Raw genomic sequence first — 55657 nt, 5'->3', positions numbered from 1 at the left:
GGCGACCACCGAGACCGACTGGAACCGGCTCGGTGAAGCCGGGCCGCGCATCCTCGAGTTCCTCGGCCGCATGCTCCCGCCCGATCTTTCGGTCATGCCGGAGGTCGCCCGCGGGCTCGCCGAGACGCTGCGGATCGCCGTTCTCGGCACACTCGGCTGCGTCCTTGCCTCTCTCGTGCTAGGTCCGCTCGCCGCCGCACGGCTCGCGCCGGCCTGGGTGCACCGTCCGGTCCGGTCGCTCCTGGCGCTGATCCGCGCGATCCCGCTGCTCCTCGTCGCCATGCTCATGGTCGGCGCCGTCGGCCTCGGCCCGTTGCCGGGGATCCTCGCCGTCGCAGTGCACGCCACCGGCATGCTCGCCAAGTTCTACGCTGAGGCTCTCGACGATGTCGACGTCGCTCCCGTCGCGGCACTCGAGAGCGCAGGGGCAACGCTGCTCCAGCGGCTCCGCTTTGCCTATTGGCCGCAGATTGCGCCCGTGGTGCTGCGCGACACGATCTTCCGCTTCGAGCTTAACCTACGCGAATCGCTGATCCTTGGTATCGTAGGTGCCGGCGGCATCGGCTTCTACATTCAGACCTATGTACGCTCGTTCCAGTACGAGAAGGCGGCCACCGTCACGCTAGCGATTGCCATCGTGATCCTGCTGATCGAAGGAGCCAATGGCGCCCTGAGGAGATGGGTGAGCTAGCTGTGCGCCGATCGGCGAAAAAGCCCGGCTGCGGCGTGCCCGAAAGCTCCCCGGCCCCAGGGATGGTTGGACGGCAGTCGCGTTCCCTCCAATAGGTGTTGTGAGTTCTCGCCGAGTTCGTCTTGCCGAACTCCTTGCGAAACATGAACCGGACGCCTTGGTGGCGTCGCGCGGTCCGCCGCCGCCGCCGTCGGCGGTGCTCCGGGAGGTGACGGTAGAGCTCCCCGGAAAGGCCGGACTTCGAGTAAGCGAAGCGGTAGATCGTCTCGTGCGACACCCGGACCGGATGCCGCTCGAGCTTCATGCGTTCGGCGATCTGTTCCGGCGACCAGCCGGCCTTGAGCCGGTCGACGACGGCAAGCTTCAGCGTCGGATGCACGACCATATTGCGATGCACGGCGCGGCGCCGCTCGGCCATCTCCTGGGCCGCCGAGCGCCGCGCCCACCGCGGCAGGATGGTCGAGGTGAAACGGATCTTCGCCTCCGCTGGCACGTCGGTCGCCCGGTCGCGGACCTTCTGCCGCTGCACGGGAATCGGGCCGATCCCGGTCTGGATCTCCCGCTCCGGAGCCATGCCATGTCGAACGACGTGTTGACGCCCATCAGGCAGGCGCTCCTCGCCGAACTGCGCGACGAAGCTTGCCGCCTCTGCCTTGAGCGCCGCCGCCAGCATCTGGCGCGCGCCCTCGCGGGCGATCTCGGTCAATGGGTCGATCGCTCCTCGGGAGATTCTGGCAGGCTTTGACACCCGCCACGATACGCCGCCTTCTCAGGCCATTCTCAGCCATAGCTCTGGTCTTGCGACAGCATGGGCCTTTTATGTCGCTTCCAACGGCGGAGCGAAAGCCGGCCAATGGTCGGCGCAAAACTCAGCAGCTCGATGATGAGCGCCTCGGCGCGCGCGCTTTCCCGATATAACGTACGCTGGCCCTGACGGCTGCGAAATGTTCCTGGTCGTTCTTGCCACGGCGGTCACGGTGGCGATGGCAGGTTTCTCCAGAGGCACTTCGCGAGGCGATGCCGCAAGTTCGCGGATTGGCTATTGAAGCTCTAGTTGCTGGAGTTCCTACACTCATGATTCGGTTGAGTCTGCGCGTCAGCTCGGCCGCAACAATACCGGACGAGCGGGTCATGACCGATTAGCGTGCGCCAGCCGGAACCGTTCTGGATTGCCGCGGAGTAGTCTCAGGCGCTCGAGAACAAAGCGTCCCGGACCGATGGAGACCCTGAAGTGACGCACACGCACCTCGACCTTCGCACGAGTTCGGAAGAGCCGCATCCGCCGGAGTTCTTCGAGCTCGAGCGGACGTGGCTGTCGCCACCGGAATTCCTCGGCTGGTTCACCCACGTCAACCCCTGGAATGCGCCGACGCTAGAATGGGCCATCACCTCGCCGCCGCTCAACTGCAACTTCGCCGAGCAGGCGGTGGTCGGTAGCGATCACCCGCTCTGGGACTGGAAGGCGACCGGCAAGCGCGCCATCGTCGGCGGCTTGTCCACGGCGCAGCGGGAAACCATCGTGACCACGCTGCTCGACGCCCGGGCCCAGTCCGTGCAGATCCTGCCGAAGCCGACGCCGTGGCCATTCGTCTCGGCGGTGGTCGCATCGATCTGCTTTTTTGGGGTCATCTTCAGCCCATGGTTCTATGTCGCGGGAATACTCGGCGCCTTTGCGACCTTCGTCATGTGGTTCCTGCCGCGCAAGCGGGATGAGGTGATCTGATACAGGTCGAGGTCCAGATCGGAGTCGTCAGGCTTAGCAGTCGGTTCCACGGTCCAGAAGGCTCGGTCCAAAGCGCCCGCGGTCTTTCCGCGGGAGCCTCCCTCGACTGTGTTCATGTTCGCGTCATGTTGTAATTAAGAAAGAGAGTGGAGATGATGCTGACGAGACGACATTTCATTGCGACGACGGCTGCGCTGTTCTCGGCCCCGATCTCGGAGCCGCTATTCGCAAATACATGGCCGACGGATGCGCAGAAGAATGCCTGGGACGCGCAGGTGACGCCGCCGAACTACGATCCAGCGATGTCGAACCCTTGGGGCCTGCATCCGCGCTTCCTCCCACAGCGGGTGGTCGCGAACGACGGGCTGAGGCCGGGCGATATCCACGTGGATGCCGTCGCGCGCTACCTTTACCACATCGAGGAAGGGAGCACGGCGATGCGCTACGGCGTGGCGGTCGGCGAGGGCGGTCTCTATGAGCCGGGCACCTACACGATCCGTCGTAAGGTGCGCTGGCCGCACTGGACGCCCACGCAGGACATGATCGAGCGTGAGCCAGAACTCTACGCGCAGTACGAGGACGGGATGGAGCCGGGGCCCATCAACGCGCTCGGCTCGCGGGCGCTGTATCTCTATGTCGGCAACAGGGACACCTACCTTCGGATCCACGGCACGCCCTATCCGCGCTCGATCGGCTCACGGGCGAGTTCCGGCTGCGTCCGGATGGTCATGGCGCATATCAACGGGCTCTACGACCAGGTGGAGTTGGGCGTGACGGCGGTCCTTTACCCCGCTGAAAGCTATCTGAACGCGCAGAGCTGACGCGCCGCGCTCCCCGGCGGCTCGGAGGTCTGCTTCGACGGACCGACTTGCGTCACGCGCGACCGGGTGGATCTGGAACTATCGCAGTCCGATCAGCCTGCGGCCGCTGGGCTGGCGCTCGTGCAGATCGTCCGACCTTCCACGGTACGGAGAGGCAGCGACGTCGTCTCGACAGGGCCGTTGTAGAGATACCAATAGCACCCATCCGGGCCCAGGCGCGTCGACTGCAGATCCTGACCCGGAGCTGCCAGCGCGGCAACGGCATCTGGGACGTTCCCTCCGGCGGACGTTCCCGTTTCCCCGATCGCATTGACGGATGCACAGCCTCCAAGGATCAGTAGAGTGCAAGCCATAGGCAGGTTACGGACTGGCACGGTTCACGCCCCTCGTGTACCTTGTCGTATTTCGGTGTCCCCGCCACATTGGCCGGCCGGGGTGCCGCAAGCAAGCCCTTGGGATGGGCCAGCCCTACGGTCGCAGCGGCCGGTATCGGCGCCAGCTCCTTCGGTTCGGCTGCTACCGATCGTCCGGCCCTGCCGTGGCATACCACGCCGATACCGCCTCGATCTGCTCTTCCGTCATATTCTCGGCAATCTCGGCCATGATGTGCGCGTACTCGGTGCCGCCGCGTTTGCCTTCGTTCCAGAGCTGGAGGTGCTCCGAGAGGTACCATTCCGGCTGGCCGGCCAAGTAGGGATAATAAGGGTTCCTCGCCCGCCCGGCGGCGCCGTGGCAGCTCTGACATGCCGGGAGCTTGCGTGCGGCGATCCCCTCGACCGCGATGCGCCTGCCGAGCTCCAGGAGCTCCTCGCGGGGGAGGGGCGGTCCCGCCGCCGCGGCCATGGGGACCATCGCGGACGCGGCGACGCCCTCGCCTTCGAGGATGCCAGCCTCGTCCTGCCAGCTTTCCGACAGGGCGGGCATCAGCGGCAGGTCTTCCGTGGCCAGCGGCGGCGAACGATCCTCGTCACCGTTCGACAGCGCCGCAGGGGAAGGCTGCTCGGCGTAGTAAAGAGCAAGCTCCTCGAGAACTTCCGGCTCGTAGCGCGTCGCCGGCGGTTCCATGAAGCCGCTCTCGCGCCAGCCGATGGCGAAGGCGCGGAGGGTCGCAAGAAGATAAGGCGCGGGTTGCCCTGCGATCACCGGGAAGGCGTCTTCGCCGCGGCCGAGACCGTCGCGTCCGTGGCAGCGGGCGCAGTCGGCGAGCGCGTTCTCGACGATGCCGTCGAGCGCGGGGGTGGTTTCGCCGCCCGCCTCGAGGTCTTTCCCCGCGAGGCCGCCGCCCAGGGCCAGATCGACGTACTCGGCGCGCGACATGTCGGGGAGCGCGCGGAGAAAGGCCACCTGCGCCCAGACCTCGTTCTCGCGGTCCTGCGCCGGCCAAGCCGGCATTCCGGAGTACTTGATGCCGTTCCTGACGATCCAGAACAACTCCTCGTCGCTCCACTCCCCGACCTTGCCCTCGAGGCGCGGCGGCCCCGGCACCATTTCCTCCACCACTGGCGACTGCGGCACGCCGGGCGCGCCGTGGCAGGCTGCGCAGCCGGTGGCGAAGTGCCCGGCCGCGCGGCGCACCAGTTTCAGGTCGTCGAGATCGATCTCCTTCGGCTTCCCAACCAGCATCGACTGGGTCTCGACCGCATTCTCCATCGTCCAGCCGAGGAACCAGCGGGTCACCGCAAAGTGCCCCGACGAGGCGGCGATCGAGACGAGCCCCGACCAGCCGACGAGCAGCGCGCCCAGGATGCCGAGAACGACTAGTCCGGCGATCCTTTTCCACGTGACGAGGATCCTTACGTCCATCCGACCGTCCCGTCGCGGCAGGCCACAGCTGTAGGGACGGGTCCCGCGACGCACATCATCGGCAGTCCCAGAAGACGAAGATCGGCATCGTTTCGAACAGCACCGCGGCGAGCGACAGCAGCGCGAGAAGCAGCGTCGAGAACTCCAGGAACCGCTCGCGCGCTTCGGGGGTGTCTTTGGCGTTCTGATAGCCGCCGCCTTCCGCGCGCCACTCGCGCCAGGCGCGGCGCAGTATCAGCAGGATCAGGAGGAGGCAGACGATCGTGACGCCGGCGATCGCCACGCGGGTGCCGCCGATGTCCTTGAAGATATCGGCGTTCGGCGCGCAGCGGTAGGCCGCGAGGAAATAGCTGAAGAGGAAATGGAAGCCCCAGATCGTCGGTGCCGCGATCAGGGTCCAGAGGTTGTCCTGGGTCTTGCCGAATACCTGCACGGGTCGCTCTCACGTCAGAACAGGGACATAGGCGAGCGTCGCAACCGCGACGATCACCGTGAACCCGACGAAGTGCCAGTAGAGCGCGACGTTGGAGATATCGATGTCGTGCTCTGGCGTCATCCGTCCCGCCAGGGAGCGGGCGAGGCAGTACCCAAGCATCAGGCTTCCCGCGACGCCGTGGGCGGCTGTCCAGATGGTGATCACCCACACCGTCGCCGGGTAGACGTGCGCGGTGGGGCGGAGCCCAGTGACGTAAGGTCCCCAGAGCAGCGCCGCACTGGCCGCGAGGGCGACGACCGCGCCCGCTGCCATGAGCGCACGAGCGAGACCCACACGGCCGGCCTGGTTGGACAGGCGTGACCCGAGCGCCGTCGCCCAGGCCACCGCGAAGAGGCCGAAGGCTACGCTGGGCCATAGCACGCCGGGGCCGACAGTTGCCGGCGGCGGGAAGTCCGCGTGGATGGTGAAGAAGTAGTAGTAGCCGAAAATCAGGCCCAGAAATGCAGTCGCGTCGCCCATCATCGTGATGAACATGGCCCACCAGCCGACGGAATGCGGTCCGGACTTGTAGAGCGGCAGCTTCAGGCCGAGGCCGACGTCCTTCTCGGGCTTTTCGGGGATCAAAGCGGTGCCGCGCCAGAGCCAGACCATGATTGAGATCGCGGCCAGCACCATCGCGACGACCGTCGCAGCCCACCAGTGGAAGGTTGTGAAGATGAACACCGCCCCGGTGAAGATTGCGGCGACCATTGGCATGAAGCTCGGCCCCGGTACGCGCAGGCACTGCAGGGGCGTGCCGTCGAGAACCGAGGTGATGATCGTCTCGCGCTTCATCTCCTCGGCGTCGGGGAGATAGAACCTGCCCTTGTCCACGTCCTCGATGAAGTGCGGCTGCTCCCAAATTGGATAGCGCGAGGTGACGACTGGGATCGAGCGAACGCCCCAGTTCTCGCCGGGCATCTCGACCAGCCATTCCAGCGTGCCGGCGTTCCACGGGTTGCGCTTGGCGTAGGGCTCGTTCCCGCGTGGACGCAGTACGTCCCAGACGATGACGAGGATCCCGGCGGCGAAGATGAAGGCGCCGACGCTTGAAATGAGGTTGGCGGTGCCGACCCCGAGGCTCTCGGGATAGGTCCAGACGCGCCGCGGCATCCCTGCGAGGCCGGAGAAGTGCATCGGCAGGAAAGCGACATTGAAACCGATGAACATCAGCCAGAAGGCGATCCGGCCGAGCCGGTCGGAAAGCTTGCGGCCTGCGACGAGCGGCCAATAGTAGTAGACGCCCGCGGCGACCGGGAACAGCATGCCGCCGATGAGGACGTAGTGCAGGTGCGCCACGATGAAGTAGGTGTCGTGCGCCTGCCAGTCGAAGGGGACCAGCGCCACCATAACCCCGGTGAGGCCGCCGATGACGAAGTTGGCGAGCGCTCCCGACACGAACAGCATCGGCACCGAGTAGATCACGCGGCCGGTCAGCAGGGTGGCAATGAAGACGAAGATCTGCACGCCCGTTGGGATCGCCACCGCCTCGGACGCGGCCGAGAAGAAGCCGAGTGAGATCGACGGCAGCCCGGTGGTGTACATGTGGTGTACCCAGAGGCCGAAGGAGATAAAGCCGGTGCCGACTGCGGCGAGAACGATCCAAGAATAGCCGAGGATCGGCCGCTGCGCGAAGGTCGGCACGATCATGGCGACGAGGGCGATGGCGGGCAGGAAGACGATGTAGACCTCCGGGTGGCCGAAGATCCAGAAGAGGTGCTGCCACAGGATCGGGTCGCCGCCCCGGCTGGGGTCGAAGAACGGCCAGTCGAACATCCGCTCGAGCTCGAAGAGGATGTCGCCGGCGATGAGGGGCGGGAAGGCAAACAGGATCATGCCGGCGACGACCAGCACATACCAGGCGTAGAGCGGCATCAGGTTGAGCCGCATCCCCGGCGGCCGGCACTTCAGCGTCCCGACGATCAGCTCGACCGCGGCGGCGAGCGAGGCCACCTCGATGAACGACAGGCCGAGCAGCCAGATGTCGGGGCCATAGCCGGGCGTGTACGTCTCGTCGGTGGTCAGCGGCGGGTACATGAACCAGCCCGAGCTCGGCGCAGCGCCGAAGAAGATCGAGCCCATGACGAACACGCCGCCGATCAGGAAGCACCAGAACCCGAAGGCCGAGAGGCGGGGGAAGGGAAGGTCTCGCGCGCCGAGTAGCTGCGGCAGAAGGATGATCGCGACCGCCTCGAAGATCGGCACCGCGAAGAGGAACATCATCGCCGTGCCGTGCAGCGTGAACGCCTGGTCGTAGAACGAAGGGGAGACGAGGTCGTTCTCCGGCACCGCCAGCTGCGCCCGCATGATGAGCGCCAGCACTCCGGCAAACAGCATGAACGCGAAGGACAACGCGGTGTACCAGACGCCGACTTCGGTGTTGTTGACCGCCGACCAGTAGCGCCAGCCCTTCGGCGCCGCCCAGACCTCGCGGAGCCGCTCCTCTTGGCCTCGACGAACTTCCTCGTCCTCCTGGTCCCGCTGGTCGGCTGCGTCGCCCATATGCCCGGTCATTCGAGGGTCCCCAGCCATGCCGCGATCCGGGCGATCTGATCCTCCGGCAGGACACCGAACGCCGGCATCTCGACGCCCGGCTTCAGGTGGTCGGGCGAGGCGATGAACGCGGCGAGGTTCTCCACCGTGGTCGGCAGGATGCCGGCAGCGATGCTGAGCCGGCTCGCCACATGCGTGAGGTCGGGTCCCACGTCGCCGTCCGCAGGCGTGCCGCGCACCGTATGGCAGGCGGCGCACCCGTTCTGCAGGAACAACTCGAGGCCGGGGGAGTCGGTCACCGCCGCCGGCTGCGCCTGAGCTTCGAGATACGCCTCGAACTCGTCCTCGGGCACCACGACGACGCGGAATCCCATCAATGCATGAGCCGTGCCGCAGTATTCGGCGCAGGCACCATTGAAGACGCCGGTTTCCGTCGGCTCCAGCACGAGGCGGTTCACCCGGCCGGGAATGGCGTCCATCTTGCCGGCGATCGACGGCACCCAGAAGGAATGGATGACATCTGGGCTGCTCAGCAGGATCTCGGTGCGCTTATCGACTGGAATCCAGATCTCGTTCGCACTCGGGATGCCGCCGCGCGGCAGGTCGCGGACGACGCCCGGCTCACCCTCGACGGCGTAGGCGACGCGCCACCAGAACCGTTCGCCCGAGACCGCGATGGTCGGTCCGTCGCCGGGGCGACGCAGCTCAGGCATGATCTCGAGTCCCCAGTAGAGCAGCCCCGCCAGTACCACCGTCGGGAAAACGCATCCGCCCCAGATGATCAGCCGCACGCCGCTTCGATCCGAGTATGGGCCCGTCTTGCCACGGGAGGCATAGAAGCTGAGCCCGATTACCACCGCCCAGATCGCTGTCCCGCCGGCTAACATGATCCAGAACAGCTGAAGGACTCGTTCGGACTCGACTCCGGCCGGATCGAAGGCCGATTGCGCCCCCTTGCAGCCGGACAAGACCGGCAGCATCAGAGCGGAGATCGCCGAGATTCTTGGCCGCATCAGCGCCCTAACCGGTGAAGCTGTCGCGTCGGCCGGAGCGGCAACGCGTCCAGGCCGTCCGCGTCCCGCGGCTTCGGTCCTGATACTTGATGCGACTTCGCCTGGCGCCGGGCAGGCCGGCATTCATGGCCTCGTCTCGCCCTGGGACGCCGATTGCGACGGCTGACCGCTTCCTGAGGGCGAACCGGATCCCACGACGGTTTCCAGCCCGGCCGAGACCAGCGTGAAGAGCGCGAACCCGCCAACGAAGGCCAGGGTCGAGGCACGCGAGTCTGCTTTAGCCTCGTGCGCTTCCTCCAGCATGTCCTCGACCGCTGCGACACTCAGCAGGCCCGCCACGAAGCTCAACGCCACGTACTTCGCAGCATCCGGTGCGTCTCGCAGAAGGAAGTACGCCAGGACAGCTACGCCGACGCAATAGAGAGGGAACGAAAGGGAGGCGAGGATACGGGTTCTCCGCGGAACGTCGTTCGCTCGCATGTTCGCGACGACGGAGTAGCCTTCAGGAATGTCCGCCAGGACCTGCCCCGCCGCGAGAACAACCGCGAGCGAGACACCGACCGCGGAGCCCGAGCCCAGCATCAGACCGTCGCTGGAGAGGTCTACCGCAACGGCCACGTAGATCATCCACATTCCACTGCGGCCGTTTCCGCTGCCCTCGCCCCCGACAAAGCGCTCCAGGAGTTGCTCGATCCCGGCATAGGCTAACCCCCCGCACGTGAAGGCGAACGCGATCCACCAGCCGGCAAGGTTCTGCAGCGCCTCCGGCATCAGCTCGATCGCAACTACTCCGATCACGATCCCGGAAGCCGCGTGCAAGGCCCAGTTCAGCAGACGTGGTGAGGTCTTGATGAACTCTGCCACCATGCCGCCAGCGAAGTTTCCGAGGCCGGGCAGCAAAGAGAGCCCGAGCACCATCCAGATGCTCACGAGCAAAACCGCCGGAGCATGAGTCCGGAACGGACTGCTTCGTGGTGCGCCATGGCTGTTCCTCCCGGCCCTTCAGCCTAATGCGTTCTCAGGATGATTGTTTCTGCGAAAGATTGCTGGGCGTCGGATGAGCTTCACCTGCGTTCCGACCTCCGCCAGCCCATAGAGATCGACGATGTCCTCGTTGCAGAGAGCGATGCAGCCGCCGAAACGCGGACCTCCTTCGCCGCAACGCGGCCGGCGGTCAGGGTCGCCATCCCGCGGAGCATGGCGATGCAGCGGGTGAGCTGAGGGTTTTCCATTCCGGCTGTCTCCTTGGCAAGACCCGAGGGTAGCACCTCCAGCAACTGGAAATTCAAAGGTCCCGGTCATCACATGCCCGTGATCGACTAAAGAAACCGACGCGTTCGCGCCGTGTAGACGTCGTAATCGTGGCCGTGGCGCTGGCGCAGCCAAGGCTCCTCGGAGAACGGCGCGACCAGCAGCGTCGCACATCCGAAGACGATGATGGGCCAAACCCAGGCCGAGGCCGACAGCAGCGCGATCCCAATCAGGATCGCCATGTCGGCCACGTATTGTGGATTTCTGGACCATGCGTAGAGACCGCGCGTGCGGAGTCTGCCGTCGGCACCGCTGGTGGCCTCCCACCCGAGTTCTGCCACTCCGCACCAGACCACCACGTTGCCGGTGATGATGAGCGGCAAGCCGAGCATCCAGCGGATCCACGCGGCAAGCCCGAGCGCACCCCAGTCGAGAACCGCAACCGCGATCGACGTGCCGAAGACGACGACCGTCAGTATCCAGGCCACGGTGGCCGTCGTCTTCGCGCGCCGCTCAGGCGGCCAGAGACGTTGCGCGGGCAGCCAAACCGACCATGCCAACGCGGCGAGGAGCAGGCCGTTCGCAACAACCCCCGCCGCGACGAGACCTTCGATCAGGTCCAAGCCCTCAGACCGTCCGGCGCACCCCGGATTCAGCCATGCCCGTAGGTGTCGGCATGCTGGTGTGCATGATCGGTGTGCTCGAATTCGAGCGTCGAGTGATGGATGCCGAACTGCTTGTCCAGCACGTGCTTGATGTCGCGCTTGACGGTCTCCAGCCGGTTCCAGGCCTCCGGCTCGACGACGACATGGGTGTCGAGGGCGGCCTCGTGCTCTTGCATCTGCCAGAAATGCACGTGGTGAACCTCGGCCACGCCCTCGACTTCGGACATCGCCGCGATCACCGCATCGGTGTCGATCTCGGGCGGACTGCCCAGCATCAGCGTGCGCATGACGCCGCCGATCTCGGTGAAAGCAAGATAGAGGATGTAGAGGGCGATTAGGATCGTGATCGCCGGGTCCACCCAGCGCATGTCGTAGAGCAGGATCAGACTGCCCCCGATGATCACGGCGACCGACGCGAGCGCATCGGAGAGATTGTGCAGGAAGAGCGCGCGGATGTTCACGCTGCCCTTCTGCATCGAGTAGGTGAGGACCGCAGTAAGCGTGTCCACCACGAGCGCGACGCCGCCCAGGATCACAACTGTCCAGCCGTTGACCTGCGGCGGGTCGATGAATCGCATGCCGCCTTCGTAGATCAGGTAGAACCCGATCAGGATCAGCGTCGTGTAGTTGATCAGCGCCGCGACGATCTCGATCCGGCCATATCCGAACGTCATCCGTGCATCCGCTGGTCGCCGCGAAATCTTGCGTGCCGCAAAGGCGATGACCAGCGACGCCATGTCAGAGAAATTGTGCAGCGCGTCGGCGATCAGCGCGAGGCTGCCGGACAGGATCCCGCCGACAATCTGCGCCACCGTCAGAAGCGCGTTCGCCCAGATCGCGATGCTCACCCGGCGGTCGCCGGATTTTGGGTCGATGTGCGCATGGCCGTGATCGTGGGGCATTGGTCAGGTCCTGGATCAGATCTCGTTACCGGTTCTGGAGCGGCCAGATAGGACCTCCAGCTCCTGTAGGGTCAACACCCTTGCATCGCGTAAGCCCGAAACGACGACACCCGTCCGTGTTGCGACCTGCCGGACATGTGCCCGCGCCGGTTGCCAGATCGTAACGACCGGCCTGCAGCTTCGTCGCGCCTGAGCACCTGGAGCCGCAAGACCATGTATCCAGTCGCCTACCTGACCCGTGAAGACCAACTCGCTGCCGCCGAGCGGCTCGGCGTTGACATCGCCGTGATCAAGGCGGTGACGGCCGTCGAGGCCCGCGGCACCGGCTACATTCGCAACACCGACATGCCGTGGATTCTCTTCGAGGGCCACTGGTTCCATCGCCTGACGCGGGGCGTCTACACGGACCGCTACCCTCATCTCAGCTATCCGACCTGGACCAAGAAGTTCTACAAGGGCGGACGCGGTGAGTATGACCGTTTGATCGAGGCGATCGGGCTCTGCGATGAACCCGACCCTGCCCTGAAGAGCGCCTCGTGGGGTCTGTTCCAGATCATGGGTTTCAACCATGAGCTTGCGGGGTTTCCGGATGTTCGGAGGTTCGTGAACGCGATGGCGACGAGCGAGGGCGCGCAGCTCGATGCATTCGTGAGTTTCGTTCTGGCCCAGCCGGTGATGGCGGAGCATCTGCGCGAGAAGAGATGGGCCGAGTTCGCCAAACGGTACAACGGACCCGGATACCAGCAGAACCAGTATGACACGAAGCTCGCGGCAGAATTCACTCGCGCGCGCCAGCAGATGACCGAGGCGGTCATCGGCGAGAGCCTTGCCATCGAGCGAGGCGACACTGCTGCCCTCCAATCGGCGCTGAACGTGGCTATCGGCGCGAACCTGGTTACCGACGGATGGATGGGAGCGAAGACCAAGGACGCGATCGCGCTTTTCCAGAGACGCGAGGGGCTTCCCGACACCGGTGCCGTCGATCCGGAAACCGCCAGCCGGCTCGGCGTCGATCTTTCCGCCTACGGATAAGAACCCAAAGCAAAGGAGGCGAGCGTCAAGCTGGCCGCGGCCCCCAGAGGATGATGGCCGAACCCACCAGGCACACTGCTGCACCGATCGCGTCCCAGTGATCCGGTCTCTGCCCCTCGGCAGCCCACAGCCAGAAAAGCGACGAAGCGATGTAGACGCCGCCGTAGACAGCATAGGCTCGGCCCGCCTGATCGGCCGAACTGAGGGTCAGGAGCCACGCGAAGGCAGCGAGGGATATCAGCCCCGGAAGTAGCCAGCGGCGATCTCTCGAGGCGGAACCAGGCCCAGAACGCGAAGCAGCCGGCGATCTCGGCAAACGCTGCCGCAAAGTAGATCACGGGCGTCTGCATGGCACCTGCTCCCTGAGCATCATGCTGGAAAGCGCCTCAGGCACCAATGTCCTCGTGCTCGGTCAGGCATTCCGAATGATCGCGCAGGACCTCGAGGACCCGACAATCCGCGATGCTCTCGCCGTTGCATTCGTCGATCATACGACGGAGCTCCGTTCTCAGCGCCTGCAGCCGCATGATCCGTTTCTCGACTTGCCTGAGTTGCCGAGCCGCGATCGAATCCGCGTTGGCGCAAGGCTGCCGGGGGTTGTCGGCCAGCGCCAGCAGCTCGCGGATGGCGTCGAGCGAGAAGCCAAGTTGCCGGGCGTGGCGGATGAAGGCCAGCCGGTCGAGGTCGTCATCCGTGTAGCGACGCTGCCCGCCCTCACTGCGCCCGGGCTCGGGCAGGAGGCCGATCTGCTCGTAGTAGCGGACCGTCTGGACCTTCGTCCCGGTCTTGCGGGACATCGTTCCGATCGAAAGCATGAGCTCTCCCTTCTCTCCAGCCGCTATAGGTTCGTACGTCAATGAACGGAAGAGAGGATGGCGGTTCACATGCCTGTGACGCGTTCCGACTCGCGGCAATTCCGGCTTGAAGCTCTACCTGCTGTAGCTTGTAAGCGGCATCGACCGAGAGGAGGTGGCGGTGCCGTTGAGGACCATGGCAACGATCCTTTGGCTTGCCGTGGCCGTGGCCGGCTTGGCCGTGGCGGCGCTGTTCTTCTGGCAATCGCGGCCCGAGACCACCGCGAGCGCGCCGCAAGAGCCCGCCCTTCAGGCGGACTTCGAGTTGACGGATCATCGCGGACGGACCCGTACCGACGAGGAGTTCCGAGGCGACTGGCTGCTCGTGTTCTTCGGCTTCACCAATTGCCCGGACGTCTGCCCGATGGGCCTTGCCAACATAGCGCAGGCGATGGACGAGCTCGGCGGTGCAGCGGACGAGGTGCAGCCGCTCTTCATCAGCGTCGATCCCAAGCGGGACACACCGGAGTCGTTGGCCGAGTACGTATTCCAGTTTCACCCGTCGATCATCGGTCTGACCGGGACGCCCGAGCAGGTCGACGAGACCGCTGAGACCTTCGCGATCTACAAGGAGCGGGTGGAGGACCCCTCGGCGCCAGACGGTTATACGATGGGACATACCTCTTCGATCCTGCTCTTCGACCCTGACGGCGGCCTCGTGCGGATCTTCGAGTACTCGGCGACTCCGGAAGACATTGCCCGCGACCTTAGGGAGCGCGTCAGGACATGACGCGGACCGCGGATGCACCGCTTCTGACCTCGTGGCTGATCGCGCTCGGCTCGACCATGGCGGTCCTCTTCATTGGAGAGGTCCTCGGGCAGGCGCCCTGCATCCTCTGCTGGTATCAGCGGGCTTTCATGTTCCCGCTCGTGCTGGTCCTCGGGGTCGGCTTCTGGCGTGGTGACAGCGCGGTGTGGCGCTACGGACTGCCGCTGGCACTCGCGGGCGGACTGATCGCTGCCTACCACACCGCACTCTTCGCGGGGCTCGTTCCGCAGCCGATCACGCCATGTAGCGCTGCCGGCCCGTCGTGCACCGACGCCGGCATGATGATCCTCGCCATGCCGATCCCGTTCCTGTCGCTCATGGCGTTCGGAACGATCGGCGCGCTTCTCCTTCAACTCCGCCGGCTGGAAACAGTATGAACAGAAAAACCCTCCTTCTCGCCGTGCTCGGCGTTGCGCTCGCCGCCTTCGTCGGCGGCGCGTGGTATGCGAGCGCGCCAGCTCCCACTGCGGCGGCCACCGCCAGTCCCGCAGACGAGCAACGGCTGGTGCGCCCGTATTCGCCCCTTCTCGGCCCCGAGGATGCTTCGGTCACGCTTGTCGAGTTCTTCGATCCGGCATGCGAGGCCTGCCGCGCCTTTTACCCCGTCGTCGAGCGGATCCGGGCCGAGTATCCGGAGGATGTGCGCGTCGTGCTGCGCTACACTCCGTTCCACGGCGCTGGCTCCGAGCTCGCGATCAAGGTGCTCGAGGCGGCGCGGATGCAGGACGTCTTCATTCCGGTGCTCGAGGCGCTGCTGGAGCGCCAGCCGCAATGGGCCTCGCACGATGCGCCGGCGGAGGATAGCATCTTCGAGATTGCGGGCGAGGCCGGGCTCGACGTGGAGCTTGCGCGACAGCAGATCATGATGCCGGACGTGATCGCGGTCCTGAACCAGGACCGGGCCGACGTGGAGGCCGTGGGCATCCGCCAGACGCCCACCTTCTTCGTCAACGGCAAGCCCCTTCCCTCCTTCGGGGCCGAGCAGCTCATCGAGCTCGTCACGTCCGAGGTCGAGGCGGCAAGAACCAACTGAACCGGAGGAAGACCCGATGCGCAGAAGGCTCATCGCACTGGCTATCATGCTACTCGCTCCCGCAATCGGAATGGCGGCGGATCCGCAGATTGCGGTGGAGGAGCCGTGGGCACGAGCCTCGATCGGTACCTCGCGACCCGGAGCGGCCTACTTCACGGTGCGCAACGCGGGCGACGCGCCCGTCACCTTGACCGGGATCCGCACGGAGGTTGCCGGGAAGGCCGAGATTCATGAGTCGAGTACCAGTGCGAACGGCGTCAGCACGATGGCTCCGGCGGGAGACATCACGATCGCGCCGGGCGAGGCGGTGGCGCTTGAGCCCGGGGGGCTGCACGCCATGCTGATGCAGCTCAACACGCCGCTGGTCGAGGGCGAGACCTTTCCGCTGACGCTGGTCTTCGAGGACGGCGGTGAGGTGCCGGTCGAGGTGCCGATCCTCGGCATTGCTGCCCGCGGCCCGTCTGACTGACTTGACGGGACGGATCGTCAAGTTCCTCGCGCTCGCCGTCGCATCGGTGGCCTTCGCCCTTGTCCTCGGCTGGTGGCAGGTGGACGGCCCCGGTGCCGCGTCCGAGCCGGACCGGCGGCCGCTGCCGCTTGGCGAGATGGACTTCGCGATGACAGACGACCGGGGACAGTCGGTCGGCCCTGAGACGCTGGCAGGCCGACCCAGCCTGGTCTTCTTCGGCTTCACCTACTGTCCGGACGTCTGCCCGATGACACTGTCGGACATCTCAGGCTGGCTCGACGAGCTCGGCCCCGAGGCGGAGCGGCTGAACGCGGTCCTGATCACGGTGGACCCTGAGCGCGATACCGTGCCCGCGCTCGCCGAGTATGTCTCGTACTTTCACCCGCAGATCCGCGCCTGGCGGGGCGAACCCGCGGAGCTCGCCAAGGCCGCCGAGGGCTTCCGGGCACGATACGCCAAGGTCTCGACCGAGGACGGCTACACGATGGACCATACCGCTGGCGTCTTTTTGTTCCGCGCCGACGGCAGTTTCGCCGGGACCATCGACTACCACGAACCGAGAGAGTTCGCCGCGCCAAAGATCCGGCGCGCAATGGAAGAAATCCAGAAGGGGGACACATGAGCAGAACGCGCCCAATCACTTCCGCGTCCGCCATCGCGGCGGCGCTGACACTTGCGCTCACGGCGGCGGCTTCGTCGGAGGAGGCGTCCGCGGCACCACCCGCAGTCGCGGAGATGACGGTGGAGGCCGGCGACACCTTCGACAGCCTGTTGTCGGGGGCAGAGATCGACGCGCAGTTGCGCTCCGAGCTCGCCCTTGCGGTCCAAGCCGAGTACGATCTCCGACAGCTGCGGCCTGGTCACCGGCTCGTACTCGAACGCGACGGCCAGGGAACGCCGCGCCGCCTCACGCTGGATGTCGATGGCGGCGTGCAGATCGAGGTCGTGGTCGACGAGACGCCGTCGAGCCGGACGATCCGCCCCGAGGCCGAGGATGTGGAGCGTGCCGCGGACATCACCGTCGAGCGATCGATATTCGCCGCGCTCGACGAGGCGGGCGCGCCCGTCCGCTTCTCCGTCGAGCTCGCGCAAATGCTGGCCGGCGTCGTCGATTTCCGGCGTGACCTTTCTGGCGGCGAACGGCTCGAGCTTCTCTGGCGCGAGCGTCTGACGCCTGAAGGGGAGCGGGTCTCGGAGCCCGTGCTGACCTACGCTGCGCTGCGTATCCAGGATCGACGCCTCGAGATCGTCTGGCCCGAGAACGACACCCGGGGCGTCACCATCTTCGAAGACGGCGAGGTATTGCGCGTCGTCTCGGCGCCGATCGAGGGTGCGCGCCTCTCCTCAGTCTTCGGACGCAGGAAGCATCCGATCCTCGGCAGCGTCCGCATGCACACGGGCGTCGACTATGCCGCCCCCCGTGGCACGCCGGTGATGGCGACCGCACCCGGCCGCGTCTCCTTCGTGGGGAGGCGCAGCGGCTACGGGCGCGTCGTCGAAATAAAGCACGGCGCCGACATCATGACGCGTTACGCGCATTTGAGTGGCGTCACCGACGGGCTCGAACGTGGTCAACGCGTCGATGCCGGCGAGGTCATCGGAGCCGTGGGCTCCACCGGCCTCGCGACTGGGCCGAACCTGCATTACGAAGTTCGCGCCGAGGGACGCCCGGTCGATCCCCTGGATGACGAGCGGCTGGCCCGCCGTTCCGATCCTGAACTTGCTGCCGCGGCCCTGGAGCGCCTGGAGAAGATCCGGCTGGCGCATCGCCAGCTCGTGCGCGGCGAAACCGAAGTTGCCAGGAGAGACGATCATGACCGCACGTAACCTGTTGCTCGCCTTGGCGCTGGCCACCAGCGCCTCACAAGCCGGCGCGCAAGCCACGGAGGCGCACGTCATCAAGACGAACGGCTGCGGTTGCTGTCTCGCCTGGATGGAGCATCTGGAAGAGAACGGCTTCTCGGTCACCGGCGAGAACATGTTCGGCGGCGCGCTGGTCCGCTATAAGCTGGATCAGGGCGTGCCGCAGAGGATGATCTCCTGTCACACCGCGGAAATCGACGGCTACGTCGTCGAAGGCCACGTCCCCGCCGCCGACATAAAGCGGCTGCTGGAGGAGCGGCCCGACGCAATCGGACTCGCGGTGCCGGGCATGCCGCTCGGATCTCCCGGCATGGACTTTGGCGACAGACAGGAAGCCTACGACGTCTTCCTCATCAGGAACGACGGCAGCACCGAGGTCTTCGCGTCGTACCCGGCTCCTGAGTGACTCCCGGGTCGGAGCGCAGATCGACAATGTGCCCGATCCTCTGGGCCTGAAGGTTGCCGATGGAGGCTCTTTCGCCAGTAGTTCTGGGTCTTGTCGGAAGCCTCGCTGCGGGGCTCCTGACCGGGCTCGGCGCCCTGCCGGTCCTGTTCGGCCGGCTGCCGTCGCGTGCAACCCGGGACACGCTCCTCGGCTTTGCCGCCGGTGTGATGCTGGCGGCGTCGTTCTTCTCGCTCATAATCCCGGGTCTCGAGGCGGCGGAGGCGCGCTACGACGCGGCTACCGCCCCGGCGGCGATCGTCGTCGTCTCCATCCTGATCGGAATGGGCGCCGTGGCGCTCATGAACGAACTCCTCCCGCACGAGCACTTCAAGTCCGGACGGGAGGGACCGGCAGCTGAGTCCCTGAGGCGCATCTGGCTCTTCATCGTGGCGATTACCATACACAACTTCCCGGAGGGGCTCGCGGTGGGGGTCGGCTTCGGCTCGGACGGCCTCACAGGGGGACTGCCGCTCGCCATCGGCATCGGGCTGCAGAATGCGCCCGAGGGGCTGGCGGTCGCCGTTGCGCTTCTCGGCGAGGGGTATTCCCGCCGCCAGTCCTGGACCGTCGCGGCCCTGACGGGCCTCGTGGAACCTGTGGGCGGCCTGCTCGGCGCCGGGATCATTGCTGTATCGCAGCCACTCCTGCCCTGGGGATTGGCGTTCGCGGCCGGCGCGATGCTCTACGTGATCAGCCATGAGATCATTCCCGAGACGCATCGGGCAGGGCACCAGAACCGCGCGACCTCCGGACTGGCCGTCGGGCTCGCGATCATGCTCTTCCTCGACGTTTCGCTGGGCTGATCGCATGTCGACCCCGCAAGCACAGAGAGCCGAAGTGGTGAGCCTTGGGGCGGCCCCAACTCTTCGCCTGCGCCTCGGGGTCTTTCCGGGCGCGGCGCTTACCGCGGCCGCGGGGGCGCTCGCTGTCCTCGCCCTGCCTCCGTACTCGATCCTGCTCGCGCTGCCCGTTGCGTTCTCGGCGCTCTATGCGCTGCTGCAGGGGCGGCGCCCGGCGGCCGCGTTTGCATTGGGCTATGGCTTCGGCCTCGGCTATTTCGGCATCGGCATTTCCTGGATCGCCGAAAGCTTCTTCATCGATGCCGAGCGGTTCGGCTGGCTTGCAGTCCCGGCCGTGGCGTCGCTCGCGGCCGGCCTCGCGATTTTCCCCGGCCTCGCCGCCGCTGTGTTCACGGCTTTCCGAGTCCGCGGCCTCTTTGGCGCAGCAACGTTCGCAGCGTGCTGGATGGGGGCCGAATGGCTGCGCGGGCACGTCCTGACCGGTTTTCCATGGAACCTCGCCGGATACGCGCTGGCGGACTGGGACGCGCTGCGGCAGCCGGCAGCCTGGATCGGCAGTTACGGCCTCAGCTTCCTCGCCGTTTTCGCAGCGACTATTCCAGTCGTGATGTTCGGAGATCGAACGCGCATCGGGCGACTCGTGCCCGCGGCGGCGTTCGTAGTCCTGGTCGTCGGTGCCTGGATTGCGGGCCAGGCGCGTCTTGCCGCGCCCGCCCCGGCGCCGCCCGGCGTCGCCTTGCGGATCGTGCAGGGCAACGTGCCGCAGGAGGACAAGTGGAATGCGGCGCGGCGTGCCGAGTTCGTCCGCCGCTACCTCGAGCTCTCGGGCCGTCCCGGCAGCTTCGGTGTCCTGCTCTGGCCCGAGACGGCGTTCCCGGGCTACCTTGACGAGAGCCCGGAGGCGCTTGCGTCGATCGCAGCGCGGCTGCCCGAAGGTGGGGTGCTGCTCACGGGCTCGCCCGACCGCGAGCAGGTCGGCGGTCGGACTCTCTACCACAACGCCATCTTCGCCATCGATGCCGGCGGACGCATCCTTGCCGAGTATGCCAAGCACCACCTGGTGCCCTTCGGCGAATATGTCCCCTTCCGCGGATGGCTGCCGATCGAGCGCCTGACCGAAGGCCTGGGCGACTTCGCCTCCGGCCCCGGCCCGCGCACGCTCGCCGTCGGGATGGCGCCGCTCGTCGGTGCGGCTATCTGCTATGAGGCGATCTTTCCTGGCCACGTCGTCGACGATGCTATCCGTCCGGACTGGATCTTCAACGCCACCAACGATGCGTGGTTCGGCAGCTCGATGGGACCGTGGCAGCACCTCGCTTCGGCGCGAATGCGCGCGGTGGAGGAAGGCTTGCCGATGGTGCGCGCGGCCAATACGGGGATATCCGCGGTGATCGATGCCCTGGGCCGGACACAGGCGCAGCTTGGGCTCGGCGAGACCGGCATTCTCGATGCGCCGCTACCGCCCGCGCTGCCGCGCACGCTCTACGCCTGGGCGGGCGACCTGACGCTGCCGCCGCTTGTCCTCGCCGCCCTGGCGCTTGCGGCGGTGCTGGACCGCGCCGCGCGTCGCACAGGGCGCGAGTACCGGAGAGAGACATGATCGTACTTGCAGGAGTGATCGGTGGAGCCCTCTGGGGCGTCCTTCTCGCCCGCAAGCGGGGCGGCAACCGCCTCGACATGGCCCAGCACGCAGCCGTCCTGGCGCTGATCCTGGGTATCGTTGGCCTCGCCCTCACGATCGCCCTTCACCGGTTACTGGTCTGAGGCGGTCGCCAGCACGAAAAGGAGAAGCGCTCGATGCATGAGACCACGGAGAAGCGCGAAGAGCAGGCGCTGCGATCCGAAGTGGCCGAGCGCCGCCGCGCCGTCCGAAGTGCGAACCGAACGATATTGATGATCCTGCTCGCCGTCGCGGCCACGTTCCTCGCCGGAGCCTTCGGGGTCAGCGCTCTGGTGGTCTATGGCCCTTTCTGACGGCACGAGCCGCCGCCGCGTTCTGCGCAAGCTCGCCGGCGGGGCGCTGACGCTTACGCTGGCTGGTTGCGCCGAGGAGGACGGCTGGTACGGCGTCAACGTCACCGGCACCCTGCCCGACCTCGCCTTTCGCATGACCCGCGCCCGCGACGGGGCCGCGGTGACCGAGGAGGATTTCCGCGGCCGCGCTGTCGCCCTCTTCTTCGGCTTCACGTATTGCCCGGACGTCTGTCCCTTGACGCTCGCCAACCTCTCGGCCGTCGCCGACAGGCTGGGCCCTGCCGCCGACCGCCTCTCCATCGTCTTCGTCACCGTCGACCCCGAGCGCGACACGCCGGCCGAGCTCGCCCGCTACGTCGCCGCCTTCACCGACCGGGCGACCGGTCTCAGGGGCGATCCGAACCAGCTTGCCGCCCTCGCTCGGCGGCTCCGCGTCACCTACAAAGTCTCGCCGCATGAGCCGGGCGCCGACGATTACGCCGTCTCGCACGGAAAGTCGGTCTACATCTTCGACCCGTCCGGCGATGCGCGCCTGATGTGGCCCGAGTTCGACACCGCCGATGCCGACATCGAGGCCGCCGCCGCGGACCTCGAGCGGCTGATCGGCGCGTGAGGGCATCAGTCCCTGGGTTCGGCGCGCATCATGTTGCCGACGACGATCAGCAGCGCGATGACGCTCATCATCGCGGGCGGAATCCATATCACCAGGCCGCCGATCTGCTGATCGGTGACGGCACTGATCGACTGGAAGTAGCGGCCGCAAAAGGCGTAATAGGGAAAGAGATCCCGCTCGGCGAAGGTTATGAGGGCGCCGAGTGCGATCTGCGGGAACATCACCCCGATCGCCAGGGCCGCCCGGATGCCGTATTGGACGCGCGCCGGGGGCTTCGGTCGCGGGTCGAGCACCAGGGTCCAGAACAGGATGCCGTCGACCACCATCGACCAGTTCATCACCTGATAGAGTACCGGGTCGAGCATCGCCCGGAAATGCACTGGCGGAATGAGCCAGAAATAGAAGAGCCCGACGAAGAGGACCGCTGCGATCGCCGGCTGCTGCACCACCGCCATGACGGACCGCACGGGACGGCTTATCGCGATGCGGCGCAGCCAGTCCGGTCCGCCGGCCAGGATTACGGGACCACCCCAGCTCAGCGCGACGAGCATCGCGCCGATATGGTGCATGACAACGTGCTGCAGGCGGTTCGTGAAGAACATCCGCTGCGCGAGGTACTCGAACTGCGTTTGCGTGACTGCATAGAGCAGCCCGAGGCCGGCGAAGAAGGCGATCCGCCGCCAGAGCGCGGGCCACTTCGCAGCGTCGAGCCGCCGCAGTCCGCGGATGTACCAGAACACCGACAGCGTCACCGCAAGCCAGATCGGCCACGAGAACTCATAGGGGCCGAAGGGAGGCATCGCCGCAGGATGAAATCGCGCCGCGTACCAGACCAGGCCGCCGCCAAGCACGACCGCAGCATAGATTGCGATCGACGGTGCCACCGGACGAGGCGCGGTGGGAAAGGCACTGTCCGTCATGTCGCCACGCCTGCTCCCCGACGCTACGATTGTCAAAGCCTCTGGCGTTCACCTCGTCGTGGATCGGCGGGCCTGCTGGTTGCATGCCGGGCCCTGCAAGGACCACAGGTCTCGCACCAGCCCAGCCGGAGGACCGGATGATAGCACCAGCCGTGGGCGCAACAGCGCTCGGGTTTCTCGCCATCGCCGCGGCGGCCTCCGAGGTGCGGGGGCTCTTCGGCTCGGGCATCTCGCCCGTCGCTCTGCTGGTGCTGGGCCTCCTGGTCGCCTCCTATGTGCGCGGGCTGCAACGGCCGCGTATGATCGGCGAGCGAGCCGGACCTGTTCAGCACGGCCTCTTCGCCGCAGGGATCCTCGCGCTTGCGCTTTCCTTTGATGCGCCGCTGGCGCCGCTCGGAGAGCGCCTCTTTGCGCTGCACCAGGTTCAACATCTTGCCCTGCGGATGATCGGACCGATGCTGATCGTGCTGGCCTATCCCGGGCCGGTGATGCGTGCAGGATTTCCGCGCCTCTGGCGCCGATGGCTTCGCGGACCCCGTCCGGCGCTGGCCGGGAGTGCGGCGTTCGTCGCGCGTCTGCCGGTCGCCTGGGTGCTGCTCGTTGCCGCGCTCTACGTCTGGCAGGTGCCCGCGGTGCACAACGCCGTGGTCGCCCGACCGGCGCTCGCGACCTTCGCTCATCTCACAATGACGGCGGCGGGGGCAGTCTTTTTTGCGCGCGTCCTCGACCGGCGCAGTCCGCCCGCGGGGCCGCCGCAGGGAGCGCGGGTGCTGGCTCTGGTCGCCCTCGTCCTGTCGAACATCCTGCTCGGCTCGCTCACCACGTTGAAGGAACGCGTGCTCTATACCGCTTACGACTCTGCCGGCCGGCTCTACGGATTGTCCCCGCTCGCCGACGAGACGATCGGGGGTTACACGATCTGGGTGCCGTCTTCGATGGTCGTGATCGCGGCGATGCTGGTCGTCTTCAACGGCTGGCATCGCAGCGAGGAACAGGTCTGGCAGCGGCGTTTGGAATGGACCGGCTCGAACTCCGCTGCGCTGGAGTTTCCGCAGACTGCCGCGGAGCTGCGCCTCAAGGTGGCCGAGCGGAACGTCCGCACCGGTCGGACACTGGCGCTCTCGGCGGCGACGATGCTGCTGCTCGTTCTGGCGACGGCGATCACGGTCGCGACCTGGGGTTGAGGCGGCTGGCCGGTCGCCAAGAAAAAACGCTCCGCCGGGGCTTGAGGCTACAGTTGCTGTAGGTCCTATCTGTCGATTCGTCCGGGCTCAGCCCGGGCCATGCGCATCGAGGCAGGGACCGACATGACGGAACAGACGCCAACCCAGGACGCGGAACTCTCCTGGAAAGTCGAGGGCATGGACTGCGCCGGCTGCGCCTCCAAGGTCCGTGGCGCAGTCGAGCGGTTGCCCGGGGTCAGCGACGTCCGCGTCTCGGTCATGGGCGAAAGCCTCGGCATCACGCTCGAGCCGGCGCAGACGCAGCCCTCGGAGATCGAGAGCGTGGTCGGGAAGCTCGGCTATCGGATCAGCTCGCGTGACCCTGAGCCCGCCGTCTCTTCGGTCACACCGGTCGCATGGTCGGTCGACGGTATGGATTGCGGCGGCTGTGCCGCCAAGATCCGCGGCGCGGTGGAGCGTTTGCCGGGCGTCGGCGACGTCGACGTCTCCGTCGGCGCGGGGAGCCTCAAGCTGACGCTCGACGAGAGTCAGACCGGGCGGGACCGCGTCGAGAGTCTGGTCTCTGGCCTCGGCTACAAGTTGACGCGGCGCGATGCGGGCGACGGAGACACCGGCGGGCCGGCCGGCCATGTGCATCCGTCAGCAAAAGCGGATGCGCCATGGTACCGAACCGCCAAGGGCCGGCTCGTGCTTCTGACTGGGATCCTGCTCGCGGGCGCATGGACGGTGAAGCTCACGGCGGCGGATACGGTCGCCTACTGGGCATTCGTCGCAGCCTGCCTGATCGGGGTCCTGCCGGTGGCGCAACGCGCCTTCGCGGCGGCGCGGGCGGGTATGCCCTTTACCATCGAAATGCTGATGAGCGTCGCCGCCGCCGGCGCGTTGGTAATCGGCGCCGCCGAGGAAGCGGCGCTCGTCGTCTTCCTCTTCGCCGTGGGGGAAGTCCTGGAGGGCGTCGCCGCCGACCGGGCGCGCGCGGGCATCCGCGCCCTCGGCGACCTCGTGCCGAAGACCGCACTTGTCGAGGAAGGCGGAGAGACCCGCAAGGTTGATGCCGCAAGCTTGGTAATCGGCCAGACCGTGCTGGTGCGCCCCGGCGACCGCGTGCCCGCAGATGGCGAGATCGTCGACGGCGTCTCGGGGATCGACGAGAGTCCGGTTACGGGAGAGTCGGTGCCGGTGACCAAGGCGACGGGAGAGCCGGTCTTTGCCGGCTCGATCAACACCGAGGCGGCGCTGCGCGTCCGGGTTACCCGCGCGCCCGAGGACAACACCATCGCCCGGATCATCCGGCTGGTCGAGGAGGCACAGGAGTCGCGTGCTCCGACCGAGCGGTTCATCGACCGCTTCAGCCGCGTCTACATGCCGGTCATCGTCACCTTCGCCGCGCTGGTGGCGGTGGTCCCGCCTCTTGCCACAGGCGCGCCCTGGGAGACCTGGATCTACCGCGGCCTCGCGCTCCTGCTGATCGGCTGTCCCTGTGCGCTGGTGATCTCGGTGCCGGCCGCGATCTCGTCCGCCCTCTCGGCCGGGGCGCGGCGGGGGCTGCTGATGAAGGGCGGCGCAGTAATCGAGGCGGCGGCGCGGACGCAGACCGTCGCCTTCGACAAGACAGGGACGCTCACCGTCGGTCGGCCGCAGGTGACCGATGTCATACCGCTTGGCGCTTCCGCACCCGAGGTCCTGGCGATCGCGGCAGCAGTGGAGGCCGGCTCGAGCCATCCGCTCGCCGAGGCGATCCTCGGCCGCGCCGCAGATGAGCGCATGGCTCTCTTGCCCTCGCGGGCGGCGCGGGTCATCGCCGGTCGCGGCGCAGAGGCGGAGGTGGACGGCATCCGCACCTGCGTCGGCTCTCCCCGCTTCGCGGTCGAGAGTGGCGCGATGTCAGCCGAGGCGGAGGCGCGCGCGGAGGCGCTGGAGGCGGAAGGAAAGACCATCGCCGTGGTGTTCCGCGCAGGCACGACGCTCGGGCTACTCGCGTTGCGCGACGAGCCGCGGGAGGATGCGGCCGACGCCGTGCGGCAGCTCCGGCATCTTGGTGTGAGATCGGTCATGCTGACTGGGGACAATCCGCGCACCGCAGCAGCGATCGCGGGCAACCTGGGCCTGGAGCATCGCGCCGGCCTCCTCCCCGACGGCAAGGTCGAGGAACTGCGTGCCATGACCGCAGCCTCGCGCGTGATGATGGTTGGCGACGGTATCAACGATGCGCCGGCGCTCGCCACCGCGCATGTCGGCGTGGCGATGGGCTCCGGCACGGACGTCGCGCTCGAGACGGCGGACGCGGCACTCCTGCGCAACCGCGTCACGGATGTCGCCGCCAAGATCCGCCTGTCACGGGCGACGATGGCGAACATTCGGCAGAACGTCGCCATTGCGCTAGGGCTCAAGAGCGTGTTCCTCGTGACAACCGTGCTCGGCATCACCGGGCTCTGGATTGCGATCCTCGCCGACACCGGGGCGACCGTGCTCGTCACGCTGAACGCCCTCCGCCTCCTCGGTTTCGATGCCGAGCGCGGGCAGTGGCTTTTTCGCCCGTCGGCTCCGACAAGGACATCCTCGCGCGCGCGACCTGCGCCTGCTCAGGATGCACGAACCTGAGATGCGGTGGTTCGACTGAGGATGCGGATCGGGCAGTCGGATGAGCTCGCGCCGGCGACTGACCAAAGCAACCAGTTTCGCGGTGGGGGCAGAGGGGTCAGAGTCCGCACCGCACACGATCAGGACTCTCCCATGGCTCGCTTGAACGCGGCCAGCGTCTGGTCGCTGACGTGGTGCTCTATGCCGTCGGCATCCTGCTCGGCCGTCTCCCTGTCCAGGCCGAGGGAGAGCAGGAATGCGACCACGATTTGATGCCGCTCGCGGCAGATCTCTGCGAGAGCCCGACCGGCGTCGGTGGGGAAGATCGAGCGATACCGCTCGCGACGGATGAGCCCCTCCTTCTGTAGGCGGGCAAGGTTCTTCGCCACTGTCGGCTGTCGCACGCCCATCCGCTCGGCGATGTCGACGGGACGTGCCTCGCCGCTCCGTTCGATCAATTCCTGAATCAACTCCACGTAGTCTTCGGCAATTTCGCTTCGGTGCGCGTCGCGGACCGCCTGAAAACCCTCGGCCTGCGTTTCGACCTTCGGCGTTTCGGCACAGTCGGAAGGCTCGTGGCGTTCGTCCACGGTCAATTGCTTGTCCGACATTGCCTGCCTGTCACCGCCTCGATCCATCCTGCAGAACCAGCTTGACAGAGGATAGCCGCAGCATCAAGACTTAGCCATGGCTAATTCTGGCGAATGGATGCTCCGATGGCCCAACGCTTGAAGCCCGTCATCACCACGTTGCCCGGTTTCGGCCTTGCTGCACTCGCCGCGCTGATGTTCCTCGCCGGCGCGACTGAAGCCGCGCTCTCGACTCTCGTCAGGGCGATCTCCAGCCACGAGCGGCTCACATAAGGCGTCTTATAGGTCAGCAATGCCGCCCTATGGCCGGAGCACCGATCAATCCGCGGTTCCGGTCTCCTTTCGTAGACCGATGCCCGACGCCCTGCCGTGGGTTGGGAGCGAGGACAGAACTCTCCTTAGCCACCGCTCTTGCGATGGCGGCCAATTCCACTTTTGGTAGACTCCGGACAACCTCGCTACCAAGGAATACCGGCATGCTCCGTCTCGCCCGATCGACCGTCGCGCTCTCGCTCGCCGCGCTCCTGACCGTGGGCCTCGGCTCTGGCGCCAGCGCCGCGGACTACGACATGGATTGCAAGCTCATCCTCTGCCTGCCGGCGGGCTTCCCGGAAGGCTGCGGCGATGCGCTCGACCATATGGTAGACCGCCTGCGCGACGGCAAGCCTCCGATCGGCTTCTGCGCCATGTCGGACGGCAGCGAGTTCAACGACTACGACCTCGATTACCGCTGGTTGCGGGCGGAGTCGTCGGCCGCCTGGGCATGCCCTGACGGCAAGAGACTGCGCCACAGCGTCAGCTACGACGGCGAAAGTGACGGGCGTCGCGAAGTTACGGCATTCTGCTACGACACGAGCGCGACCCGGCGTTTCGGTGACGGTCACCGGTCCTCCTATACCGGTGTCACCGAGCCCGTTCGCAGTGACTTTGAAGCCCGCATGCAGATCAGCCCCGACACTTCGGCCGCCTGGGACTCGGGTATCCTGCGCGCCTACACCGGTCGCGTCGGCGACTGGCGGACAACCATCCGCACCCGGCCGTGATCCGGGATCTGGCGCTCGCCGCGGGCCTGGCGCTCGTGTCCGCGAGCGCCGGCGCACAGATCGCCTGCCTGCCGCCCGAAGAGCCCTACCCGTACGAGCCGCCGCGGGACGACCCAGAGCTGCGCGCGATCATCAACGAGCAGTACGAAACCTACGTCCTCGAGGTCGAGGATTACATCAACTGCCTGCGCGACGAGGCCGACCTTGCGAGTATCCAGGCGCGCGAGGTCGTCGAGCGCTGGGTGCGTTGGTTCGGCGAGGATGCCGCTGTTCGCCTCAAGCAGGGCGACGGCGGAACCGCCGCCGGCGAGTGACGCCGATCGACGGCTCGGCCGACACAACAACCCGCAACTCGCCGACCGGTCGCGAATTCTGGATGGGCGTTCACCTCGCCAGCATTTGCTTCGGCTGACGGTCGCAACTGCCCCAGGTCAGTAGAACATTGGCGGAGCACGACGATCCGATACTGTCGCCGCACCGCGGGGCTATGCGGCAGCGAATCGCGCCGATGAGTGCCGTGCACGTCACCGTCGCGTCTGTGCTGAGGCCCATCGCACTGTCCACGGCATTGCGGCGCTGCGGCGTCGGCGTAGGTGGTCAACGGCAGAACCGGGCGACGAGGCGACGCTCCCCGCCAGCGACGAGGTACGCTGCCGGAGGCGGCTCGGCGATGTCGGCCCCGGCGGTTAGGACGCACTGGCCGACAATCCGGCCGTAACGTTCGAGATCGTCGGCGGCACCGTGGCGCCGTACGGATGCCCTTTGCGACATCGGCTTCGGAGCCGAGGAGCCGCTGCGCAGGGCGGACCGGCCGCTCACGCCCTCCCCTCTCTCCGCGGACGCCGCCCCGCCCGGGCAAAGAAGAAAGGGGACCTTTTTCGGGATGAGTGTCACCGGAAGAAGGACCAGGACAACATGAGCAAGGAGAGGTTCGACCCCGCCCAGGCCATCACCGACGAGATCATCGCGCTGCTCGAGGAAGGCACAATGCCATGGCGCCGGCCGTGGCGCGTCGCGGGCGGCGGCATGCCGCTCAAGGTGGGCGGCGAGGGCTATCGCGGCATAAATGCCTTCCTGCTGGGCCTCCGCGCCGCCTTGGCGGGCTACAGCTCGCCCTACTGGATGACGTTCCGCCAAGCCAAGGAGCTTGGCGCCTGCGTTAAGAAGGGCGCCAGATCGAGCATCGTGGTCTATTACGGGACCGCGACAAGAGGGCAGAGCGAGCCCGAGGGTGACGCCGACCGCAGCGATGGGGACGTGGCGAACAGCACCTACCATTTCCTGAAATCCTACCGGGTCTTCAACGCCGAACAGGTCGAGGGTCTCGCCGCGGCATTCCACCCTGAGCCGGAGGGCGCTCCCGAGGACGGGCCCGAGCCTGTTCCCGAGATCCAGGCCTTCTTCGAGGCTGTCGGCGGCGACGTGGTCTTCGGCGGCGATCGCGCCTGCTACGTTCCAGCGCTCGACCGCATTCATCTGCCGGAGATGTCCCGCTTCGAAAGCGCGCAGGCGTTCTACGCGACCTGGGCGCATGAATATGCCCACTGGACCAAGGCCGAGGCCCGCCTCGATCGCAGCTTCGGGCCATCGCAGTTCGGCAACGAGGCCTATGCCAAGGAAGAGCTGGTAGCCGAGCTCTCGGCCGTGCTGATGGGCCAGCGCCTCGGCTTCTGGGCCGATCATCTGGAGAACCACGCCGCCTATCTCGGCGCGTGGCTGCGCATCCTGCGCAATGATCGCCGGTTCCTCTTCAAGGCCGGCGCCGACGCGCAGCGCGCCGTCGACTTTCTCACCGCCGCAGCCGGCCAGCGCGCCGCGGAGCTCCGGTCCGCCGCCTGAGCGCGGCAAGCAGTCTCTCTCACACACACCCGAGCAGAAGGAGCCATTCGCATGGCATCGAAGACTCACGTCCACACCAAGCGTCTCTCGGACACCTACATCCGCGAGCTCTCGGTCGCCTACGACAAGGGCGGCATCAATTACTGGGACTACAGCCAGCAGCCGAAGGGCATCTACTTCCGGTCCTCGCTCTACGAGCAGCCCGAGGGCTCGATGTGGAAGACGTGGACCACCGGGCAGAAGGGCGACGGCTACATTTTCGTGACGCCGCTCGACCGCTACAGGCCGAAGGCGCTTCGGGAAGTGACCGAGCGCGTCGTCGCCAATGCCGACACGATCCACGCCCTCCTCGACGCGGCCGATGCTCACGCCCTGACTGAGCTCAAGGCGATCCTGACCGGCGCCACGGTGTCCGGCGCGGCTGCGTGATGGAGGCGAGCATGACGGACATGACCACCGCCCACTTCTTCGCCGCCATGGAGCGGATGAGGGCCGACGAGGCCGCCGAGCTCGCCAGAACCAGGGCGGAGCTGCTCCGGTCCCTCCGCTCCGCCGGCGTCACAGAGTTCGTCGCCTGCTACGACGGTTGCGGAGACAGCGGCAACATCGACGGGATGGAGTTTCAGCCCGCCGGCATCAAGCCGGCCCACGAGACCGGGACCCGCATCGCGGACTTCGCCTGGAGCTTCGTTCATCACCGCCATCCCGGCTTCGAGAACAACGAGGGCGGCTTCGGCCAGCTTCGCTGGGATCTATCGGACGACACGATCTCCATCGATCACGGCAATCGCCATGTCGAGATCGCCTACAGCTTCGACAAGGGACTCTGACATGGCGCATCCCCTGCATCACGCCGCGTCGTCGGCTCGCCGCTATGGCGGCCGGCCGGAGGACTACGCCCCCGTCCATACCTGGTTCGACGCCTCCAAGGCGCATCTCGCCCTGCCCCAGCATCGCGCCCTGCGCCACCACAGTGCCGGCATCTTCGAGGCCGAGCGGGTCTTTGGCGCGGCGATCCGCAACAGCAACGGGCGCGAGGTGCCCGTGCGCTTTCTCGGCGAGCAGCATGTCCGCGAGGATTGCCGGCGCATCCCGACCGTTGCCGACTGGCTGTCGAAGATCCCGCTCGAGCCGTGGATGGCCAACGGCATCATTCTCGGCCCCGAGGATTTGCCGCGCGGCGATGCCCGCACGGCCTGGGTCGAGGCCGTCAGCGCCGGCCAGACCACGCTCGGCTTGAAGGACTGGACGGAAGACCGCGAGCGGATCGCCCGCGCCGCTCGGAAGGAGGACACGGCATGAGAACGGCAATCCTGCGCGCCCTGCGCGCCGAGGCCCGCGACTGGTGGGCGCATCGCGACCTGCAGCGCCGCGGCTTGGCCAATGAGGCGGCTCGCCGGGAGCGCGCCTCCGTCCGGTCGCACCTCGAGGTGATCCGCAAGGCCCTCACCACCCGGGACGCGTATGTCTCGGCTGGGCGGGGCGGGACGACCGTGCACTTCGGACGCGGTTCGACGCTCTCGAGCTACGGGCGCCTGGAGCACATGGCCGCGGCTCGGGTGCTGATCGCGCTCGGCCTGCCCTTCATCGACACCAATCCCGTCGAGGACAAATGGCAGCTCGTCGGTCTGCCGCTCGTGGCCACCGGCATGGAGCCGGATGACCCACCCTGGGGCTCGATGGGCTACGCGCCTCTCGCGGTTTATGCGGCCCGCGCCAAGGCGCTCGGCGCGGTCATTGTGAACCTTGAGGTGGACGAGGTGCGGGAGATTTCCACGGTCGACCGTCCCGCCGCCTGAGCCACCCTGCTCGATTCCAGCTGGGCGCCGTCTCGATGGTCGAGGCGGCGCCCAATCGTCGTGGTCCCGCCAGCAGGAGAAATGACCATGACCGACACGACCCGTTCCACCGAGGCTGCCCGAACGCCCGATGCCGCCCGGATCGCCGCCCAGAACGACATCTTCCGCCGCGGCGTCTGTCTCGGCGTCCCCTGCCCTGCCGGCACCGTCTTCCCGGCCGGCAAGCTCGTCGTCACCGCCGCCGTTCTCGCCCGCGGCAATGCCTTCCTCGCCGCCTGCCTCGAGGCGATCGGCACGTTCGAAGTTTTCGCGCCCGAGAACGATCCCGACGGACATCACGACTTCGGCGCAATGGACGTGCAGGGGCGGACGGTCTGGTTCAGGATCGATCTCTACGACCGGGCCTATGAGTACGGCTCGGAGGCGCCCGACGACCTCGCCGCGACCGCCCGCGTCCTGACGGTCCTGTTCCCCGAGGACTGGTGATCCCCCGCACCAAGGCCCCGACCGAAGCTCCCGGCCCAAAGAGAAGAGGGGGCTTTTGGTCGGGGTGTGCGGTGAGCGAGCCGCGGAACATCAGACAGGGAACAGACATCATGACGACCAGCACCGATTTCACCGCGATGGATGTGGCGCTGAAGGACCTCGCCCTCCACGAGTTGAACGCCCGGGCGCAGGCGCCGGAGACCTACGAAGCCGAGGACCTCGATGCCCTCGCCGCCTCGATCGCCGCGCTCGGGCTTCTCAATCCCCTCATCGTCCAGAAGAGCGGCAAGGTCTGGGGCGTGCTCGCCGGCGGCCGCCGTCTTGCCGCCCTCCGGGCGCTCGTGAACGACCGCTCCGCGAAGGGTTGGACGATGCGGACGACCGTGCCCTGCCGGGCGGTGCCCGACGACATGGCCGCCGCCACGGCGATCACCGTCGCCGAGAACGTCACGCAGAAGGCGATGGAGCCGATCGACGAGTACGAGGCCTTCGCCCGAATGATGGAGATCGGCGGGCACGATCCCGACGGCATCGCACGGCTCTTCGGCATCGAGCGTCGCCGCGTGATCGAGCGCCTGCGCTACGGACGCGTCCATCCGGACATCCGTGCCGCGGTGCGCCGCCGCGAGATCCCGATCGACACGATGAAGGCTTTCGCCGAGCACCCGGACCACGAGGTGCAACGGTCCGTGTTCGAGGCGCTTCGCGCCTCCGGCGGACATATCTCGTCCTACACGGTGCGGGGCCAGCTCAGGGATCGCGGTGTCAGGACCGGCGATCCGATCGGCCAGCTCGTCATCGACGCCTACCGCGCGGCCGAGGGCCCGGTCGCGGCCGACCTGATCGAGGAGGACTCGCTCCTGACGGACAACGTGCTCGTCGAGCGTCTTCTGGTGGAGGCGCTGGAGGCGAAGGCGGAGGAGGAGCGTGCCCGTGTCGGCTTCGCCTGGTCGGGCGCCATGCGCAGCTACGACTGGCAGGCGCTCCAGACCTACGGCCGCGTCTATCCGGGCGAGATCGAGCCCGAGGGCGACGCGGCGGAGCGGTGCCGGGTCATCGCGGGCCGCCTGGTGGAACTCGACGAAGCGCGCGAGAGCGAGGACTGCCCCAACATCGACGCGCTCGAGGACGAGTACGAGAGGCTCAACGAGGAATACGACGCGCTCACCTCCGGCTGGTCCCCGGACGACCTCGCCAGATCGGGCGTAATCGCGGTCTGGGAGCAGGGCGAGATCAGGACGTATGCCGGCCTCGTCAAGCCGGAGGATCGAGAGGCCAGCGCTGCGGGCGCCTCGCCTAGCGGGACAGGCGCCTCGGGCGAACGTGCGTCTGCCGGTGGCACCGCGTCGGAGGAAGCGGGCCAGCCTGTCGTTCTGTCCGAAAGCCTCGAGGCGGACCTCAGGACCGAGCAGGCCATCGTGATCGGCAGCGCGCTCGCCGCCGACCCGGACCTCGCCCACGATCTTCTCCTCTTCAAGGTCGTGGCCGACATCATGGGACGGTTTGGCCGCGTTTCCTATGCCCTCGGTGTCATCGCATCTTCGGCCGAGAGGCCGCACGCAAAGCCAGACGGCATGGACGAGAGACCGCAGGACGCGCTGGCCAAGCTGACCGAGGCACTCGATCTCTCGTGGTGGGACGAGAGCCGCCCCAAGGCCTGGCCGCACCGGTTCGAGGCGTTCCGGGCGCTGGACCCGAAGATGAAGTCGCGGATCGTCGCCGTGGCGCTGGCGCAGGCGGTGAAACCCACCGGCCTCGGTTACGGGGAGGAGCTCCTGGCCCATGTCGCGGCCGAGCTGGTACCCGATATCCGGGCGGTCTGGCGGCCGACCGGCGAGGCCTTCTTCGGACGCCTGAAGAAGAGCGTCCTTCTGAACATCCTCGCCACCGACCTGCGCCAGCCCGAAGAGGCGGCGCGGCTTGCCACCGCGAAGAAGGCCGAGGTGGTGGACTACCTCGACCGGCTCTTCGCCGCGCCCTTCGCGACGCTCACCCCGGAGCAGAGGGAGGCGGTCGAAAGGTGGTGCCCGCCCGGCATGTCGCTCACCTCGGCGAAGGAGGACGCGGCGGAGGTGGAGAATCTCGACGAGCCCGATGACGTCCCGACCGACGGGGCGGAGGATCCGGCCGAGGGCGAGGTCCCGGAGACCGACATCTCGGAAGCCCAGGTCGGCGAAGCCGCCGCCGCCTGAACCTCGTCCTCCTGTCCGTGCCTTGAAGCCGCCCGCGTCCCGAAAGGGACAAGGGCGGCTTCCTTGCGTGTCCGATCCGCAACCCACCCGGAAAGGACGCCCCCATGAAGCGCCAGGCCCTCGACCGCCTCCTTCGTTCCCTTGCCCGCGACATCGGGGCCGGTGCCCTGACGCCCGAACGCGTCGGGGCACAACTGACGACGGCGACCGGCGGCACGGATGCCGCGGGGGCGTGGTCGTGGCGGCAGGCCTACGATCTGGTCCAGGCCGCGGCGATCCTCGCCGATCGGGACGCTTCCGTTCCTGCCGATCAATTCGCGCGCCTCGGCGCGCTCGCCGCCGCGGCGATGGCTCGGCCGACGGAGACGCGCCGCTCCGAAGCCCAGCTCCGCCTCCAGCAGTTCTCGACGCCCCTGCCTTACGCCTTCGTCGCCGCGAGCGCGGCGGCGATCCGCCCGGGTGACGTGGTACTGGAGCCCTCGGCCGGGACCGGGGCGCTCGCGCACATGGCAGAGCGCGCCGGCGGCCGTCTCATCCTCAACGAGATCGACCCCTTCCGTGTCGCGCTCCTCGAGGCGCTGTTCGGGAGCCGCGCCGAACGGCACGACGCCGAGCACATCGACGACCTTCTCGCGCCGCAACCCCTGGCCGACATCGTCCTGATGAACCCGCCGTTCTCGTCGAGCGTCTCGCGCGGTGCCGATCCGACGATCGCCCTGCGCCACGTCCTTTCGGCCGCCAAGCGCCTCGCGCCCGGGGGACGTCTGGTGGCGATCTTGCCGCGTGCCGCATGCGCCGAGCGCCAGCCGGCGCTCTGGCGGCGCCTGACAGGGGTCGTCGTCCCGAGCCTGCATCTCGGCCTCCCCGGCATCGTCTACCGGAAGATGGGCACCAGCGTGGAGACGGCGCTCCTCGTCGCCGACCGCATGGAGGGAGCCCCGGCTATCCCGCTGCGTCCCATCCCCACGCTCGACGCCGCGCTGCGCGCCGTCCTCTCCGATCTTCCGCCCCGCGCGCCGCGGACGGCGATGCCTGCGCCCCGTGCGATACCCGCCGGTCCGCCTCGCCCTGCCGCGACGCGCACGCTGCGCCCGGTCGCGCCGCGGCCTTCGACCTCCAGGGCCGCCGTGGTGCCCCTCGCCTACGCCGAACGCGCCACGCCAGGCGAAAACGTCGCCGTGTCCGACATCTACGCCCGCTACCTGCCCCAGCGCATCGAGATCGCCGGGGCGGTGGCGCATCCCTCGCCGCTCGTCGAAAGCGTGGCGATGGCCGCCGCACTCCCGCCGATGCCGGAAGCGGTGCCCGCCCTGCCCGCGCGCCTCGTCGGTGACGGCGCGCTCTCGGCCGCGCAGCTCGAGACGGTCATCATGGCCGAGGACGCCCATGCCCACGACCTTCCCGGTCGCTTCACCGTGGCGGAGGACTGGACCGAGGCCAGCCCCGGGGACGGGGCCGACCTTGCGTTCCGGCAGGGCTATTTCCTCGGCGACGGCACCGGCGCCGGCAAGGGCCGCCAAGTCGCCGGGCTGATCCTGTCGAACTGGCTCGCAGGCCGCACCCGCGCCATATGGCTGTCGAAGTCGAAGACGCTGATCGAGGACGCGATCCGCGACTGGTGCGACCTCGGCGGCGCGCCCACCGACATCCAGCCGCTCGACCGCTGGAGTCCCGACGCGCCGATCACGCTCTCCCGCGGCATCCTCTTCGTCACCTACGCGACGCTCCGGGCCGCAGGCAGGAAAGGCACGACGCGGCTCGAGCAGATCGCCGCCTGGGCGGGCAGCGACTTCGAGGGCGTCATCGCCTTCGACGAGTCCCATGCCATGCAGAACGCCGCCGGGTCCAGCGAGGGCCGTGGCACGGCGCCCTCGCAGCAGGGCATAGCCGGGCTCAGGCTGCAATACGCCCTGCCCCGCGCCCGCATCCTCTACGTCTCCGCGACCGGCGCCACCAACGTCGCCAACCTCGCCTACGCCACCCGCCTCGGCCTCTGGGGACCGGGCGAGGCCTATCCCTTCGCCACGCGCGAGGACTTCGTCTCGGCGATGGAGGCAGGCGGCGTCGCGGCCATGGAGGTGGTTGCCCGTGATCTCAAGGCGCTCGGCCTCTACACCTCGCGCGCGCTCAGCTTCGAGGGCGTCGAGTACGGCATCCTGGAGCACAGGCTCTCGGAGGCCGAGCGCTCGGTCTATGACAGCTTCGCCAGGGCGTTCCGCTTCATTCATCAGAACCTGCGCAAGGCGCTGGAGGCGACCGGCATGGTCGACGAGGAGGCGGGTCAGACCGCCTCGGCGGCGAAGGCTTCGGCGCTGTCGCGCTTCGAGAGCACCAAGCAGCGCTTCTTCGGTCACGTCCTCGGCGCGTTCAAGGCGAAGTCCCTGATCGCCGCCATCGAGGCCGATCTCGCCCGGGGCTGGGCGCCCGTGGTGCAGATCGTTTCGACCGGCGAAAGCCATCTCGACCGGGCGATCGAGCGCTGTGGGGCCGGCGACGATCTCACCGAGGCGCACCTGACACCGAGGGAAGTCGTGGTGCACTGGCTCGGGACCGCCTTCCCCGTCGAGGCGCAGCAGCTCGTCAAGGTGGACGGCGTGACCGTCACCCAGCCGCTTCTCGACGCGGACGGCAACCGTGTCGTTTCGCGCGAGGCGGTGGCCCTGCGCGACGCGGCGCTGATGGAGCTCTACTGCCTTGCGCCGATCCCGAGCGTGCTCGACCAGCTCGTCTGGCACTTCGGCGAGGACCGCATCGCGGAGGTGACGGGGCGCTCGAAGCGCCCCCTGAAAGGACCGAGCGGCGCCATCCGGGTCGCCCCTCGCTCGGGCTCGGCGAACTCGGCCGAGAGCGCCGCCTTCATGAACGGCACCAAGGACATCCTCGTCTTCTCCGATGCCGGCGGCACGGGGCGCTCCTACCACGCCGCCCGAGGCGCCGGAAACCCGAAGCGGCGGCGGCACTACCTGGTCGAGCCGGGCTGGCGGGCCGATGCGGCCATCCAGGGGCTCGGGCGCACCCACCGCTCGGCACAGGTCTCGGCCCCGTTCTTCCGCGTCGTCACCACCGACGTTCACGGCGAGAAGCGCTTCACCTCGACGATCGCGCGGCGCCTCGACACGCTCGGCGCGCTCACGCGCGGCCAGCGCCAGACCGGCTCGCAGAACCTGTTCCGCGCCAGCGACAACCTCGAAAGTGGGGTCGCGCGCAAGGCGCTCGTCGCCCATTACCGGGATCTCGCCTCCGATCGCTGCGAGGCGATGGACTACGCGACCTTCCACGACTGGACGGCGCTCGCCCTTGTCGCCAGCGACGGCGCCCTGCTCGAGGACCTGCCGCCGATCCAGCGCTATCTCAACCGCCTCCTCGCCCTGCCGATCGACATGCAGAACGCCCTCTTCGGCGCCTTTGCCCAAAAAATCGAGGCGCAGACCGAGGCGGCCCGCGCGGCCGGTACGCTCGATCTCGGGATCGAGACGCTGCGCGCCGACCGTATCCGCGTGACGGGCGAGGAGGATCTCTGGACCTGCCCCCGGAGCGGATCGGTCACCCGCACGGTGACGCTGGAGACGGAGAACGCGATCACCACCCCCTCGGCCCGCGCGGTCCTGTCGGACTGGGGCGACCGGATGACCCCGATGCACAACGCCGCCTCCGGCAAGGTGGCGATGGTCTCGACGAGGCCTCACGCGATCTTCGAGGACGACGTGTTCGAGGAGATGCGCGACCTGCGCCGTCCCACCGGGCGCAGCTCAATGAGGGAGTGCGATTTCGCTTCGTCCCGCTGGGAACCGGTCCCTGTGGCAGAGTTCCTCGCGCTCTGGGACGCCGAGGCCGCGGCGCTGCCGAAGGTCCGCACGGAAACCATCGTCCTGCTGACCGGGCTTCTCCTGCCGATCTGGAAGGCCATTCCCGCGGACAATGAGCGCATCTGGCGCGTGACGCCGGAGGGGCGTTCCTCGCTGATCGGCCGGGCGATCACGCCCGACCAGGCCCTCGTCCTGAAAGGCCGCTTCCGCGAGACGCCTCCCGAGGCACCCGACGAGCTCGTCGCAGCCGCACTTACGGGAGAGGGCAAGGTCGATCTCGGCCGCGGCCTGGGGCTGCGCTGCCGCCGCGTGGCCGGCGCCAGGCGCCTCGAGATCGAGGGCTTCCGCCCCGATCAGGTCGCAGACCTGAAGGCGGCGGGCTGCTTCACGGAGATCGTCGCCCATCAACTCCGCGTCTTCGTCCCGACCGGAGCCGGGGCAGCTTGTGTGATCGAGGCGGTCCGCAGCGGCCAGGTTGCGCCAATGGTGGCGTGAGCGCCGGAAAGGGGAAATCGGGCTTCTCCAGTGGGTGATCGGCATAGTCCGGAGACGGGCGGAACCGCCAGGTGCCGCCCTTTCCGTGCGCGATCCCAATCCCGTTCGGAAAGGACTGACGCATGACACCTTCACCCCCGCCGGATGTGGCGCCCGATCAAGAGGCCATCGCGGCCGCCGCGCTCGCCAGCGCCGCGTCCAGCCTTGGACTGTCGGAGGCAGAGGCCGCCCGCGCCCTGCGGTGCACGGGCTGGCGCGACGCCGGAGAGATGCTCCGCCGCGAGTTCCTGGGCAGCTATCGCGGCTACTACCCGCGGTGCGGCATGACGGTGCGTGCGGAGGCGGTCACAGCCGAGCTCTTCGATGCGCTCGCCATTGCCATGGGCGATCCGCGTCGCGCGCAGCGACACGGCGCTGCCGGGACGGAGACGCGCCATGGGTGAGGGTCTCTACTGCCATCCCGGCGGCAAGACCGCCTATGTCGATCTTTGCGACGGTCTCGATCCCGAAGACATTCATGCCGCGCAGATCGCCCACGACGATCTCGTCGCCGCCATCCGCGGCTGCCTCTCCGATGCCTGGTGGCCCGTCGAGGATCAATGGCGCGGCCGGAGCGGTCGCGTCGTCGCCCCCAACAGCCTGCATGAGGTCTGGCTGACCGAGGACAGCTATGGCCGCGTCCATGTCACCTTCGGGATCAGGCACGGTCTCGAAGAGCATGTCGAGTCACTCGCCGGGTACTGGATGGAGGTCCGTGCGCCGGTCTTCTTCGACCGGCTCCAGAGGCTCTACCCCCTGCGCGTCCGCACGGGGCCGTGGACGAGCGCCGAGCGCGTCCTGCGGAGGTCGGCGGCATGAGCGTGGGAAGGGGAGAAACGGCTTTGCCGGGGGACGATCCTGATGGGTCGACCTACGGCTCCATCAATGCCCCAGAAGCGGCACACCTGCCGTGTCGGCGGCCGAGCGCAGAGCCTTGTCGAGCGTCGCCATGGGCAGACCGAGGCGTAGGGCGAGCTCCAGGTAACTGGCATCGTAGAGCGTCAGGGCATGCCGGTCGGCGAGGCGCAAAGTCGCCGTCCACGCGTGACGATCAGTCTCCGGATCCGCGCCGATCGGCAGGTCTGCGAGCGCTGCGAGCATCGCGTCACGCCGCTCGGCATCGAGCCGGCTTCGCCGGAGGCCGGCCTGGGGCCCGTTCGCGACCTCGAGGCGCCAGATCGCCGGAACGACTGCGCCCGCCTCAGCCACCTGATCCATCACCGCGTCGACCGCAGGCGTGGTCTCATCCGCAAAGCACCAGGCGAGCGCCGCCGAACCGTCAAGCACCAGGCTCACGCCCTGCCGTCGTCGATCAGCTCGCGCAGCGTCAGCCCATCGCCGAGGGTGACGCCTTCGCGGAGCGCGCGAAGCCGCGCCACGGCGGCACGTGCGGTCTCGCGGCCGTCGGGCGCGCCCACCCGCGTCAGCCGCGCCACAGGCGTGCCGCGGCGGGTGATCACCACCTCCTCTCCGGCCTCGACCGCGTCGAGCAACGCAGCGAGCTTGTTCTTCGCCTCGAACGCCCCAGATCTTGCGCATGCTCTCGTCCCGACAGCCAGACTAATGATCTAGCTGTGCCCTGACTGACGCACAAGGTCGTGCGGAACCCAGGCGCCCCGTCCTCGGCTTCGCGTGTCGGACGGGGGACGGGCCTTGCGGCCCGTTGCGCAGTCGCGCGGGCGTCACGCTGGTGACCCGCAGCTCAAGGCAGACGCGGGCGCTCCAAGGCGCCGCGCCGCCGAAGATTATGCTCCGGTCGGAACCGCGTGACCGCGGCCCTCGCTCCGCGCCATCTCCGGCGTCACGACGCCTCTCCGCTGCGCGTCTGCCGAGCTGCTGACCCTGAAAACGCACACACTGAGAGGCGGAAGCATATCCTCCGGATTGGCTCCCAAAGCACTCCGCCTCAAGGATCAAGAAACTTTCCGGCACCGCCGCGATGGCTGTGGGCGCAGCGCAACCGGTGAGCGCCCCGAGAGCTGCACCGTTCCCCTCCGAAAACTTTCTCGCCCGGCGCCAGCGCCGGCGCCTTCGGCGTCCTTGACCCGGAGCGCTTCGGCAGCGGGGGCCCGGACATGCTCCCGCCCTCAGTGGGAGCAGCACCGAAACCCCACACCACGGAGACACATCATGATGACCGCCTACGACGAGATCGAACTCTACGGCCTGACCGAGAACGGGACCGACGACCTGCCGATCCCGAGCGATGACGAGTTGCAGGGCCGGGCCGTCCGCGAGGCCTTTGACGCCCTGATCGGGACCCTGCAGGGCACCGGCCTCGGCTCCGAGATCGAGCCTCTTGCCCATGCCTTCGCCACGCTGCTCCAGCGTCGGGCCACGGTGCTCGACGAGACCGCCGACCGGCTGAAGCTGAAGATCAGGGCGCTGATCGGAACGCAGGACGGCAGCGAGATCGCCGAGCAGGAGCTCGAGGACACGCAGCGCCTCTTCGAGAGGATGTGGGAAAAAGCGCAGGCTCTCGCCTTCATGGCCGAAGCCGCCGCCGAGTGCTACGAGCGCGAGACCGGCGACGCCTACGTGCCCGTAACCGGCAACCGCACCACGAGGCGGGCGATGGAGACCGGGGCGGTCTTCGAGGCCAGGCAGCTCCTCGAGCGCGCCGATCGCGAGGCAGCCGAGCGCAACAAGGTCGAGGGCACCCGGATCGCGGTGACCGGAGCGACCGACTGGACGGACGTGGCGACGGTCTTTCGCCGTCTCGACCGCGCGCTCGAGCGACGCCCGGACATGATCCTCTGCCACAAGGGCGCGGCCGGGGTCGAACGCATCGCGGCGAACTGGGCGAAGGCCCGAAAGATCCGCCAGATTGTCTTCCGCCCGAACTGGGCGGCCTTCGCGAAGGCGGCCCCGTTCAAGGCCAACGACGAGATGGTCGCCGCGAAGCTCGACGGGGTGATCCTGTTCGGCGGCAACGGCATCGCGCTGAATCTCGGCCAGAAAGCCGAAGCGAAGGGCATCCACGTCGCCCGGATCGAGGCGCCAGCCACGCTGCCATCGGCCTGCTGAGAGGCATCGCAAAGGAGGTGACCCCGCAAGGGGTCGCCTCTTTCGCCGTGTCTCTCAGGTGCGAGAGCGGGAAGCCGCACAAGACGGGCGACTGAACATCAACTCTGAGCTTCATCACGGCGATGACAACGATCGAGCCGATGCCATCGCCGTTCTCGTCCGGAGTTCTCCGTCCCAACCCGCTCTCGGGGAGTCAGCCAGTCGCCGGGCAAAGAAGAAAGGGGGCCTTTGGCCGGATGCGTGCTCCCGGAGGAAAGAACGGAACCGGGGCACAGGTCACAGAGGAGGACCAGCATGGCTTACCAGACCGTCACCACCGGCCAGGGCTTCACGAAGCCCCACCCCGTGGGCGAGCTTGACATCCGCGGCTCAGATGCGGCGCGCTACGCCGCCTTATCGAGCTGCAGGAGGCGCGCATGATCCGGCAATACCACGCCCAGCGTCACCGTCGCGTCGAGATTGGCGGGCGCATCCGCGTCGTCGGCACGGTTCCCGTCGGGACGGTCGCCATCGTGCGCCGGCGCAAGGTGCGGGTCGAGGCCTGGCTGCCCCGCGAGTATGCAACCGTCGAGCGCGGGCGCCTCGCCACGCGCAGGATCGCGGGCGGGCACATCGCGCTCGTCCGCGACCTGGCAACGGGGCGCACCGGGCATCTGTCCGACGCCTGGCTCGTCGACGCACCGCAGGTCGTCACCGAGACGCCTTCGGCGCGGGCGCTGAAGCGCCGCGCCGCGATGCGAGCGCAATCCGCGGCCGAGGTGACCGGGGAAGAGCGAGACGCGGCAGCTCAGACGCTGCGGCAACGCCGGAAAGGCCACGTTCATGAACGTCATCCTGCCCGTGAAGAGCGTCTGGAGGTCGGCCCAGCTCCTGATTGCATTCCACAAGACCAGGCAACGCAGGCGTCGCAGCGCGCCGCTCCTGTGGCGGCCGAACAATGCCACCGCGCGCCTCCATGACGATTCCGAGGACAGGGAAGCCTTCCTCGTGCTCAAGGGCGATGGCCAAGCCCGTGACGTGCAGATCAGGATTCGCCCCGACAAGCTGGTGCTGCGGCGCTCCAGTGAGAGCATGGGCTGGTCAGGGGTCGTGGCCGATCATCACAGTGTCTCGGTCAAGGTCGGCGGGACCTGGATCGCCATCGAGGCGGATGGATCGGTAAAGCGCGAGAGCGAGAACGGCACCACCTGGCTCGAAGCCGATGGCGCCATCGTCAAGCTCGGCGGCGGTGCGGAAATCCTCGTCTCCGGCGACGGATCACAGCTGACGCGCCGCACCGACGACAGGCTCGACGCGATCATCGAGGGCGGCGTCGTTTCGAGGGCGCGCTAGCCTTTGCCACGCGCACAGAATTGCTATTCTTCGTGGTGGAAGAACACCTGGCCTCGCTTCGGCGCCAGCCCTTTCCACAAATGTTGATCAGATGACTTCGGTTGGCCGCAAAGCGGCCAACCTTTCCTTTACGCGACTGCGCTTGACCCATCCACGAACGGATAATCGAGGTGCAGTGCGTGTCGAAAAAATCTTCGGTGGGGAGACGGCGAAGGCTGCCACCCCCGAGCCTCGGGATCGACATCAACTTCTGCCGCAACGCCAGTTGCAGCCAGTTCGCGGTCGCCCCCGACCCGTTTGACGGCAGGGGCCGCTCGCGCGCCGTCCAGAGGCCGAACTTCCACCGCGGGAAAGTCATCGGCTCCGCCGACGAGACGACCTTCGTCTGCGGCGCCTGCGGCATCTCGTCGATCGTCAAGAACAACCGCGCGATCGTGGAAGAATACCGAAGGCTGCGGTCAATGCAACAGCGGGGCAATCCCGACGGGTCGTGCCCGAACACGGTGTGCCGATCCCACTGTCGCCCGGTGGCCGCGAACCCCGATCTCTACCGACGCTACGGGCGGACCAAGACGGGCGACCAGCGATGGCGCTGCCGCCGATGCGACAAGACATTCACGATCGGGCGCCCCACGCGGAGACAGCGGAAGACCGACAAGAACGGCCTCGTCCTGCGCCTGCTCACGAACGACACCTCGCTGAGCAAGATCTGCGAGATCACCGGTCTCAGCCCCAGGGGCATCTACTCGAAGATCGACTCGCATGAGGAAATTACATCGTCAAGGGTTCTCCATCCTGGAAGGTCGTCAGTTGGGCTCCGTCGTTCTGCGCACCTTGGCGGCGGCATAGACTCGCATGCGGTGGGCCCAGGGCCCGAACCAGATTTCCGTTCATTCGACCGGTGGGGAGCCGTCTCGGCTGGGGCCACACTTCTACAGGGTCCGTCGGACCATCAATCTTCCCGGCCACGCAGCCAGCCGACGACCAGCGACGTCACGAAGGTTCAGCGTCCCATATTACGCCTCCGCCTTCATGACTGCTCCGGACGGGACGAGGCCCGTCTCGACGTATCGCCAGAGGGCGATAACGAGCTTGCGCGCCAGCGCCACGATGGCTGCCTTCCGACGGCCCGCGCCTTGTGCGCCAGTATGGGCACGAAACCACTGCGCCAGTGCGCTTCGCGGCTGGTAGCGCAGCCAACTCCAGGCGAGCTCGATGCTCAGCGTTCGGGCCTGCCGGTTGCCGGCCTTGCTGATCCCCTGGCACCGCTCGACGTCCCCGCTCGCATGCGGGCTGGGCGTCAGGCCGAGATAGGACGCGAGGTGGCGTCGGTTGCGGAACGACCGGACGTAGACTTCGCTGGCGAGCAGCAAGGCGCTGTGACGCCCGATGCCGCGCAGTCGTTCGAGCAGATGGGCCTTCTCCCGTCCTGGAAGATCGGTTTCGGCAAGCAGCTCGTCGCGCTCGCGTTCCAGCGCAGAGGCCATCTCGCAGACCATCTCCAGTCGCTCGAAGGAGCGGACGATCTCCCGCATCAACTGTTGCGGGAAGGGGCGTCCATCCGCGGTTCGCAGGCCCTCCAGCTTGCGCCGCCACTTCTTGCCCGCGGGATTGGCGATCCGCACCCCCTGCAACGCAAGGAGCGCCCGGATCCGATTGATGTGCCCAGTCTTCTCCCGCATCAGCCGAATCCGCTCGCGGTGGATACGCTTGCTGTCCTCTTCAGCGACACTGGGAATTCGCACGGTGCTGAATACCGACCGGTCGCCCGCATCGTAACGGCGCAGCATCTCGACCATCCGGACCGCATCGATCCGATCCGTCTTCGCTGGACGGGCGCGGCGGTTGACCAGGAAGCTGCCTGGATCGACGACCAAGGTTTCGATCCCGTGGGCCTCGAGCGTCCGTTGGAGCCAGAAACCGTCGTAGCCGGTTTCGAAGCAGCAAACGACACGTCTTCGCATGGAGTCGTCAGCACCCTGCACCCGAGCGGCGTTGAGGACATCGACGAGGCCCGCGACGTCGAAGCCGTCGAGCCGGTAAAGCCGCATTTCGTCGTCTTCCGGGGCAAGGACCGCCACCACCCATCGCGCCTTGCTCAGGTCGATCGCAGCATAGCAGGTCGAGCTTGGGACGTCGGCCATGATTGTTCTCCTCTGGGCAAAGGCCCCAGCGTATCCGCCGGGCGCCGCTCCTCCATGAAAACTTCCTCTATGAGCGTGTGCGGGCCTTCACTGCCCGCCGGGAAGGATGCTTCGACAGCGTCGATTGGGAGCGTGTCGGACGGCGCTTCGCCACCGACTCGCAGAGCCTCGTCCTGAACTGGCCGAGCAAGCGCACGCGGGCAGCCGTCGAGGTGCAGCACCTCTGCACCGCACACGCGAACTCCGGATACATCGTCGCCGCGCATGTAGGCTTCGACCCGGACGCCAAGATGCCCGACATAGAGGCTGCTATGCTCGCGACGAACGACTTCGCGCTGCCGCGAGCGTTTCGGCAGCAGGCACGCGTCTGGAGTCGGTCGGAGTTCGCCGCCTATGTCGATAAGCGCACGCGCAAAGTCGTCATCTCGGAGCGAGAGGCTCCCGACTTCGATGACGACCTCCAACTGCCCCACGATGGCGCGAAGATCCGACAAGATGTCGCGCAATACGCACACGCGCTCCTACTGCGCCGGTTCATCCATCGCTCCGACTCGCGCTTTACCATCGTCCTCGATGGGGACTCCGGGCTGGCCCGGGCCTTCGTCGCGGTCTTCGCGAAGCGGGTACAACGAGAGAAGGCCGAAGTGATCGTGGTTCAATTCGATAAGGAACAGACCAACGATGCCCGGAACGCGCTTGTGGCGGAAGGGCGTGCGGAGCTCGAACAGCATACCGGGATCACGCCGCAGCAGTTCGACAGCATACCGACGCAATATGCCCTCGAGATCATCGATGGTGCCGTCGCCGAGCAACTGGCCAAGTGCGCGCCGGGAATGCCGTTCGCCTGGCCCTATCACACGAAATCGGAGCCGAACCGGCACATCAGGATACTGACCGACCGCGGTCAGATCGCGGTCGAGCGACAGGCGCGCCTGATGCGGCTGGCGACCCTTCGGAGCGTGGATGCCTACTTCCACAAGATCAGGAGCAACATCCGCGCGACCGCCCGAGCCGGACGCACCGCCAGCTCGAACAACCGCGCCTGGGACCGGCACTACCTCTACAACCCCGCCACCCTGTGCAAGATCATCGAGATCTACCGGTTCAAGCACAACTGGATGGGAAGCCGCGCCACGACGGAGACGCCTGCGATGCGGATCGGTCTGGCTGCCGGGAAGATCTACGAGCGCGATCTGTTCAGCTAAGAGAAGCGCCGCCCGACGAGCGGGCGGCGCAACATTTCAGGAAAGGGCTGGGCTTCGGCGGGGCCATTTTTTTCTTGCGGCAAACGTCAGGCACCCACCTGCCGCCCGATGCCCGGGCGCGCTTCGGAACCTGGGTCGCATGGCCGCGGCTCGCCCCGTCGGAAGTGATCGAACCCCACCAGGGCCGGAGCTGTCCGCCTGAACTCGGCCGCGCACTTGGCGTGGGCAGGAGGACGAGGCGGTCAGTTCGCGGCAGCAAGCGCGAGCATGACAGATCGAGCGGCGAAGGTCGGTCGGGCGGTCCCGGCGTGCAGCCCGGAAGATCGAGCGGCGGAGACAGCCGTCGGTGCAGCACCTTGCACCTCTCACGGGCCGGTTCGCGGGCTGCGGCTAAGGCCGGTCCCCTTTGCTCCTTCCCGATGACACCTGGCGGATCGCGGGCCGGAGGTCCCCTCGCCCATGTGCTCGGCAACGACAAATACGGCTTCCACCCTTCGGGCGGACCCTCCGCATTTGCCGTGGCCCCCTGCCCTTCTCCGATCCGCCCTGGCGGCGGTCATCGGAGCAAAGGAGACCGACATGACCACCTACGTCCTCACCGTCCCCGTCGAGTACAAGAAGAACGGCCGCACCGAGCGCAGCTTCCGCCGCGTCGGCGCGGTCTTCGAGAACGCCAAGAGCGACACCGGCGAAACCTTCCTCTCGATCAAGCTCGACTTCCCGGTCGCCGTGACCGAGCTCGTCGCCTTCCAGCCCAGGCCCAAGGGCGACGACGAGCCGCCGATCGAGGAGTAAGGTCCTCGTCGGGAGCCTCGCCCCCTTGCGGGGGCGGGGCGACCTTCGGGCCGCCCGGCCCGCAGGCGCGGCCCGCCCGAGCAGATGTGCCGCGCGAGGCGCGGCGGCGGTTTTCCACCCCCGGCCTCGTGGCCGGGGGCTCGCAGGCGGCGAGCCGAACGCGCCCCCATAGCGCGACGGGAGGCGAGCCGCCTTGTGGGAAACCGACGGCGCGCCGGGTCGTGAGGGCGCTTGTTCGGCGAAACGTCAGTTCGACTCGAGGCGTGCGGCCGCTTACCGGAGAGGGGCTCTCCAGCCTGCGGCAGTGGCCTCCGCCTCGTCGCAAAACCATCGCTCACCCTTCGAGGGGTCGATCTTCGTCCGCGAGTACCAGGGACTCCAGGGCGTATGGTAGATCTGCCCGTTGCCTGAGACGTTGCCCTTGATCGGGCATCCGTCGGGCGCCTCGAGCGTAGCCCGGGCCCACCGGTCGGCCCGAAAGTCCCAAGGTGTCTGCGTCGAATGCTGCCAGATTCCGATGCCCTCGGCTTCCGCAGCGCGCTGCTCGGGCAGGTAGTCCTCAGAGTACTGCGTGTACGCCCAGGCGAAACCGTCCGCGACCATGGCGGCGCCGAGATCGACGTCGCCGGCATGACAGTCCCCGATCGTCCGGCCGTATCGGTCCACTTCCCGTTCCGTGCAGGCGACGGGCCGATCGGCGATGAGCCGCGAAAGGTGGTCGATCGCTTCGTCGCCGCAGGGCCAGGTCGCCGTGGCCGTGCGCTGGCACTTCTGACCGGCTTCGGGAGCGTCGATGGCGTGGATTCGGTAGATCGTCTGCCCGATTTCGAGTGTGTCGCCGTCGATCAGGCGCACGGGCTCGGCCGCGTTGGCGGCGGGACGACCGAGCGTCAGGCAGATGACGACGGCTACGATCAGACGAAGAACCATGGCGCATCATGCCCAGAGAAACGGCATCCGGCCAACCTGTCGAACGGTTGGCCGGTTAACGGCCCAGCCCTGCACGAATACCGGCCCAGCGGCGTGGAATGAACCGCGGAGCCGAGGTGCGGTAACACCAATGTCGAGCGGAATCGTCGTCGCGAGCCGAGAACGCTCGGGCGCCTTCCCTTCGGGACCGCGCTCTACTCGCCCTGCGGCGCAGGTCTCCCCGAGCCCCGGCAAGCCGGGTCTCGGCCCCGGTGGGGTCACGATCGCTGGCGCGGGACGAACTTCCATGCGCGCCGGCCGACCCGGCGGGCTCAAGGAATTGATCGAGGACAAGAAGGCGCCTCGTGCGTCGGCCCCTGCCCTGCCTGCGAGCATTGGCTCACCGCCGCTGGCCGCCAAGCGCTTCTCGGGTGCTGCGCCAATTCCTCGGCGCCGGCGGTCCCGGGTGGCGCGACGGCGTCAACCAAGCGGTTCGGCCCCTCCAGCCGACAGTCACGCGGCCGCCGCGTGAACGTCGTCGCGCACGACCGCGCGGTCCTTTGGCCCAATTTCCTCCGGGAAGACCGGTGCTGCCGCGCCGGCTCCCTAGCGCGGTGAACCGGGACGGCCATGCCGCCCCGGTGATCGAGGCGACCGTCAGGCCACCGCGCCGTCCTCGCCCTCGCGCGCCTCCGGCGCGTTGGGCGCGAAGGCGAGGAGCTCCGTCGCGCCCACCGGGAAGTCGAGCTTCACGGTGAAGTAGACCTCGCCGGTCTCGCGGCGGAAGTTCTGGAACAGCGCTCCCACGCGGGGATAGCGGGTGCGCGTTTCGCCGTTCGTCCGGAAGGTGACGGGAACGGTGAGGATGAAGTGTGTCATGCTCGAGCCTCCTTGTTTCGAACAGGTGTCGGCTGGCGGATCGAGGAAGGCGGGCCCGCAAGCGGAAAGACGGAGGGTCCGCCTCGGTGGAAGCCGTCTTTCCGCTTGCCGAGCAGATGCGAGGGCACGGGCCGGCCACGGTCCGCAAGCACCCGCGCCTCGAGAAACAAGGCGGGTCGGCGCATGGCACGGACGCACGTCTCGTCCCGGCGTCCGACGGCCGGATACGCTCCCGCGCGCGATCCACCGGCCGCGCTGCCGGACTTTCCAAAGACGGCGCGTCTATCCACTCGAAGTGATCGTGCCCCACCGGGGCTGAAGCTATTGGCCTGAACTCGCCCGTGCCACGTGGCGTCGGCAGGAGGACGACGCGGTCGGTTCACGGCAGCAAGCGCGAGCACGACAGATTGCGCGGCGAGGGCCGGTGATGCAGGTCCTGGCGTGCAGCTCGAAGGACCGGGCGGCGGAGATAGCCCTCGGCGCAGCTCCTTGCACGTCCCACGGCCGGTTCGCGGGCGGTCGGCCAAGGCCGGTCCCCTTTGCTCCTTCCCGATGACACCTGGCGGATCGCGGGCCGGAGGTCCCCTCGCCCATGTGCTCGGCAACGACAAATACGGCTTCCACCCTTCGGGCGGACCCTCCGCATTTGCCGTGGCCCCCTGCCCTTCTCCGATCCGCCCTGGCGGCGGTCATCGGAGCAAAGGAGACCGACATGACCACCTACGTCCTCACCGTCCCCGTCGAGTACAAGAAGAACGGCCGCACCGAGCGCAGCTTCCGCCGCGTCGGCGCCGTCTTCGAGAACGCCAAGAGCGACACCGGCGAGACCTTCCTCTCGATCAAGCTCGACTTCCCGGTCGCGGTGACCGAGCTCGTCGCCTTCCAGCCCAGGCCGAAGGGCGACGACCAGCCGCCGATCGAGGAGTAGGGCTCGGACGGGAGCCTCGCCCCTTCGCGGGGCGGGGCGGCCTTCGGGCCCCCGGCCCGCAGGCGCGGCCCGCCCGAGCAAATGTGCCGCGCGAGGCGCGGCGGCGGTTTTCCACCCCGGGCCAACGGGCCGGGGACTTGCAGGCGGCGAGCCGGACGCGCCCCATAGCGCGACGGGAGGCGAGCCGCCTTGTGGGAAACCGACGGCGCGCCGGGTCGTGAGGGCGCTTCTTCGGCGAGGCTTCTGTTCGGCTGGATGTCTACGGCCGATTACCGGAGAGGGGCTGACCTTTCCCCGCAATCAGGGCCGGGCTTCACTGGAATCCTCCGGCCGGGATTGAGTGTTGAGCGGCAGCGACGAGACCGCAAGAGTCTCGGGCGCTGTCGCGGTGGTGATCGATAGGAACTCCAATGGGCTGCGATAGCCGAGCGCAGAATGTGGGCGTTCGGCGTTATAGTGGTGGCGCCAACGGGAAACCTCCTCGCGGGCATGCGCGAGCGATCGGAACCAGTGCAGGTTCAGGCATTCGTCGCGGAGCTTGCCGTTCAGGCTCTCGACGAAGGCGTTCTGCACCGGCTTTCCCGGCTCGATGAAGCGGAGCCGGACGCCGGTCTTCTCGGACCAGTCGAACATCGCCCGGCTGGTGCCTTCAGGTCCGTTGTCGAGGACGATCTCCTCCGGAAGCCCGTGGCGCAGCGCCAGGTCGTCAAGGAAGCGCGCCATCCTGGCGCCGGAGATCGAGACGTCGACGATCTGGCCGGGACAGAACCGGCTGTGGTCGTCGACGATGTTGAGCACCCGGAAGCGCCGGTAGTCGACGAGTTGGTCGCCGATGAAGTCGAGCGACCAGCGCTGCATCGGCCGTTCCGGCACCTGCGCCGCAATCCTGTCGCGGCGCGGCAGCTTGCGCCGCTTCCTGGTTCGGACCTGAAGGCCCAGATCGGTGTAGAGCCTGTAGGTCCGCTTGCGGTTCACGACCAGTCCCTCTCGCCGCAACACGGCGTGCAGCCGCAGATAGCCGTAGCGCCGGTTCTCCGACGCCAGCTGCTTCAGGCGCGCGACCACCGCCGCATCGTTCTTCGGCGTCGGCCGATACTGCTGCACCGACCGCGAGAGGCCGACGATCCGGCAGCTGCGTCGCTCGCTGAGGCCGAGTTCGGTTATGAGATAGCCCACGGCGCGTCGCCGCTCCGCGGGCTCACCAGCGCTTTTCCAGGAGCTCCTTCATTGCCGACATGTCGAGCATCTGGTCGGCGACGATGCGCTTCAGCTTCGCATTCTCCGCCTCGAGCTCGCGCAGCCGCTTCGCCTCGCTCGCCTCCATCCCGGCGTAGCGCTTCCGCCAGGTGTAGAACGTGGCCGAGCTGATGCCGTGCCGCCGGCAGAGCTCGTCCCCCTTGGCACCGGCCTCGTGCTCCTTCAGCACGCCGATGATCTTCTCCTCACTGAACCGACTGCGCTTCATGGGTCGTCCTCCTGCGTCATCTATGACCAGAGGATTCCAGCTCGCAACGGCCCGGATCTTGGGGAGAAGGTCAGGGCTCGCCAGCCTGCGCTCAACGAAGCCCATGTTGAGGCGAGATCGATGGACCTCGTAAGGAACCATGTGCCCGGCGGGTGGTCCGCGAAAAACGATTCAAACCGGCTCGCACGATCCACCGGAGACCGTGCGCGTCCTACGGCGGACTCCGAAACGGACAAGGGCTGCGGCGGGAATCGACGTTAGGTGTGCGGAGACGAAGCGAGCCTTCGCTGCGGCGTGAACGAGGGTCCGTGCCAACCGGGCGTGGTCAAACTGAACACCTGATTGGAACAATGAACCCAAGTCGCCTAGAGCCGTGCGAGTTCGCCGGCGAGGTAACTCAACGACCTCTCAATCCACGATCTAACATCTGCGGACCTTCCCGGGCTATGGGCATGACTGTCGCGAGGAGGTTCATTCCACCACGCCGCGGCACTGGGGAAATGAATGCGGCTCAGGGCCTGACGAGATACGAGATCGCGGACATCACTCTCGGGCAACTGTGGGGCGAACTCACGAACCGTATCCTCTGTATCGTTACGCAGGAGCTCGCGGAGCATGTCGGCGCGTTCCGCGCTCCCGTCGTCGGCGAGGCTCTCCAGGGCATCGAACTGCCAATGCGGGTGCCCGGCGTTCCCGCCTTGAAAGCTGAGCGACCCCCTTGTCCAATCCGCCCAGCCGGACCACTCCAACCGGAACATCTGCGGTTTGAAGCGGTCGGCCTTCAGTCCGAAATGAACTGTTAGCGAAACAGTACGAAACCTCAGAGTTTCGCGCTCTCCGCGCTCCCATTCCTCGCGGTAGCCGAGCCAAACCCACAGATCGTCGCGCAGCTCTCGCATCGGAGCGACGGCTACAGTCCTCCCAGCACCCCTATTGCGTTCGATCCGTTCGCATTCGTTTCCTGCAAGAGCTGCGACGACCGGCGTCGTGTCGCGATCGACCTCAACCGTGACAGGGACCGGAAGGGCGTGCGCGAGGACCCGCGCGACGGACGAGAAGTGCTGATTGAGGTGAGATGCAGAAACCGATAGGGGTTTGGACATTCGCTCTAGCGGCCTTCGACCCCTTCAAAACCGTAGAACTCCGAGACGGCCTTGTTGACGTTCCGCATCCAGGTAGGGTCACTGACAGCGGGCTCACGTCCGTATTGCACCAGGCGCGATACACGGAGCCCTTGGTCTCGATCCCGTGCAACCTCTGCGAGGTTCGGCACGATGACGTGATTGACGTAGCGGGGGCTGAGATCGAACTGGCCGCCTGCGACGTGAGGGGCGTAATACTCCAAGATCTCACTGAAGCGAGACGAGTTCAGGAAAGCCACATAGGCCGAGACGAGATCCTCCTTTGAGATTGGCATGACCGTCTCGTCATCCGTTTCCCCGCCATCCCACTTAGGAAACCAGGTGAAGCCCTGCACAGCGATGTAGACGGCCTTCAAGTCGCCCAAGAAACCCCCTGGCCCGCCGAAGTACTTCGAGATGATGCGAGGCTCGTCATTGAGCGCCCAAGACAAGCGTCGCTCTGACAAGTCCCACCAATTGAGGTTTCCACGAAGACTTGGTCGGCTCGTGAGTGCCTCACGGCGCGGTTTGAGATGATGGCGGAAGTAATGGGGAAGCTCCCGCTTCAGGACCTCTTCATTCGGCAGGGTAGTATTCTCACCGTAGGGGTAGAAGACCCAGAACTCCTTATCGGCTTTTCCGTCCCGGATCGACACATTCATCACGGCTTGCCGGAAGTACCGACGCTCTCGCTTTGGAAGCTCGTTGTACTCGTCTCGGTTCAGAACGAATGTTTTGTTGTCGCCCGTGCGAACTCCTTGGCGCACGTCGAAGAGGTCGCCGAGGCGGACCCCGCCAGCTTCTGCAAGTCGCGCGAGGGTGTCTTCTAAGCGGGGTGAGGCCAGTCGCCATGTCGGCCGCTTATGAAATTCTTGGGCAGGAACGTCGTATATCTCCCACTGCCCATCGACTGATGCCGCTTGCCGCTCGCGGGACGTCTTGCGTAGCATCCGAAGGACGTCGCCCGTCGCGTCCGCGGTGTTGGCGCTTCGAACCGCGCGCACATCTGGCGCGGCGTTCTCCTGCGCATCTCGGCTCGCCATGGGTTTGCTGATCACCGCGGCGGCTACCTGCACGAGGGCGTGGGCAAAAAGGCCGTATTCGCCGAGAGAGGCGAGAAGTCGGAGTTCGGCCCGTTCAAGGATGTCGGCCCGCCAGTTCTTGGCGGAACTCAAGGAGAGGAGGCTTGCGGGGAGGAGGACTCCGATCGCGCCGCCGGGGGCCAGCCGGTCCAGAGCAAGCGTCACAAACGCCATGCTCAGATCGCCGCGGCCTTCAAGGCGCGCGCCAAGCAGCGACTTGACCTGATCGCGCCTCTCGGAGCTTAAGGCCCCCCATGCGATGAATGGCGGGTTCATGAGGACCACGTCCGCCGTTGGGAGAGGGTCGGCGAGTGAGTCCGCAGTCGCAATGTCGACTTCGATACCGCCTCGACCAGACCAGTCCGCGACCGCGTGGCCGACCACAAATCGCGCCATCGCGACCGCAGCTTCCGAGATATCGCGGCCGACTATGCGGAGCGGTCCCCCATAGCCCTGCCGTCTCAGGCAGCGCAGTGCTTCCTGCAGGAACGCTCCCGATCCACATGCCGGATCCAGCACAGTAAGGCTTTCACGGCTGGACAGGTCGGTGATTTGGGCCAATGTGTTCTCCGCAATACTGCGGGCCAAGGGAGCTGGCGTGAAATGCGCGCCGCCCCGAGTCGCAGGTCGCGCCTCCGCTTGGCCCGCGTAGCCGAACAGGTCGACGCTCGGAGTGCGGACCAATTCAAAGTGGGCCTCCTGAAAGATGTCGCTACTTGCGTGGCGCACGGCGAGCGATGGCAGCAGTTGCAATGCTTGGGACCGGTCCTGGCGGTCATACTCAGCGAGCAACGCCGAGATGCCGGTCGAAGGAAGATCCGCGAGCGCACCACCGCCGTCGATAGATCCCCTTCCCGCAATCATGTGGTCCAGAAGACCGAGGAACGCCTCGATACTCTTCTCGTCATGCATTCCGCGATCCGCGACGAGCGAGCGCACCCCGCGAAACAGGCTCAGGACGTGCTCGACGACGCGTTGTGTCGAGCGGACGCGGTCCCGAGTGAGGTACTCGTAGAATGCGCCAATCTTCCCTTCCACGCTCGAGCGGGAGAACTGCTCCGCTTCGTGGCGATCCCAGCGACGCACGGCAACGACATCGCCGCTTACGGTGACGTGGTGCGGCAGGTTGCTCGACCACGCCCACGACGCCGTGCGATTATCCCGCCAGATCGCTTCTTCGGTCTCGGAGAGCGCAAAGCTGCCGTAGCCGCCATCGAGCATCACCGTATGGGTGCCGTCTTCCGAACACACTTCCCCTCCGAAGAAGGGGGAGGTCGCTAGCCCGAAGCGCTCCGACCAATGGGTCGCCACTCCGTGGGTCATCGCTTCACGGCCGTAGGCGGAAAGAGCGGCAACTGATCGGATTGCGGCAACGGCAGCCGCTCCGCGAGCTCTGTCAGGTGAGGGCGCAGGGGAACGACGATCCCTCCGGATCGAACACTTGAATCGGTCGCTTCGGCCAGGATCACGTCCGAACGGTTCGGAAATATGGCTGAGAGATGCCGCAGACTGAGAAAGGGCGTCGTTTCGAGCTGACCTCTCAACATCCGCGCTGCGGGTGCCCACGCACTGACCTCGGCCGCGAAATCACGATGCAGTGCGAGCAGCACACGAAGGACCAGAACGGTTTGCCACGAGTACAAGGCATGTCGACCTGGCCCGTCTGGTGCGACGTCAGGTTGTAGCAGCTCGCGGCGTCCGCGCCCGGTCCACTCTCGAAGTTGACTCCTCGTAAGGCCCGTCAACTCGATCACATCTGCGTTCTGAAAAAGTCTCATCGAACACCATAGAGGGTACAATACCCACTATAGATGTACCGCGCCTCTTGCAACTGACGAGCGGGGACTTGAGGAGTTTCTTTCTGGTGGGCGCTGACGAAACGGGCGGGTGGAACAGCTTCAGCGTTGCACGCCGATGTCATCGCGCCTTCAGGCCGGCCAGGATCCGGTCCGCCTCGGCGACCGCGCGGTCCAGTTCGGTCAGCGTCTCCGGGCTGAAATTCTCGGCCGCAACCGCCTCCGGGCCGTCACCGTCCCGGCTCGGAACAGGGGGACACGCCGCGCGCGGGGCCGGCCGAACCCGCAGCCGGTCGGCCAGCGACGTCGTGG

Annotated in this window: 56 protein-coding genes and 2 pseudogenes (2 of these 58 only partly in view); 36 read left to right on the top strand and 22 right to left on the bottom strand. The window is 67.2% G+C overall.

Translation table 11 applies throughout. The features are described from left to right. Positions 1–691 carry the 3' portion of a phosphonate ABC transporter, permease protein PhnE gene (gene phnE / locus JM664_RS11590; protein ID WP_227420086.1) on the top strand. It extends 92 nt beyond the left edge of the window, so only the last 691 of its 783 coding nucleotides appear in the window; its start codon lies off the left edge, out of view; it ends in the stop codon at positions 689–691. Between the two features lie 115 nt (positions 692–806). Here phnE and JM664_RS19025 read toward each other — a convergent pair. Next, positions 807–1364 (bottom strand): annotated as a pseudogene (locus JM664_RS19025) (hypothetical protein); the annotation flags it as partial. A gap of 558 nt (positions 1365–1922) precedes the next feature. Here JM664_RS19025 and JM664_RS11580 point away from each other — a divergent pair. Together JM664_RS11580 and JM664_RS11575 are read left to right on the top strand one after the other, a co-directional pair. Continuing rightward, on the top strand, positions 1923–2414 hold the full coding sequence (locus tag JM664_RS11580) for a hypothetical protein (protein ID WP_227420085.1): 492 nt from the start codon (positions 1923–1925) through the stop codon (positions 2412–2414). A 155-nt stretch (positions 2415–2569) separates the two neighbouring features. Continuing rightward, a complete protein-coding gene (locus tag JM664_RS11575) occupies positions 2570–3235 on the top strand; it encodes a L,D-transpeptidase (RefSeq protein WP_227420100.1) in 666 nt (221 codons plus the stop codon). A 516-nt stretch (positions 3236–3751) separates the two neighbouring features. Here the strand turns inward: JM664_RS11575 and JM664_RS11565 are convergent. The 7 genes from JM664_RS11565 to JM664_RS11535 form a co-directional block, all read right to left on the bottom strand. Then, positions 3752–5038, bottom strand: a complete 1287-nt coding sequence (locus JM664_RS11565; protein WP_227420083.1) for a c-type cytochrome — start codon at positions 5036–5038, stop codon at positions 3752–3754. 55 nt (positions 5039–5093) lie between these two features. Beyond that, positions 5094–5471, bottom strand: coding sequence for a hypothetical protein (locus JM664_RS11560; protein ID WP_227420082.1), 378 nt, complete (start codon positions 5469–5471; stop codon positions 5094–5096). Positions 5472–5480: 9 nt separating this feature from the next. After that, positions 5481–8027 carry a cytochrome c oxidase subunit I gene (gene ctaD / locus JM664_RS11555; protein WP_406675796.1) on the bottom strand — a complete coding sequence of 849 codons (2547 nt, stop codon included), beginning with the start codon at positions 8025–8027 and terminating at the stop codon, positions 5481–5483. Beyond that, positions 8024–9019, bottom strand: a complete 996-nt coding sequence (gene coxB, locus JM664_RS11550; protein WP_227420081.1) for a cytochrome c oxidase subunit II — start codon at positions 9017–9019, stop codon at positions 8024–8026. The genes ctaD and coxB overlap by 4 nt, the downstream gene beginning before the upstream one ends. Positions 9020–9142: 123 nt before the next feature. Further along, positions 9143–9949, bottom strand: coding sequence for a ZIP family metal transporter (locus tag JM664_RS11545; protein ID WP_227420080.1), 807 nt, complete (start codon positions 9947–9949; stop codon positions 9143–9145). A gap of 389 nt (positions 9950–10338) precedes the next feature. Then, entirely contained in the window at positions 10339–10893 is a 555-nt protein-coding gene (locus tag JM664_RS11540) for a methyltransferase family protein (RefSeq protein ID WP_227420079.1), read from the bottom strand. A 29-nt stretch (positions 10894–10922) separates the two neighbouring features. Continuing rightward, complete coding sequence (locus JM664_RS11535; protein ID WP_227420078.1) at positions 10923–11837, bottom strand: cation diffusion facilitator family transporter; 915 nt, start codon at positions 11835–11837, stop codon at positions 10923–10925. 135 nt (positions 11838–11972) lie between these two features. Here JM664_RS11535 and JM664_RS11530 point away from each other — a divergent pair, with 135 nt between their 5' ends. Next, a complete protein-coding gene (locus JM664_RS11530) occupies positions 11973–12869 on the top strand; it encodes an N-acetylmuramidase domain-containing protein (protein WP_227420077.1) in 897 nt (298 codons plus the stop codon). A gap of 25 nt (positions 12870–12894) precedes the next feature. On the opposite strand, the pseudogene JM664_RS11525 reads toward JM664_RS11530, so the two are convergent. Both JM664_RS11525 and JM664_RS11520 read right to left on the bottom strand, forming a co-directional pair. Next, positions 12895–13219: pseudogene (locus JM664_RS11525) on the bottom strand (YnfA family protein). A 36-nt stretch (positions 13220–13255) separates the two neighbouring features. Beyond that, positions 13256–13684, bottom strand: coding sequence for a MerR family transcriptional regulator (locus JM664_RS11520; RefSeq protein WP_227420076.1), 429 nt, complete (start codon positions 13682–13684; stop codon positions 13256–13258). 175 nt (positions 13685–13859) lie between these two features. On the opposite strand from JM664_RS11520, the gene JM664_RS11515 reads away from it, so the two are divergent. The 12 genes from JM664_RS11515 to JM664_RS11460 all read left to right on the top strand — a co-directional run bounded on the left by JM664_RS11515 (position 13860) and on the right by JM664_RS11460 (position 21689). Beyond that, positions 13860–14453, top strand: coding sequence for an SCO family protein (locus JM664_RS11515; RefSeq protein WP_227420075.1), 594 nt, complete (start codon positions 13860–13862; stop codon positions 14451–14453). Continuing rightward, the gene (locus JM664_RS11510; protein WP_227420074.1) at positions 14450–14869 is read left to right on the top strand and encodes a disulfide bond formation protein B; all 420 of its coding nucleotides are present in this window, start codon (positions 14450–14452) and stop codon (positions 14867–14869) included. The genes JM664_RS11515 and JM664_RS11510 overlap by 4 nt, the downstream gene beginning before the upstream one ends. Further along, entirely contained in the window at positions 14866–15525 is a 660-nt protein-coding gene (locus JM664_RS11505; protein ID WP_227420073.1) for a DsbA family protein, read from the top strand. Before JM664_RS11510 ends, JM664_RS11505 begins: the two co-directional genes overlap by 4 nt. A 16-nt stretch (positions 15526–15541) precedes the next feature. Further along, positions 15542–15994 (top strand): copper chaperone PCu(A)C, encoded by a 453-nt coding sequence (locus tag JM664_RS11500; RefSeq protein WP_227420072.1) that lies wholly within the window; start codon positions 15542–15544, stop codon positions 15992–15994. Between the two features lies 1 nt (position 15995). Continuing rightward, on the top strand, positions 15996–16616 hold the full coding sequence (locus JM664_RS11495; RefSeq protein ID WP_227420071.1) for an SCO family protein: 621 nt from the start codon (positions 15996–15998) through the stop codon (positions 16614–16616). A gap of 113 nt (positions 16617–16729) precedes the next feature. Beyond that, positions 16730–17821, top strand: a complete 1092-nt coding sequence (locus tag JM664_RS11490; RefSeq protein WP_227420070.1) for a M23 family metallopeptidase — start codon at positions 16730–16732, stop codon at positions 17819–17821. Continuing rightward, the gene (locus JM664_RS11485) at positions 17808–18263 is read left to right on the top strand and encodes a DUF411 domain-containing protein (RefSeq protein ID WP_227420069.1); all 456 of its coding nucleotides are present in this window, start codon (positions 17808–17810) and stop codon (positions 18261–18263) included. The genes JM664_RS11490 and JM664_RS11485 overlap by 14 nt, the downstream gene beginning before the upstream one ends. A gap of 59 nt (positions 18264–18322) precedes the next feature. After that, positions 18323–19105 (top strand): ZIP family metal transporter, encoded by a 783-nt coding sequence (locus JM664_RS11480; protein WP_227420068.1) that lies wholly within the window; start codon positions 18323–18325, stop codon positions 19103–19105. A gap of 4 nt (positions 19106–19109) precedes the next feature. Beyond that, a complete protein-coding gene (gene lnt / locus JM664_RS11475; RefSeq protein ID WP_227420067.1) occupies positions 19110–20702 on the top strand; it encodes an apolipoprotein N-acyltransferase in 1593 nt (530 codons plus the stop codon). Next, positions 20699–20866: a hypothetical protein gene (locus tag JM664_RS11470; protein ID WP_227420066.1), complete on the top strand. Its 168-nt coding sequence runs from the start codon at positions 20699–20701 to the stop codon at positions 20864–20866. Before lnt ends, JM664_RS11470 begins: the two co-directional genes overlap by 4 nt. Before the next feature lie 33 nt (positions 20867–20899). Next, a complete protein-coding gene (locus JM664_RS11465) occupies positions 20900–21076 on the top strand; it encodes a hypothetical protein (protein WP_227420065.1) in 177 nt (58 codons plus the stop codon). Then, positions 21063–21689: an SCO family protein gene (locus tag JM664_RS11460; protein ID WP_227420064.1), complete on the top strand. Its 627-nt coding sequence runs from the start codon at positions 21063–21065 to the stop codon at positions 21687–21689. The genes JM664_RS11465 and JM664_RS11460 overlap by 14 nt, the downstream gene beginning before the upstream one ends. A 5-nt stretch (positions 21690–21694) precedes the next feature. Here JM664_RS11460 and JM664_RS11455 read toward each other — a convergent pair whose 3' ends face one another. Continuing rightward, on the bottom strand, positions 21695–22609 hold the full coding sequence (locus JM664_RS11455; RefSeq protein ID WP_227420063.1) for a cytochrome c oxidase assembly protein: 915 nt from the start codon (positions 22607–22609) through the stop codon (positions 21695–21697). A 137-nt stretch (positions 22610–22746) separates the two neighbouring features. Here JM664_RS11455 and JM664_RS11450 point away from each other — a divergent pair, with 137 nt between their 5' ends. Next, on the top strand, positions 22747–23793 hold the full coding sequence (locus JM664_RS11450) for a cytochrome c oxidase assembly protein (protein WP_227420062.1): 1047 nt from the start codon (positions 22747–22749) through the stop codon (positions 23791–23793). A 123-nt stretch (positions 23794–23916) separates the two neighbouring features. Then, complete coding sequence (locus JM664_RS11445) at positions 23917–26394, top strand: heavy metal translocating P-type ATPase (protein WP_227420061.1); 2478 nt, start codon at positions 23917–23919, stop codon at positions 26392–26394. Between the two features lie 119 nt (positions 26395–26513). Here JM664_RS11445 and mntR read toward each other — a convergent pair whose 3' ends face one another. Continuing rightward, entirely contained in the window at positions 26514–26984 is a 471-nt protein-coding gene (gene mntR / locus JM664_RS11440; protein WP_227420060.1) for a manganese-binding transcriptional regulator MntR, read from the bottom strand. A gap of 105 nt (positions 26985–27089) precedes the next feature. Between mntR and JM664_RS11435 the strand changes: the two genes are divergently transcribed. The 13 genes from JM664_RS11435 (at position 27090) to JM664_RS11375 (ending at position 39481) form a co-directional block, all read left to right on the top strand. Further along, complete coding sequence (locus JM664_RS11435; protein WP_227420059.1) at positions 27090–27236, top strand: hypothetical protein; 147 nt, start codon at positions 27090–27092, stop codon at positions 27234–27236. A 203-nt stretch (positions 27237–27439) separates the two neighbouring features. Next, positions 27440–28006 (top strand): hypothetical protein, encoded by a 567-nt coding sequence (locus tag JM664_RS11430; RefSeq protein WP_227420058.1) that lies wholly within the window; start codon positions 27440–27442, stop codon positions 28004–28006. Next, entirely contained in the window at positions 28003–28320 is a 318-nt protein-coding gene (locus JM664_RS11425) for a hypothetical protein (RefSeq protein ID WP_227420057.1), read from the top strand. Before JM664_RS11430 ends, JM664_RS11425 begins: the two co-directional genes overlap by 4 nt. Positions 28321–28921: 601 nt before the next feature. Continuing rightward, positions 28922–29845, top strand: coding sequence for an ArdC family protein (locus tag JM664_RS11420; protein ID WP_227420056.1), 924 nt, complete (start codon positions 28922–28924; stop codon positions 29843–29845). A 51-nt stretch (positions 29846–29896) separates the two neighbouring features. After that, complete coding sequence (locus JM664_RS11415; protein ID WP_227420055.1) at positions 29897–30274, top strand: hypothetical protein; 378 nt, start codon at positions 29897–29899, stop codon at positions 30272–30274. Positions 30275–30285: 11 nt separating this feature from the next. Further along, on the top strand, positions 30286–30675 hold the full coding sequence (locus JM664_RS11410) for a DUF6878 family protein (RefSeq protein ID WP_227420054.1): 390 nt from the start codon (positions 30286–30288) through the stop codon (positions 30673–30675). A gap of 1 nt (position 30676) precedes the next feature. Continuing rightward, complete coding sequence (locus JM664_RS11405) at positions 30677–31147, top strand: DUF6915 family protein (RefSeq protein ID WP_227420053.1); 471 nt, start codon at positions 30677–30679, stop codon at positions 31145–31147. After that, positions 31144–31644, top strand: a complete 501-nt coding sequence (locus JM664_RS11400) for a hypothetical protein (RefSeq protein ID WP_227420052.1) — start codon at positions 31144–31146, stop codon at positions 31642–31644. Before JM664_RS11405 ends, JM664_RS11400 begins: the two co-directional genes overlap by 4 nt. Positions 31645–31731: 87 nt before the next feature. Beyond that, entirely contained in the window at positions 31732–32130 is a 399-nt protein-coding gene (locus JM664_RS11395) for a DUF3768 domain-containing protein (protein ID WP_227420051.1), read from the top strand. 110 nt (positions 32131–32240) lie between these two features. Further along, positions 32241–34322 carry a ParB/RepB/Spo0J family partition protein gene (locus JM664_RS11390; protein WP_227420050.1) on the top strand — a complete coding sequence of 694 codons (2082 nt, stop codon included), beginning with the start codon at positions 32241–32243 and terminating at the stop codon, positions 34320–34322. Between the two features lie 104 nt (positions 34323–34426). Beyond that, entirely contained in the window at positions 34427–38623 is a 4197-nt protein-coding gene (locus tag JM664_RS11385; protein WP_227420049.1) for a strawberry notch family protein, read from the top strand. A gap of 122 nt (positions 38624–38745) precedes the next feature. Continuing rightward, on the top strand, positions 38746–39066 hold the full coding sequence (locus tag JM664_RS11380) for a hypothetical protein (RefSeq protein ID WP_227420048.1): 321 nt from the start codon (positions 38746–38748) through the stop codon (positions 39064–39066). Then, positions 39059–39481 carry a hypothetical protein gene (locus tag JM664_RS11375; RefSeq protein ID WP_227420047.1) on the top strand — a complete coding sequence of 141 codons (423 nt, stop codon included), beginning with the start codon at positions 39059–39061 and terminating at the stop codon, positions 39479–39481. Before JM664_RS11380 ends, JM664_RS11375 begins: the two co-directional genes overlap by 8 nt. A gap of 63 nt (positions 39482–39544) precedes the next feature. Here JM664_RS11375 and JM664_RS11370 read toward each other — a convergent pair whose 3' ends face one another. After that, positions 39545–39958 carry a type II toxin-antitoxin system VapC family toxin gene (locus JM664_RS11370; RefSeq protein WP_227420046.1) on the bottom strand — a complete coding sequence of 138 codons (414 nt, stop codon included), beginning with the start codon at positions 39956–39958 and terminating at the stop codon, positions 39545–39547. Beyond that, positions 39955–40221 (bottom strand): type II toxin-antitoxin system Phd/YefM family antitoxin, encoded by a 267-nt coding sequence (locus tag JM664_RS11365; protein WP_227420098.1) that lies wholly within the window; start codon positions 40219–40221, stop codon positions 39955–39957. The genes JM664_RS11370 and JM664_RS11365 overlap by 4 nt, the downstream gene beginning before the upstream one ends. Positions 40222–40792: 571 nt before the next feature. Between JM664_RS11365 and JM664_RS11360 the strand changes: the two genes are divergently transcribed. Further along, a complete protein-coding gene (locus JM664_RS11360; RefSeq protein ID WP_227420045.1) occupies positions 40793–41689 on the top strand; it encodes a DUF2493 domain-containing protein in 897 nt (298 codons plus the stop codon). A 383-nt stretch (positions 41690–42072) separates the two neighbouring features. Here the strand turns inward: JM664_RS11360 and JM664_RS11355 are convergent, their stop codons facing one another. Continuing rightward, complete coding sequence (locus JM664_RS11355) at positions 42073–42513, bottom strand: hypothetical protein (RefSeq protein ID WP_227420044.1); 441 nt, start codon at positions 42511–42513, stop codon at positions 42073–42075. Here JM664_RS11355 and JM664_RS11350 point away from each other — a divergent pair. Continuing rightward, complete coding sequence (locus JM664_RS11350; RefSeq protein ID WP_227420043.1) at positions 42512–43021, top strand: hypothetical protein; 510 nt, start codon at positions 42512–42514, stop codon at positions 43019–43021. The two genes, JM664_RS11355 and JM664_RS11350, sit on opposite strands and share 2 nt — an antisense overlap. A gap of 1016 nt (positions 43022–44037) precedes the next feature. Here JM664_RS11350 and JM664_RS11345 read toward each other — a convergent pair. Next, entirely contained in the window at positions 44038–45165 is a 1128-nt protein-coding gene (locus JM664_RS11345; RefSeq protein ID WP_227420042.1) for an IS110 family RNA-guided transposase, read from the bottom strand. A 77-nt stretch (positions 45166–45242) separates the two neighbouring features. Between JM664_RS11345 and JM664_RS11340 the strand changes: the two genes are divergently transcribed. Both JM664_RS11340 and JM664_RS11335 read left to right on the top strand, forming a co-directional pair. Then, the gene (locus JM664_RS11340; RefSeq protein WP_227420041.1) at positions 45243–46370 is read left to right on the top strand and encodes a hypothetical protein; all 1128 of its coding nucleotides are present in this window, start codon (positions 45243–45245) and stop codon (positions 46368–46370) included. A gap of 579 nt (positions 46371–46949) precedes the next feature. Beyond that, positions 46950–47165 (top strand): hypothetical protein, encoded by a 216-nt coding sequence (locus tag JM664_RS11335; RefSeq protein WP_227420040.1) that lies wholly within the window; start codon positions 46950–46952, stop codon positions 47163–47165. 273 nt (positions 47166–47438) lie between these two features. Here the strand turns inward: JM664_RS11335 and JM664_RS11330 are convergent, their stop codons facing one another. Together JM664_RS11330 and JM664_RS11325 are read right to left on the bottom strand one after the other, a co-directional pair. Next, positions 47439–48095 carry a thermonuclease family protein gene (locus JM664_RS11330; protein ID WP_227420039.1) on the bottom strand — a complete coding sequence of 219 codons (657 nt, stop codon included), beginning with the start codon at positions 48093–48095 and terminating at the stop codon, positions 47439–47441. A 636-nt stretch (positions 48096–48731) separates the two neighbouring features. Further along, entirely contained in the window at positions 48732–48953 is a 222-nt protein-coding gene (locus JM664_RS11325; protein ID WP_227420038.1) for a hypothetical protein, read from the bottom strand. Positions 48954–49665: 712 nt separating this feature from the next. On the opposite strand from JM664_RS11325, the gene JM664_RS11320 reads away from it, so the two are divergent. Then, positions 49666–49881, top strand: a complete 216-nt coding sequence (locus JM664_RS11320) for a hypothetical protein (RefSeq protein ID WP_227420037.1) — start codon at positions 49666–49668, stop codon at positions 49879–49881. A 300-nt stretch (positions 49882–50181) separates the two neighbouring features. On the opposite strand, the gene JM664_RS11315 is transcribed toward JM664_RS11320, so the two are convergent. The 4 genes from JM664_RS11315 to JM664_RS11300 all read right to left on the bottom strand — a co-directional run. Continuing rightward, positions 50182–51346, bottom strand: a protein-coding gene (locus tag JM664_RS11315) for an IS3 family transposase (RefSeq protein WP_406675795.1) whose coding sequence is annotated in 2 segments (ribosomal slippage) — positions 50182–51082 and positions 51081–51346 — 1167 coding nt in all. Because the reading frame shifts where the segments join, the coding sequence is not laid out codon by codon here. Between the two features lie 365 nt (positions 51347–51711). Continuing rightward, entirely contained in the window at positions 51712–52245 is a 534-nt protein-coding gene (locus tag JM664_RS11310) for a hypothetical protein (protein WP_227420035.1), read from the bottom strand. 209 nt (positions 52246–52454) lie between these two features. Next, on the bottom strand, positions 52455–54872 hold the full coding sequence (locus JM664_RS11305; protein WP_227420034.1) for an N-6 DNA methylase: 2418 nt from the start codon (positions 54870–54872) through the stop codon (positions 52455–52457). Between the two features lie 594 nt (positions 54873–55466). Then, on the bottom strand, positions 55467–55657 hold the final stretch of the coding sequence (locus JM664_RS11300) for a helix-turn-helix domain-containing protein (RefSeq protein ID WP_227420033.1). Its footprint extends 958 nt past the window's final position; only the last 191 of its 1149 coding nucleotides appear in the window; the start codon falls outside the window, past its right edge; its stop codon occupies positions 55467–55469.

The organism is Roseitranquillus sediminis (assembly GCF_016918935.1).
Classification (GTDB): Bacteria; Pseudomonadota; Alphaproteobacteria; order Rhodobacterales; family Rhodobacteraceae; genus Roseitranquillus; species Roseitranquillus sediminis.
This window is presented reverse-complemented; position numbering and strand designations above follow the sequence as displayed.

Bases quoted from the DNA above. Each gene is read 5' to 3' on its own strand.
- JM664_RS11455 (WP_227420063.1), bottom strand. From the start codon at position 22,609: ATGACGGACAGTGCCTTTCCCACCGCGCCTCGTCCGGTGGCACCGTCG.
- JM664_RS11330 (WP_227420039.1), bottom strand. From the start codon at position 48,095: ATGGTTCTTCGTCTGATCGTAGCCGTCGTCATCTGCCTGACGCTCGGT.
- JM664_RS11405 (WP_227420053.1), top strand. From the start codon at position 30,677: ATGGCGCATCCCCTGCATCACGCCGCGTCGTCGGCTCGCCGCTATGGC.
- JM664_RS11380 (WP_227420048.1), top strand. From the start codon at position 38,746: ATGACACCTTCACCCCCGCCGGATGTGGCGCCCGATCAAGAGGCCATC.
- JM664_RS11320 (WP_227420037.1), top strand. From the start codon at position 49,666: ATGACCACCTACGTCCTCACCGTCCCCGTCGAGTACAAGAAGAACGGC.
- JM664_RS11465 (WP_227420065.1), top strand. From the start codon at position 20,900: ATGCATGAGACCACGGAGAAGCGCGAAGAGCAGGCGCTGCGATCCGAA.
- JM664_RS11530 (WP_227420077.1), top strand. From the start codon at position 11,973: ATGTGCCCGCGCCGGTTGCCAGATCGTAACGACCGGCCTGCAGCTTCG.
- JM664_RS11395 (WP_227420051.1), top strand. From the start codon at position 31,732: ATGACCGACACGACCCGTTCCACCGAGGCTGCCCGAACGCCCGATGCC.
- JM664_RS11310 (WP_227420035.1), bottom strand. From the start codon at position 52,245: ATGCGAGAGCTGCGCGACGATCTGTGGGTTTGGCTCGGCTACCGCGAG.
- JM664_RS11515 (WP_227420075.1), top strand. From the start codon at position 13,860: ATGGCAACGATCCTTTGGCTTGCCGTGGCCGTGGCCGGCTTGGCCGTG.
- JM664_RS11355 (WP_227420044.1), bottom strand. From the start codon at position 42,513: ATGAACGTGGCCTTTCCGGCGTTGCCGCAGCGTCTGAGCTGCCGCGTC.
- JM664_RS11385 (WP_227420049.1), top strand. From the start codon at position 34,427: ATGAAGCGCCAGGCCCTCGACCGCCTCCTTCGTTCCCTTGCCCGCGAC.
- JM664_RS11345 (WP_227420042.1), bottom strand. From the start codon at position 45,165: ATGGCCGACGTCCCAAGCTCGACCTGCTATGCTGCGATCGACCTGAGC.
- JM664_RS11510 (WP_227420074.1), top strand. From the start codon at position 14,450: ATGACGCGGACCGCGGATGCACCGCTTCTGACCTCGTGGCTGATCGCG.
- JM664_RS11565 (WP_227420083.1), bottom strand. From the start codon at position 5,038: ATGGACGTAAGGATCCTCGTCACGTGGAAAAGGATCGCCGGACTAGTC.
- mntR (WP_227420060.1), bottom strand. From the start codon at position 26,984: ATGTCGGACAAGCAATTGACCGTGGACGAACGCCACGAGCCTTCCGAC.
- JM664_RS11500 (WP_227420072.1), top strand. From the start codon at position 15,542: ATGCGCAGAAGGCTCATCGCACTGGCTATCATGCTACTCGCTCCCGCA.
- JM664_RS11390 (WP_227420050.1), top strand. From the start codon at position 32,241: ATGACGACCAGCACCGATTTCACCGCGATGGATGTGGCGCTGAAGGAC.
- JM664_RS11575 (WP_227420100.1), top strand. From the start codon at position 2,570: ATGCTGACGAGACGACATTTCATTGCGACGACGGCTGCGCTGTTCTCG.
- JM664_RS11350 (WP_227420043.1), top strand. From the start codon at position 42,512: ATGAACGTCATCCTGCCCGTGAAGAGCGTCTGGAGGTCGGCCCAGCTC.
- JM664_RS11505 (WP_227420073.1), top strand. From the start codon at position 14,866: ATGAACAGAAAAACCCTCCTTCTCGCCGTGCTCGGCGTTGCGCTCGCC.
- JM664_RS11450 (WP_227420062.1), top strand. From the start codon at position 22,747: ATGATAGCACCAGCCGTGGGCGCAACAGCGCTCGGGTTTCTCGCCATC.
- JM664_RS11325 (WP_227420038.1), bottom strand. From the start codon at position 48,953: ATGACACACTTCATCCTCACCGTTCCCGTCACCTTCCGGACGAACGGC.
- JM664_RS11460 (WP_227420064.1), top strand. From the start codon at position 21,063: ATGGCCCTTTCTGACGGCACGAGCCGCCGCCGCGTTCTGCGCAAGCTC.
- JM664_RS11375 (WP_227420047.1), top strand. From the start codon at position 39,059: ATGGGTGAGGGTCTCTACTGCCATCCCGGCGGCAAGACCGCCTATGTC.
- JM664_RS11535 (WP_227420078.1), bottom strand. From the start codon at position 11,837: ATGCCCCACGATCACGGCCATGCGCACATCGACCCAAAATCCGGCGAC.
- JM664_RS11400 (WP_227420052.1), top strand. From the start codon at position 31,144: ATGAGAACGGCAATCCTGCGCGCCCTGCGCGCCGAGGCCCGCGACTGG.
- JM664_RS11420 (WP_227420056.1), top strand. From the start codon at position 28,922: ATGAGCAAGGAGAGGTTCGACCCCGCCCAGGCCATCACCGACGAGATC.
- JM664_RS11410 (WP_227420054.1), top strand. From the start codon at position 30,286: ATGACGGACATGACCACCGCCCACTTCTTCGCCGCCATGGAGCGGATG.
- coxB (WP_227420081.1), bottom strand. From the start codon at position 9,019: ATGCGGCCAAGAATCTCGGCGATCTCCGCTCTGATGCTGCCGGTCTTG.
- JM664_RS11430 (WP_227420058.1), top strand. From the start codon at position 27,440: ATGCTCCGTCTCGCCCGATCGACCGTCGCGCTCTCGCTCGCCGCGCTC.
- JM664_RS11480 (WP_227420068.1), top strand. From the start codon at position 18,323: ATGGAGGCTCTTTCGCCAGTAGTTCTGGGTCTTGTCGGAAGCCTCGCT.
- JM664_RS11490 (WP_227420070.1), top strand. From the start codon at position 16,730: ATGACGGTGGAGGCCGGCGACACCTTCGACAGCCTGTTGTCGGGGGCA.
- JM664_RS11335 (WP_227420040.1), top strand. From the start codon at position 46,950: ATGACCACCTACGTCCTCACCGTCCCCGTCGAGTACAAGAAGAACGGC.
- JM664_RS11520 (WP_227420076.1), bottom strand. From the start codon at position 13,684: ATGCTTTCGATCGGAACGATGTCCCGCAAGACCGGGACGAAGGTCCAG.
- lnt (WP_227420067.1), top strand. From the start codon at position 19,110: ATGTCGACCCCGCAAGCACAGAGAGCCGAAGTGGTGAGCCTTGGGGCG.
- JM664_RS11360 (WP_227420045.1), top strand. From the start codon at position 40,793: ATGATGACCGCCTACGACGAGATCGAACTCTACGGCCTGACCGAGAAC.
- JM664_RS11415 (WP_227420055.1), top strand. From the start codon at position 29,897: ATGGCATCGAAGACTCACGTCCACACCAAGCGTCTCTCGGACACCTAC.
- JM664_RS11435 (WP_227420059.1), top strand. From the start codon at position 27,090: ATGGCCCAACGCTTGAAGCCCGTCATCACCACGTTGCCCGGTTTCGGC.
- JM664_RS11470 (WP_227420066.1), top strand. From the start codon at position 20,699: ATGATCGTACTTGCAGGAGTGATCGGTGGAGCCCTCTGGGGCGTCCTT.
- ctaD (WP_406675796.1), bottom strand. From the start codon at position 8,027: ATGACCGGGCATATGGGCGACGCAGCCGACCAGCGGGACCAGGAGGAC.
- JM664_RS11305 (WP_227420034.1), bottom strand. From the start codon at position 54,872: ATGACCCACGGAGTGGCGACCCATTGGTCGGAGCGCTTCGGGCTAGCG.
- JM664_RS11445 (WP_227420061.1), top strand. From the start codon at position 23,917: ATGACGGAACAGACGCCAACCCAGGACGCGGAACTCTCCTGGAAAGTC.
- JM664_RS11485 (WP_227420069.1), top strand. From the start codon at position 17,808: ATGACCGCACGTAACCTGTTGCTCGCCTTGGCGCTGGCCACCAGCGCC.